Genomic DNA, 42420 nt, shown 5'->3' with positions numbered 1-42420 from the left:
CCCGTCAGATTGATGCGCGTTTCCTGAGCTATCGCTATGGCAACTTAAGGCACGGCATGATACTCTGTTATTATGCGGAGCGATTTTTAAGCAGCGACCGCGGCTTCCTCTCCCGGAAGCGTTTACTCAATGCCTAAAAGCGAGCAATTTGCGCCGCCGTTACCCGAAATTGTGGGCAGCGCGCCCGCCATGCAAGACGTTTACCGACTGGTGCGTCTGGCTGCGCCTGCGCCCTCATCCGCAACCGTTCTGCTGATCGGCGAAACCGGTACCGGTAAGGAAGTGATCGCCAAAGCGGTTCATAAACTGAGCCGCCGTGCGGACGGTCCGTTCATCCGTGTAAACTGCGGCGCGCTGCACGAGAACCTGCTCGAAAGCGAACTGTTCGGGCACGTCAAAGGTGCGTTCACCGGGGCCATCGAGAACAAGCCCGGTCGGTTCGAGGCCGCGCACGGCGGCACCATCTTTCTCGACGAGATCAACAGCACCACGCCCAAGCTCCAAGTGAAGCTGTTGCGGGTGCTGCAAGAGCGCGAGTTCGAGCGGGTGGGTGAGAGCCGCACCATCCGCGTTGATGTGCGCGTTATTGCGGCAACCAACACCTCACTCGAACAGGCGGTCGAAGAGGGCGAGTTTCGCGAAGACCTGTACTACCGGCTCAACGTCATCCCGATCGCGCTGCCGCCGCTGCGCGAGCGCCGGGACGACATTCCCCTGTTGGCTCAGTACTTTCTGAAACGCTACGGCGACCAGCACAAGTGCTCGGTGCCCGAACTGACCCCGCTGGTGATCGACGCCTTGAAGGCACACGACTGGCCGGGGAACGTGCGGGAACTCGAGAACACGCTGGAACGGCTCACGATATTCGCCGACGGCGGGCCGCTCACGGCGGACCTGCTGCGGTTCGGGCGCGCGCGGCCGGTGATCCGCGCGGCCCGCGGTGCGGCGCCGGCCGACGTGCCGTCTCTGATCCATTCGCTGGTGCGGGCAGGAATGCACGCCCCGCGCCCGCCGCACGTCAAGCTCCACAAGTTCCTCGTCGATGGGGTGGAGCGAGAGCTGATCGAGGAGGTTTTGCGCGAGTGCGGCGACAACCAGGTGAAAGCCGCGGACCGTCTCGGCATCAACCGGAACACGTTGCACAAAAAGCGCGAGGCGTACCGTGACGCCGACTCCGGCGGTCCCGAGCCCGGCGCGGGTGATGGGCCGCCCGATTCGTCCGCCGCCGCGGGGTGAGGTCGCTCCCGCATCGTCCGCTCCGCCGGCCCGCGGTAGAATCACTTCGACCGTCGAACCGATGGGAGAGGCGTCATGCGTTGCGGGGCAGCCTTCGTGCTTGTGTTGGCTCTGTGTGTCGCGCTGCGCGGCACCGCGGACGACAAGAAGGGTGAGAAGCCACTCGATCCCGAACTGAAGAAGCTTCAAGGTCGGTGGGAACTCACGTACCACGAAACCGCGGGACAGGACGACACCAAAGAGTGCAAATGGGTCATGGTGGTAGACGGGGACCGGTGGACGGTGACGGACGGAGACGGCGGCACCTCGAAGGGAACACTTCGCCTGGACCCGACCAAGAAGCCCAAACAACTCGCGTACACGATCACCGGGGCGGACGGCGATCAAGAGTTCATTGGCATCTACGAACTGGACGGCGACACGTACAAGACCTGCGACGTGGCCAAGGGCAAGGAGCGGCCGACCGAGTTCGCGACGAAGGAAGAAACCGGTCAGGTCGCGGCCTGGAAGCGCGCCAAGGTGAAGGACTGAGCGCCGTGTTCCCCGTTCTCCTCGATCTGACGGACAGACGGACGGTCGTCATCGGTGGCGGCGCCGTCGGCGCACGAAAGGTGTCGGCGCTCCTCGCGGCGGGGGCGGCGGTGTGCGTGGTTGATCCGCGCAGTGCTCTCTCGCTTCCGCCTGACGTGGTTCACATCGGCGAAGCGTATCGGGCCGAACATCTCGAAGGCGCGGCTCTGGCGTTCGCGTGCGCGACGCCCGAGGTGAACGCCCGGGTCGTCGCGGACGCCAAGAAGCGGGGCGTATGGGTCAACGCTGCCTCTTCCCCTCATGAGGGCGATTTCACGCTGCCCGCGGTGGTGCGCCGCGGCGAGTTCGCGCTCGCGGTGAGCACCGGCGGCGCGTCGCCGGCGCTGGCCCGCCGGGTGCGCGAGCGGCTCGAAGCCGAATACGACGCGGCGTTCGGGGAGTGGGTGCGGGTGCTCGCCGAGGTGCGCGTCGAGGTGCTGGCGCGGGTACTGGATGAGGATCGGCGGCGGGAACTGCTCGACGGGTTCGCGGATTGGAGCTGGCTGGAGCGGTTGCGGACCGAAGGGGCCGGACCGGTGCGGGAGGCGATGCTCGCGCGGTTGTAGAACCGGCCTTCCACCGCCTACGATTCGGGCAGCACCTTCCCACGGGCCGCGAGCAACCTACCGAGCTGGTCGGCGCTCAGCCGCGGGTCGTCGGTCAGAAGCGTGCCGAGTTCGGTAAGGATAAAGTCTTCCAGCTCTTCGCCGTCCCATCCGTCTGCGATCAACTTTCCGCCGATGTGTTCGAGCGCGCGGTCGCGGAGCTTGTCCGTGCGGCGGGTCAGGGTGCCCTCGTTCAGCCCGAACAGCTTCGCCGCCTCGCGCTGGCTCAACCGGTACCGCCACCGCAGGCCGAGCAGCAGGCGCTCGTCGTCGTCGATGGTGCCGAGCCACTCGCGGGCGGCCGAGACGAACGTCTCGTGCCACCGGTCGGAGGCGTTCGCCTTCGGCCCGGTGTCCATCGGCAGCGCGATCTCGTCGTCGGGCAGCGCGGTCACCCCGGCGTGCTGCCGGAGCTTAGACAGGTGCCAGTTTTGGAACACGCGGATGAGCCAGGGGGCCAGCGGGCGCTGGCCGTCGTACCGTGCCAGCACCGGCAGCGTGCCCTCGCTCTCGGGCGCGATCAGGTTGCTCCAGAACTCCGAAACCGCCGTTTCCTGGCGCTCCTCGTTCCGCGGGTACAGGCGCACCGCCCGCGCCCGGAGCGCGTCCACGAGCAAGCAGTCGCTCCGCCCCGTGCGGGCGTTGAACAGCGACTCCCACGCGCCGTTTTGCCCCTCCAGGCACCCGACACACACCAGCCAGTCCACCGCGTACAGCCCTTCGAGGTACGCGGTCCAGCCGACCGCCCCTGTGGCCTTGGGCAGGAAGATACCGAACGTGCGCCGAAGGTGGGCCAAGAACGTACTTTCCGAGAGCTTGACCGCAGGTAACTGCAGACGGGCGAAGTGGTAAAGTAACGTGACCCGGCCGCGGTCCGCGGGGCTGAGCGTCGGCGGGTCCGCGGGTGGCGTCGGTGAGCTCACGTGACCGGTCCGGTGCGGATGAATCCAGACTCTCTCATGATACGCATTTCGGCCCGGGGTTCGCAGGTGGCCGGGGCGCGGGGGCCGGTTCACCGCGGGGTGAACGTTAAAATCTGAACGTTGGACGGCGCGTCTGGCGCCGGCTCCGCGGGCGAGAGTGCGGTGCCTAGGCCCAGCGGCGTGACTTTCCGTCGGCTGAACGTCCCGAGCTTCGTCGCTCCGGCGGCCTTCAGGTGTTCGGCCACAACTTCCGCCTGCTTGCGGGTTAGCTCGAGTGCTACCGCCGGAACGATGTGCTTGTCCCGCGGGTCGTGGAACGCGGCCACGACCACTTCGGACCCCGCGACCCGGTTCTGGTTGAGCCAGTCGGCCACGCCGTCCATGTGCCGCCGGCCCTCGGACGTGAGCGTGGCGGTGCCGGGCTCGAAAATGTCTTTCGATTGGAACAGCGCCTGGTGCCGGTTCATTGTCGGGCGAACGAGCAGCGCGACCGAGTCCTCAACGTAGCTGCGCACGATCGGCATTTTGCTGAGCGCGTCGGTGCCCTGTCTTACGGACCGGAGGGTGTCGCGGCCGTCGGAAACGAACCCGTTCAGGTTCCCCATCTCGGCTTCCATCCCGACCAGCACCTTGCGCAGCGTCGCCAACGTGCCGCGCGCGTCCTCGTATAAGGCGTCGTCGCTGACGAGCTTCGCCAGAGTGCCGTTGCTGTCCTCAACGCCCTTGATGAAGCTCTTCGCAGCCGCGACCGTTTCGCGCGACTCGGCGGCAAGTTGCTTGACCTCCGCTGCGGTGCCCTTGGCCTCTTTTGCGAGATCGCGCACCTCGGCGACGGCCTCTTCGATCTGGAAGGGCTTTACTCCGCGGAGCCGACCGCTCGCCAGAACGCCCTTCGTCGGATCGCCGGGGCGAACGCTGATGACTTTCGAGCCGAGCAACCCGGTGCCGTGGACCTGCGCGTCCGCGTCGGCGTACAGGCGGTTCGCGTACCGCGCCTGGATCTTCATGCGGATCGTCACTTCGGCGCCGGGACCGTCGTGGTCAGGGTACTCGACCGCGACCACCTGGCCGGCGTCAACGCCGCGCAAGCGGACCGGCGTTCCCGGGGTGATGTCGTGAGCTTCGGGAAAGCCCGCGGTCAGTTCGACCGTGTCGGCCCAGGCGCCCTGCTTGTCTGCAATGCGGGCGATACCGTACCCACCGAGTGTGAGGGCCACCAAAACGACTAACCCCAGCGCAACGGCCTGCCGGCGCGACAGCGATTGTGACACGGGAACTCGCTCCGTTGGTGTGCAACGACGCGGCATTATACCCTTCGCTGTGTCCCCGATCGTCTTGTGCTTTTTGCTCAGAAGTGAAAACCCGGGCGGCGGCAGGTTTCGACCTGCCGCTACTCGCGAAGCGGACTGCGCGACGCACGCGATCGGGCACAGATCGCTAATCGATATCTTGTTCGAACCCAACGCGGACCGCGGCTCGAACCCACTCCCACTCGGTGCTTTCGCCGCGCTCGTGCCAGCCGGAACGGAGTTCGTTCTCTGCGGAGCGAAACGGTAAGCCCTGGAACCGCTCGCGGGCGCGCTCGCCGTATCGCATCGCGCGGCGCAGTGCGGCCGGGTCAACCGACCGCGGTTGCGTGACCGCGCCACCGTACAAGGTGATGCTCACGTCCGTTGCATCCTCGGTGTGGTCACGCATCGCCAAATCTCCGTCACTTTCAAAGCGATCGGGCCTTTTGGCCGCAAAAAAAGTGCCGTAAGTGGGCGTTCGGTATCCCGTTCGCAACAAGGCAAGTGGAGTTGCGGTTCGCGCTGTATAGGGACCGTAGGTGCGAACGTTCTCCTCAACACACAGGGAGAAACAGGAGCCGCCGACCCGACCCGCCACAGAATCGGAAATAAGAGTGTCGGCGTCACGCGTTCCGTTTCTCGGAATTCAACCGGGGAAGAGCCATGCGGTTACTGAGCGCAGTGTTTCTGATCGCCCTTATTGGCGGGGTCGGTTACCTGACGTATGTGAACAACCACACAACGGCGGTCAGTGCCGGCACTTGGCACGGCGACCTGCCGCTGCCGGCGCTGGTGGGCGGTGTGTACGTGCTCGGGATGGTAAGCGGGTGGTGGCTGATCGGGCTGACGAAGCGATCCTGGCAACGGGTCACCGAACCCGAGCGGGCGTGAGTCCGGGTGTGCATGGGTGCGGGCGACCTGACCTCGATCAGGTCGCCCGCCCCCGTGCGCACCCGTGGCATTACCCTTCGCCGATCATTTGTCGGAACTCGGCCTCGTTGATGATCTTGACGCCAAGTTCTTTCGCTTTGTCGGCTTTACTACCGGGTTTATCACCAACTAGTACGAAGTCGGTCTTCTTGGAAACGCTTCCACTTGACTTGCCGCCTGCGTCTTTGATCGCCTGTTCGATGCTGATGCGATCGTAATTAACCAGCGTACCGGTTACTACGACGGTTTTCCCGGCCAGTGGCAGGCCCCCGGTCGGGGCGGCCTTCTTGTCGTGCGTCATCTTGATGCCGAGTTCCTTCAACTCCGCGACCAGCTTTTTTCCCATGTCGCTGTCGAAGAACGCCCGCACGAACTGTGCGCGTTTCGGCCCGAACCCTTTGATCCGGGCCAAGTCCTCGGGCGATGCGGCGATAATCAGGTCGATGTCGGGGAACTCTTCGACCAGCAGGTCGGACATGGCCTCGCCGACCATGTAAATGGTGAGCCCCGGCAGCAGCCGCGCCAGCCCGCGCCCCTTGCTCGCCGCGATCCCGTCGAGGAGGTTCTGTGCCTTTTTGTCCTTGAACCCCTCCAGCGCCAGCAGTTGCGCCTTCGTGAGCCGGTACAGGTCGGCGACGGATTTGACGAGTTCCGTGTCGACGAGCTGGACCGCCACCTCACGGCCGAGCCCGTCGATCTCCATCCGCGTCTTCTTGGCGAACCCTTCGAGCCGCTTCGCCAGTTGCGCGGGGCACACGCCGGTGTTCGCGCAGATGAAGTTGTAGCTGCTCGCCGACTCCTCCCGCTCCACGGGGCCGCCACACTTCGGGCACTTGTCCGGCCACGTGATGACCTGTTCCGCGCCGGTGCGGTCGGCCTTCATCACGTCCACCACTTGTGGGATGATCTCGCCCTTTTTCTCGACCACCACCGTGTCGCCGATGCGCACGTCGCGTTCGGCCACCCAGGACGCGTTGTGCATACTGGCGTGGGTAACCGTGGTGCCGGCCAGTTGAACGGGCGGGTCGAACGTCGCGACCGGGGTCAGCTCGCCGAACTTGCCGAGGTGGAACACCACCTTCCCGAGCTTCGTCGTCGCCTGCTCGGCCTCGAACTTGTATGCCTTGGCCCACTTGGGTACCTTCGCGGTGTACCCGATGCGCTCGCGCTGCGCCCAGTCGTTTACCTTCACGACGATGCCGTCGGTGTCGTAGGCCAGCTCCTTGCGCTTCGGCTCCCACTCCCGGCAGTAGGCGATCACCTCGTCGATGCTGCCGCACACCCGCTCGTGCGGGTTCACCGGGAACCCGAACTCTTTCAGCTTCGCGAGCATCGCGGCCTGGGTCGTGATGGCGAGCCCGCCGATGTCGCCGGAGCCGTAAGCGAAGAACGCGAGCTTCCGCGTGGCGCACTCGCGCGGGTCTTTCAGCTTGAGTGTTCCGGCGGTGAGGTTACGGGCGTTCTTGTACGGCTCCTGGTTGCCTTTCGCCTGCTCGGCGTTGATCCGCGACAGTTCGCCGCGGGTCATGTAGACTTCGCCGCGGACCTCGAAGATTGCCGGCGGGTTGCTCGTTTTGAGCTTTAAGGGGATGGCGGCGATGGTTTTGACGTTGTGCGTCACGTCGTCGCCGACGGTGCCGCTGCCGCGGGTGGCGGCGAACGCGAGCACCCCGTTCTCGTAGGTGATCGACATCGACACGCCGTCGATCTTCAGCTCCGTCACGTACTCGACCGCGGCCCCCGGGCCGACCGCTTTGCGCACGTCCGCGTCGAACTTGCGCAGGTCGCCCTCATCGTAGCTGTTGTCGATGCTGAGCATCGGGGTCTTGTGCGTGACCTGCTTGAACCCCGGGATCGGCTGCCCGCCGACCCGCTGCGTCGGGCTGTCGGGCGTGACTAGGCCCGGGTTCGCCCGCTCGATGTCCGCGAGTTCTTTCAGCAGCGTGTCGAACTCGCGGTCCGAAATGACCGGGGCGGCTTCAACGTAGTAGAGGTAGTTGTGGTGGTCGAGCTGCTTGCGCAGCTCGGCGGCGCGTTCCGCGGGCGGGGTCGGGGCGGCTGTGGCCACGGCGAAGCCTCGGCTGGGTGTTCGGGTCGGGTTCAACACCGGGATTGTGCCGTGAACGCCGCGGCGTCGCAAGCTTGGCAGCCGCTAACGGTGCGGGCGCGGCCCAGCTCTCGACGCGCAAGCCCGGCACCGCAGACAGCTCGGAATCGGTGGTCACGACCGTGCAGTTCCCGAGCGAAAAGGCAATGGCCGCGATCTGAATGTCGATTTGTTGCATCGGCCGACCGGTGCGCCGCAACTCCGCGGCAATTCGGCCGTACTCTTCTGCGGCTTCGTTCGTGTACGGCCACACGCGCAGCGAGGGCTGCGCGGCCCGGAGTTCACGAAGGGCACGCTCACGTGATGTGCTGTTTTCCGCTCCGTAATGAAGCTCCCCGAGGACAGAAACGCAGGTGCCGATCACGTTACCGCGGCGCACTTCGTCCCGTGCCCGAGAATAAACGGGATCGCGACGGGCGATGTAAAGGCCGGCAATGCCGGTATCGAGTCACTGCCACGGCCCGCTCCCCTCGCGGGACCATTTCTCCCACTGCGATAGCTGAAACGCTTTATCGCCCGCCCGAACGCGTTCCCAAGCGGCGAGCTCGTCATCTGACATCCAGGGTCCGAATGCGTCCATCAGGGCGAGGCGTTTCTGAATCGCCTCGGCGCTGTCGTCATCATCTTCTGGGAGTGGCGCCGCGATCGTTACCTGTGTCCCTTCCGGTAAGGTGATCGGTCCGTCAAGGACCACTTTGCCGTCCCGGATTGTGCCACGAATCGTGCTCATCAGAGTGCTCTCCGCCCGGCGCCTGTTCGCCATTGTAACACGGGCCGGCGTGGCCGGCTCAGCGGCGAAACGTGCTCGTACCGAACTGACCCGAGAGCGGGTTGTACGTGCCGTAACTGTATTTCGCCTTGTGCGTGAACGGGTTCGTGAAGTGACTCGTCCGGCGCACCGAACCTACGATCGGCTGCAACTGCGCGACCGCCGGTGCCGGAGTCACGCTCAGTGGGTTGACAGTTGCTGTCGGAACGGTCGTACCGCTTTTCTTCACCCATCCCGCGTCCACGTGCCCCGCGACCAACACCTGCACCAGCGCCGCAATCAGGATGCGCTTCATGTTCGCTCTCCGTGAAAACTTGCCCAGTTCAGCCATCTTTTCGGCTGCGGACCGGGCCGGAGAGGAATTGAACACGCGGCGGATGTCCGCGCGAGAGACGTGAATGCCGGTTTACGCCGGTTATGCGCGGGCGCCGGGCACACGCACAACCGGAGGCATGTGCCCGGTGGCTCGGATTTCCTACGCGACCCAGTTGGCGTCGGTTGCGGCGAAGTTCACCAGCTCCTCGTCCTTGAACCACAGCGCGATTTCGATCGCGGCGTTTTCCAGGCTGTCGCTGCCGTGAACGAGGTTGTTTTGCACGCTCAGCGCGAAATCGCCGCGGATCGTGCCCGGCGGGGACTTCGCGCCGTCGGTCATGCCCATCAGCGTGCGGCACACCGCGACCGCCTCACGCCCCTCCCACACCAGCGCCACCGTCGGGCCGCTGGTGAGGAACGTGAGCAGGCTCTCGTAGAACGGCTTGCCCTTGTGGACCGCGTAGTGCTTCTCGGCCAACTCGCGGGACACCTGCACCAGCTTCAAGCCCGCGAGCCGCAAACCCTTGCGCTCGAAACGGGCGGTGATCTCGCCGACTAGGCGGCGCTGAACGGCGTCGGGTTTCAGGAGGATGAGAGTACGCTGCGTCGTCATGAACCACCGATAAACGGGTAACGGGTTCCGGTCATGGTGCGGAACCGGTGCGGGTTCGTCTACTGCCGGGCGCTCGGGTGCAGACCGGCGTGTACTCTTTCGGCGGGACCGGGTACGATTTCGGCACCGGGCGCCCGTTACTCCCGAACTGCTGCCCACAATGGCAATTACGCACAGTCACAAGCTGGTCTTACCGGCCGACGCGAACCACCACGGCACGCTCTACGCCGGGGCGATGCTCCGGCTGGTGCTGGAAGCTGGGTACGCGACCGCGTGGAAGCACATCGGCCCGGAAGCGAACCTGGTGCTCCGCCGGGTGTTAAACATGGAATGCCTGCGCCCGGTGCCGGTGGGCGTAGTGGTTGAGATCCAGGGCGCGGTGCTCCACCGCACCTCCGCGTACCTCGTGTGCGGGCTGGTCGGGATGCCCTGGGATGACGGCACGCAGTGGGCGGAGGCGCTGTTCGGGTTCGCCCAGGTGAGCGCGGACGGCAAACTGACCCACTTTCCGGACCACCTGCCCGCCGTGAGCCGACCGGCCGGCGAGGTGTGGGAGCGGCTCGAAAAGCGGATGAACAAGCTCCTGCGCCTGCGGTGAGTTCAGCGACGCAGAAAAGGCGGGTTCACCGCAGAGGGCGCGAGAGTGCGCAGAGAGAACGAAGGCACCAAGGGAAATTGCTTACCTCTTGGTGCCTTCGTTCTCTCTGCGCACTCTGCGGTGAACCCGCCTTTATATTTAGGACGTGTCACTTTCCGAGCTTGCGGCGGAAGAAGTCCATCGTCCGCTTCAGCCCCTCGTCGCGGTCCACCTTCGGCTCCCAGCCCAGCAGTTGCCGGGCGCGCGCGATGTCGGGCTGGCGCACCTTGGGGTCGTCCTGCGGGAGCGGCTTGAACACGATCTCGCTCTTGCTCCCGGCCAGCTTCTTGATTTCCTCCGCGAACTCCAGGATCGTGATCTCCGCGGGGTTCCCGAGGTTCACCGGGTCGTGGTGGTCGGTGGGCAGCAGCCGCCAGATCCCCTCGACCAGGTCCGACACGTACTGGAAGCTCCGGGTCTGGTCGCCCTTACCGTAAACGGTGATGGACTCGCCCATCAGCGCCTGGTACATGAAGTTCGGCAGCACGCGGCCGTCGTTCAGCCGCATGCGCTCGCCGTAGGTGTTGAAGATGCGGATGATGTGCGTGTTCACCCCGTGGACCCGGTGGTACGCCATCGTGATCGACTCGGCGAACCGCTTGGCCTCGTCGTACACGCCGCGCACCCCGATCGGGTTCACGTTGCCCCAGTAGCTCTCCTTTTGCGGGTGCTCGAGCGGGTCGCCGTACACCTCGCTGGTGCTCGCCAGCAGGTACCGCGCGCCGTGCGCCTTCGCCAGCCCCAGCGTGTTGTGCGTGCCCAGCGACCCGACCTTGAGCGTGGGGATCGGGTGCTCCAGGTAATCGACCGGGCTGGCCGGGCTGGCGAAGTGCAGCACGTTGTCCAGTTTCTCGCGCACCTTGAGCGGGTTCGAGATGTCGTGGCCGATGAACCGGAACTTTGGGTTCACACGGAGGTGGTCCAGGTTCGCGAGGTCGCCGGTGATCAGGTTGTCTACCGCGATAACTTCGTGCCCCTCGGCTAGGAACCGCTCGCACAGGTGTGAACCGATGAACCCGGCCCCGCCGGTGATGAGGGTGCGCACTCGGTGAACTCCAAAGGTGTCGTTGGAAACGCACAGATGGAGATATGAATTAGACCGGCCGCCCGACACCGAAGTTGGCGGAAGATGCCGAAGAAATCGCGCTCGCCGGTGAGGCGCCGCCGTAAAGGTAGATGTATTGTCTCATTTTAGCCTGCCTTCACGCGCGGGACACGCCGCCACTCGTTATTCAAACTGTTGTGTCCGACTTTCCGTCCCGGCTCGCGCCCGGTCACTTTGCGGCCCAACGCTGTTCTGTTTCGGTCGGTCATCGGGCGAATGTTGCGACCGTTACCGGGCAGTGATCAGGGTTGCCTGGACGGCGTGCGCTAAAGTACAAGAAACGTCAAGCCTACGTCGAACGTGATGTGTCGGAAGGCGCCCCACGTTAAGGAGCAGGCACGAGAAGGAGTTCTCCACATGCGCGACGCTTTGCGTCCGGGCCTGTCGCTGCTAGAACTGCTGGTCGCGGTGGCCATCATTGGGGTGCTGATCGGGTTGTTGTTGCCCGCTGTGCAAAAGGTGCGGGAAGCCGCGATCCGGTCGCAGAGCCAGAACAACCTCAAGCAGATTGGGCTCGCTCTGCACACCCGCGCGGATGCCCGATCTGCACGATTGCCTGAGATCGATGGTGGGCTCAGCCGTCGTCGGTTCGGTCCAACCCCTCACATGGCTGCGGCGAAAGGTATGGACGGTGCTGTGCTGCACCCGAGCATAGGCTACCCAACCGGGTACTTCCGAATGCTCGTCAGCCCAGCGGACCCGACGCTCACGGCCCGCCGCGCGCCGATCGACGGTTCTGATCCAACGAGCGGCGCGCCGTTGGTGCTTGACCGGTCGGACGAACCGGCAACAAGTTATTGTTCTAACGCTTTCGTATTCACGAACCGCCCGACCCTCAATGCCAGTTTCCCAGACGGGCTCTCCCAGACGATCTGGTTTGCAGAGAGGTACGCCCAATGTCGTAGTTCGGCATCGGATTACACCAACACCATATTTGGCCGGGCAACGTTTGCTGACGGGGGGCCAGTTCTCGGCGGTGACAATCTCGGACACGTGTATCCAGTTAGCGCCGGTTCCCCGCCGGTTGCAAATCCGAGTCGTCTGGGAGCGACCTTTCAAGTGCGACCAACTCCCGACAACTGCGACCCGTCCGTACCACAGACGCCGCACGCGAGCGGGATGCTGGTCGGCTTGGGAGATGGCTCGGTGCGCACCGCCGGGGCCGGGATCCGGGCCGAGGTGTTCTGGGCGCTGGTGACGCCGGCCGGCGGCGAGGTGCTCGGGGACTGGTAGCGGCGCCTGCCCGACGAAAACGAACGAGCCGCGGAATCTCCGCGGCTCGTTCGTTTTCGTCGGGCAGGCGCCGGGTTTACTTCTCGTCCTGGGGCGCGGAGCGCTCACGGCACCGCCCGAGCGCTTGCACTGGAGCGCAGCGCGGAACCACGATTACGGGGTTGCCCCAGCCCGCGCTGCGCTCCAGCGCAAGCGCTCGGACAGCGGTGCTGGAACAGCGCTCCCCGCGCGGGGTGAGATGGTACTGGCTCGGCCGACGCAACATCGGCCTGCTGCAACGCAGCGAGCTAAACCGTGCCTGCGAATCGCAGTGCGCCCGCCCGACTTCGTTGGCAGTGTAACCGCGGGTACCGTCGGTCGCAAGGTTCGTCTCGCGGCGCCCGGCCGGGTTGGGGTACCATCCCGGCCCGAAGCGTGTTCGTGGAGTCGCGCCGATGTCGCGTATCGCTTGCGTGCTGCTCCTGGTCCTCTGTTCGGCACCGGTGCGCGGGAGCGAATTGCCGCACGGGGCGGCCGTGCGGCTCGGCGACGACAGGTTCCGCGCGGGCGGGAGCGTCTCGCACCTCGCGCTTGCGCCCGACGGCAAGCGGTACGCCACCGCGCACACCGCAACGCCCGACCGGGTCGCGGTGACGGTGTGGGACGCGGACACGGGCCGTCGGGTTCACGAACACCTCGTAAGCGCAAAGTTGTTCAAGGGGCTTGTGTGGGGCGCTCGCGGGGCGTTCGCGGTTGCGGGCCGCGCCGAACCCGGGACCGACGGCCAACCGGGTGCGGAAGTTCCGGACGACTTTTGTGTGTGGGACTTCACCGACCCGAACGGCGCGCCGCCACTCGTGGAGTTGCCGCAGGTCGCCGAGCGCGGTCCCGTGGCACCCGCCCGGGCCGCGTACACCGACTTCCGTTTCAGCGCCGACGGCTCACGGCTCGCGGCCCGGTGGGTGTCCGCGGACGAAAAGCACGCGGTTCGGGTGTTCGACCTGAAACCGGCTGCCACCGCCGCGAAACTCACCCGTGTCGCCAACATCGACCTCGGTGCCGAAGGCCCCGACGGTTTCGGCTTCTCGGCCGACGGCGAAACCCTGATTACGGTTCGCAAGCTGAACGACCCCGAACGTGGCGCGCGGGAGGCCGTTGTGACGGCGTGGCCCGTTGACGGCGGTAAGCCGAAACGACCGGTGCGCGTGCCCGACGGCCCACGGCTCATGTTCGCGCCGGACGCCCGCTCGCTCGCCGTGTTCGCCACGGACGACCGGGAGTGGGGCTTCGACGTGGTCCCGATCGCCGCGCCGGACACGTCTCCGCCCCGCGCGCGGCAGCGGTTCCGCTGGCCGCTGCCGCACCCCGAAGCCGAAGCGCGCGACGGGGGCGGGTTCGCGTTCTTCCCGACGGGCGACAGACTGGCAGTTGCGACCGGGCGGGGCACACTGGTCCTCGACACCTTACGCGGGAAGGAACTGGCGCGGCTCGAAGGGCACGCGGACACGCCCGGTGCGGTCGCCGTGTCGGCGGACGGCACCCGCATCGCGACCGCCGACGGGTTCGGTCTCGTGCGCCTGTGGGACGCGAAAACGTTCCGCTCGCTGCACGAGGCCCCGGGACACCGCGCTCCGGTCGTGCATGCTGAATTGTCGCCGGACGGTAAGCGCCTGCTGACCTGGGCCGAGGACGAAACGGTGCGGTTCTGGGACCTCGCCACCGGTCAGGAGCTGCGCGCGTTCGCGGGCGCTCCCGGGTTGGGGGAAACGCGCTCCCGCGGCTCGCGCCCGACGTTCGCGCCCGACGGAACCGCCATTCTGTTCAGCACCAAAGACCGGCTCGTCGGGCGCGATTTACAAACCGGACTCGAGATTCCGCTGCCGGGCGATCTGGCGAACTCGAAGCCGCGGAACGTGGTGTTCGCTCCCGACGGTAAGTCCGTGTTGACGTGGGCGGATGCGGACCCGCCGGTCACAGTGTACGACTGGCCCGGTGGGAAAAAGCGGTTCGACGTTTCCCCCGACGGGCCGGTGCGCCCGGCACACTTTTCTCCCGACGGGGCCGCCGTGTTCGCCGACGTGCGCCGCGACCGGCGCTGGGACGCGCGAACCGGCAAGGAACTGGCACCGACGCGCCCCGACGGGCGCTCCGATGCCTCGTATCCGCTCGTCGCGCTGCGCCCGAATCCGCTGTGGCTCGTTCAAGACCTGCGTGACGAAACGCCGTGTGTCGTCGCGAGCGGGACACACACACCGGTTCCGCACATCCGGCTCGGCCGGGCGCGCGGCGACACGCCCACGTTCGCAGAGTCGCGGGTCGCCGTTTCCCCGACCGGTACCCTTCTCGCCGTCGAAAGTGACGGCCCCGCACGCGCGGTTCTGCTCGAAGCCGCGACCCAGACGGTCCGGCGCGAGTTGCGCGGGCACCGCGGGGCGGTGCGGATCCTGGGGTTCACACCGGACGGCGCGAAACTGCTTACGGCAGGGGGCGACCACACGGTTCTGGTGTGGGACGTGCGGCTTCAATCCGTGCCGCTTCCGGACGTGGTGAAACGGGAAACGAACGCGGCCAAGCTCTGGGAGGTGCTCGCGACCGGTTCGGCGGGGGAGGCGTACCTCGCGATGTCGCGACTCAGCCGTGAGCCCGACGCGGCGGTGAAGATGGCCCGATTGCGGCTCAAACCGGCCGTGACGAACCGCACCGAGAGCGAAGCGAGCCGAATCGCGGACGTACGCGGGATCGAGCTGCTGGCGGCGCTGGGCACGAGCCCGGCCCGCGAGCTATTGGAGGAACTGGCGGGCGGCGAGGCGGCGGCGTTTCGCACCCAGGGAGCCCGGCGCGCGCTGGAACGTAACACGCGGTAACGAGCCGTTGGCCCGGTCTTCTGGAGTGGTGATGCCGCGAAGTAGAATCGCGCAAACCGCTGACCGGGAGATCGCGATGAGTTCTGCGAAGCTGGGGCTAAAGGCGGCCGCGCTTGTCGGCGCCGTGTTGTGTGTTGGTGCGTTCGTGGCGTACCGCGCCGGGGCGTTCTCCGCCGCGCCGAGTCCACCCACTCCGTCACCCCATTCTCAATCGAGTGATGTGCCCGGATCCGAATCCGATCCGTCCGCTACGCCCCCGACCTTTTTAGGTGGCTCGAAGTCGATCGTGATCATTGATCCGCCGGGAGCGGTGCTGTCCGGAACTCCTGCCACGCCACCTGCGCCCAAGCCGTGATCGTGCCGAGCGGCCGCGTGGTTTCCACCCGAACGACTCACCTTTTGTGGGACGGGCATGGGCCTCATCTCCCTTTTACTTGCAACCGGCGCTAGCCTGTTGGGTCTTGCCGCCGTGCTGCGCCCGCTGGAAGTGCTGTTCCCCGCGAAGCCGGGACAGAAGCTGTTCCGCCCCGGCTGGGCACTCGACCTGTCATTTTTTCTGGGGCAGTACCTACTCTGGAACGGGTTGGTGTTCTGGTGCTTGTGGCACTCCCGTGGTGCAATCGGCCGGTTGGTCCCGCCCGAGTTTGCGCAAGCCGTGGCGGGGCAGCCGTTCGGGCTCCAGGTGATGGAGGTGGTGCTTCTGAGTGACTTTTGCGTGTACTGGGGGCACCGGCTCCAACATCGGTGGAACTTCTTGTGGCGGTTCCACGCGGTGCATCACAGTGCCGAACACCTCGACTGGCTGGCGGCTCACCGTGAGCACCCGCTGGACACGGTGTACACGATGACGCTCATCAACCTACCCGCGTTCGTACTCGGCTTCCCATTAGAGACGCTGGCTGGGTTCATTGCGTTTCGTGGGGTGTGGGCGATCTACATCCACTCGAACGTGCGGCTCCCGCTCGGCCCGTTGCGCCCGCTGCTCGGCGCGCCGGAATTGCACCATTGGCACCACGCCCGCGATCGCGACGCCGGCAACTATGGGAACGTGTGCCCGCTCATGGACGTGTTGTTCGGCACCTACGTGTGCCCGGATCGCGAGCCAGAGGCGTTCGGTATCAACCAGCCCGTCCCATCGACGTGGCTCGGTCACATGACTCGTCCGCTGCTCCCACGCGGTACGGGAGCGGCGGACGAAGAACAACGAGTTGTGACGAACGCTGGTGAAAAGGCCGAAGTGGCGTGACAACGCGAGAGGAACACCTTAACGCTGTAATTCACGCTCGATCCGATCGACCAGCTCCTTCACCGGCCAGTCGCGGTCGCCGATGGCGACGCTCTCGCCCTTGTCCAGCCAGCCCCGCACCTTCTTCTCCGCCGCGACCGCTGTGCTGTGGGTCTTCGCGCCGAAGTGCTTGCTCACCTCGCCGTAGGTGGCCGCGGTGTGCTTCCGGCTCAGGTAGATCGCGACCATACGCGGGTGGCTCACCGCCCACGTCCGGGCCTTCGACTGGAGGGTGCCGGCCGAGAGGCGTAGCGTCGCGCACACGGCGGCGTCCACGTCCGCGACCGTCACCGTCCGAACCGCGTGGCGCAACAGGTCGCCGAGGGCTTCGCGCGCCGTCGCGAGGTCCACGGGGCGGCCGGTCACCTTGGCGTAATGCCGGACGCTGTTGATGGCGCCTTCCAGCTCGCGGACGTTGCCGCGGAGCGTGTTGGCGAGCGTCTTCAACACGTTCTCCGGGATCGGCGGGTTGGCCCCGCACGACTTCTTGCGGAGGATCTCCAGTCGCGTTTCCGGGTCCGGCGGCTGGAGCCCCCACACCGCGCCGCCGAGCAACCGGTCGAGCAGTTCGGGCATTAGCTCGTCGGCCAGGCGCGGGTGACAGTCGGTCGTCACCACCACCTGCCGCCCGTCCGCGACCAGCGCGTCGAACGTGTGCAGGAACTCTTCCTGCGTGGCCTTCCTGGTCGCCAGGAAGTGCAGGTCGTCCAGCAGCAGCACGCTGCACTCGCGGAACTGGCGGCGGAACTGGGACATCTTCCCCAGGCGCGACGCCTGCACGAACTTGGTCGTGAACTCCTCGGCGGTGACGTAGCACGGGCGCTGGTCGCTCTGGCGCTTCAGCCCGGCGTAGATGCCTTCGAGCAGGTGCGTCTTCCCGGTCCCGACCGGCCCGTGAATCACCAGCGGGTTCGCGCCCTGACCGGGTTCTTCCACGGCGCTCAGCGCCGAGGCGTGGGCGACGCGGTTGCACGGCCCGGAAACGAAGTCCGCGAGGGACTTCCACCGGCGGCCGGTGCGCTGGGCGGCCAGCGGGCGGGCGAGCGCCTCGGCCTCCGGGTCGGTCCGCTTGGCCTTCGGCTTCGGCGGCGGCACCGGGTCGCCGAACAGGTCCAGTTGCTGCCGCGGTTGCGGCGGGGCCGGCTGCTCGCCTCGCGCCGCAGCACGTTCCGAAGGAGCCGCGGTTGCAGTACGAACCGCCGGCGCGTCTTCGGTGGCGCGGGAGTCCAGCAGGTCGTCCACCACCCACTGCACCGGGACGCCATCGCCGCACACGTCCGCCACGGCGGCCCGTACCGCGGCGCCGAAAGTGTGCTCGAGCCATTCCTGGGTGTGGCGGTTCCGGGCCGCCACCACCACGCGCCCGCCGAGCGGGACGAACGTGGTGTGGCCCTGGAACCAGAGCGCGAACCGGGCCGCCCCGACCTTGGCGGAGACTGCGTCGGTCAGCGCGGCAGCGGACGGGACACGGGGCTCGGGCTGTTCGTGTGGCATGCGGTCGCGGGTGGCAAGTCGGGGTGGCACGGCGAACTCCCCGGTGCGGTGCGTGAGTCCTTTCAATATCTGCGCCGCGACGGGTGCGCCTACGGGCCGGAAGGTCAGTTGTCGCGCGCGCCCCGCGACGGACCTTGGCGCGGCCCGCAGAGTCACGCGCGCCGGGTACCGGCGCCGCAACCGCGCCAGAAGGCGCAACGTGGCGCCGTTGGGCGCGCGCGCAAAAGTCGCTTGGACAGAATGGGACTTGAGGGAAATCGGACTGAAGTTAGCCGGGCCACGTTGCCAGCCAGACGCCCCGGCGCTCGTACTCGGCGAACCCGAGCCGCGCGTAGAGGCGCGCCGCGGGCGTGTTGCGCATGTCGACCGACAGACTCAGCGCGCCGGCCCCGGCGTCGGACAGCGTACTGAGCGCGAACGCGAGTGCCGCGCGACCGAGCCCGTGCCCGCGCGCCTCCGGGACGATTCCGAGGTACGACAGCTCCGCGTCACGCGCCCCGGAGTCGGTGTCAAGCAGGTCGAGCAATAGTACCCCGACACACCGGCCCTCGTGGTACACCAGACGGCACTCGCGGTTCGGGGCGACCTCGAACCCCGCGACGATCTCGTCCGCCGTGCGGGGTGCGTTGAGCTCCGGGCAGTCGAGCGTGGCCCGGTGTGTCGCGAGCAGCACTTCACGCACTTGAACTGAGAGCGGTGAGTCGGAGAGCGGAACCGGTTCGCACGACACCCGCGGCCCGTACTCGTCTCGCGCTCCGCCGGCGGTCTCCCGGCGCAGGAACGCCAGTTGAGTGGTGTACCGGAACCCGACCCGTTCGAGTGACTTCATCAGGTGGAGTTCGTCCGCGAGCGCGAACGCCTGACACACCTTGACGCCGCGGCCCCTCAGCCACACGCACGCCGCATTCGCAACGGCGTCTTCCGCTTCGGACGAGTCGCCGCGGGGCGGGCACGACACCCCGATCGCGCCGGGGAGCGCCTGGGCCAGTGCGGCGGCGCACACCCGGCCGCGGGCTCGCGCAACGAATACATTTGATGAAGCCCCGGCGGAAAGTAACCGATCGCGGACGCCTTCCGAATTCGGCGCGTTAAAGAGGAGCCGGCACGCCGGTAGCAGCTCGTGAGGAGCGGCCGGAGAAACATCGAAGCGGGGCATGATTGGTAATCCGGCTCATCCGGGCCTACAGGTTTTGTCGATCATAACGACCACATAGCGCCCCACGGATGGGTCTTTCGCATGGTCGTGCCAACTCCTACGGCTGTTCCTGTGGACAACGACGTTCGCGTCATCACCGAGCCTTCGGTTTACGTCCTGGGCCGACAAACGGTCGATCAGGCCGAACTCGATCGATTTTTGGTCGATCACGGCGTGAGCTGGGAGAGTGACAGCGAGGTCGCTGGCGAGGTGCTCACGGAAACGGCGGGGCGCGTCTGTTATATGTCGTTCGCGAAGCCCCGACCGGGCGGCAACAGCGCGTACCTGACCCACATCAAGGAAGTGGGGCACGGGAGCGTACTGGAGCACGCGGTGTGGAACCTGCTCCTCACTGGGGTGTCGCGGTCGCTCACGCACGAGTTGGTGCGGCACCGCGCCGGGTTCGGGTTCAGCCAACTCTCGCAGCGGTACGTGGACGAGTCGGTCGCCGAGTACGTCGAGCCCGACATCATCGCCCGCGACCCCGAGTTGCACGCGATCTGGCTCGAATCGGTGAAGCAGTCGCACGCGGCGTACATGAAACTCGCCGACGCGCTCAACGCGAAGCTCGGCGACCCGGCGGCGGCGGCGGCGGCGATGCTCCCGCCGAACCCGGACCGCACCACCCGCCGCAAGGCCGCGCGTCAGGCCGCGCGGAGCGTGCTGCCCAACGCCACCGAGACCAAGATCTTCATCACCGCGAACGCCCGCGCGCTGCGCCACTTCCTGGAGATGCGCGGGTCGAGCCACGCCGAGCCGGAGATCCGGAAGCTCTCGTGCGCGATCCTTGATGTGCTTCAGAAAGACGCCCCTAATCTCTTCGGCGATTACCAGAAGGTGCCCCTTCCCGACGGCACGTTCGAGCTGGCGACGCCGTTCAAGAAGGTGTGACCCGCACCGCACCGGAATCCGAAAACGGTCAGGGATTCCGTTCGCGGCTTGGCCGCGCCTCACTTACAATCTCGCCTCGTGCCCTCCCTCCTCTGCACGAGGTTCCTGTAATGTCCCGCCTGCTCCTTTTCGCCGCGCTCGCGGCCGTTATCGGATTCGCCCCCGACGCTCCCGTAACGCGCGCCGCCGAGCCCAAACCCGTGGCCGCTGCGGCCGACGGGAATGACTTCTTCTTCAAGCCGAACGACCGCATCGTGTTCCTCGGGGATAGCATCACCGCCCAGTACCAGTACTCGACGTACATCGAGTTGTACCTCACCACCCGGATGCCCAAGGGCAACTTCACCTTCATCAACGCGGGGATCGGCGGCGACACCGCCAACGGCGGCGCCGCGCGGTTCCAGAGCCAGGTGCTCGCCGAGAAGCCGACCGCCATCACGATCAATTTCGGGATGAACGACGGCGGGTACGGCGGGTTCAACCCGGACGCGTGCAAGCGGTTCGCCGAACGCACCTCCGCCATGCTCGACATGGCGACCAAGGCCGGGGCACGGGTCGCGCTGCTCTCGCCCAACGCCGTGGACCGCCGCAACAAGAGCAACGGCAAGCAGTACGTCGAGACGCAAAAGCAGTTCTACGCCCCGCTCAAGGAACTCGCCGCGCAGCACAAGGTGAGCTTCGTGGACCAGTACGCGATCACCCGCGCCGCGACCGACAAGATGGAAGTTGACGACCCGATGGCGAAGAAGGCGGTGCCGTACTACGACGGGTTCCACACCGCGCCCCCGGGCGGACTGCTGATGGCCCACGCCATCCTCACCGGGTTGAACGCGCCGGCGCTCGTCAGCGATGTGGCGGTGGACGCGAGCGCCGGCAAGGCCGACGCCAAAAGCTGCAAGGTCGGCGACGTGAGCGTGCTCCCTAACACTGCCGGCGTGAGCTTCACCCGCACCGACGAAGCGCTACCGCTGCCGGTCCAGAAGGACTGGCTGCCGATGCTGCCGTACACGAACGAACTCAAGGACTTGAACTACTACGGTCTCACCGTGAAAGGCCTCAAGGACGGCAACTACGTCGTTTCCGTCGATGGGGCCGCGGTCGGCACGTACTCGGCGAAAGATCTGGCCGCGGGTGTGAACGTCGGGAACGCGACCGCAGGCCCGGTGTGGGAGCAGGCCAACAAGGTGCTCCAGGCGATCAACGCGAAGAACGGGCTGGTTGCGGCGCGGTTCAACGACGTGGTGCGGTTCAACGCGCCGGCGTGGCTGGCCGACGTCGCCGCCGAGCGCAAGCCCGCCGAACTCGCGAAGCGCATGGAGAAGATCGACGCTGCACAGAAGGACATCTACAAGCTGGCGGCGCCGGTCACCCGCAAGTGGGACGTGAAGCCGGCGCAGTGATGCCTCCGGCGCGTGTTGCGCGAAACGCTACCGACACTGCGTCCCCGTTCGTGACGGGTCTGTGATTTGCGCACCCACACCCCGAGGACGCAATGGTGAACCGCCTCCCCGTTCGGAACGAGTACGGCTTCCAGTGGATGATTACCGGCCCGAACAAGTACCAAGTGTGCGGCCGTACCGCCGAAACGCTTCCGCCGGGCGCGTACACCGTTCACCTCGACAACTGCGGTCACCCGAACTACGTGGGCCGCGACCTGCAAGCCGACGAACTCATCCACTTCACCGACAGCTTGCCGGCCAAGGTTCAAAACGAGATCAAGAAGTTTTGGCAGACGGGCGACCGGTTCCGGCGGTACGGCTACCTGCACCGCCGCGGGTACCTGCTGTACGGCAAACAGGGGTGCGGCAAGTCGTCGCTCGTGAACCAGATCATCGGCGACATCGTCGCGGACGGGCACCTCGCGTTCTACTGCCAGGCGCCGTACCACTTCATCCACTGCTTGCAGAAGTTCCGCGAGGTCGAGCCGGAGCGGCCCATCGTCTGCGTCTTCGAGGACATCGACGCCATCATCGCCGACCACGGCGATTCGGAACTGCTCCAGTGGCTCGACGGGAACCATCAGGTTGATAAGGTCGTGAACATCGCGACCACCAACTACCCCGAGAAACTCGACCGGCGCATCATCTCGCGCCCGCGGCGGTTCGACCGCGTCCTCCGCATCGAGGCCCCGGACGCCCGGATGCGGGAGGCGTACCTCGCCCGCAAGGTGCCCGAACTCACGGCCACGGAACTGGCCCGGTGGGTGGAGGTGACGGCGGACCTGCCGTTCGCCGCGCTGGCGGAGGTGGTGATCAGCGTGTGCTGCATGGGCAACGATTTGGAGGAGAGCGCGAAGCTGCTCCGCTCGCTCGACGACCACAACCCGTCGAGCGCGGAGTTCGCGAACACCCCTCCGGCCGACGGCGCGGCGGCCTCGCTCTCGTCTTGATTTTCTGGAGCGCGGGCCTCTGAACCGCTCTTGCGATCGTGTTCGTGTCGCTTCGAGGTGACGCGAGGGCAGAAGCGGGCCAGAGGCCCGCGCTCCAGAAGGCCACAGGCGACTTAACGCGCCGGGCGTGTAGTTACTCGCGAGAGCAGAAGCGGGCCAGAGGCCCGCGCTCCAGGTAAGCAGAAGCGGGTCCCAGGCGTCACTTGCGAACGGCCCCGCTGGCCCACTCGATCGCGATGTGAACGTTGTTGAAGTCCGGGTCGTCGAGGCTGCCGCGGCGGTGGCACACGCCGCCCGCGGGGAGCGACGGCATCTTGACCTTCTCGCCGTCGCCGACCACCCCGCCCCACGCCTGATACACCGTGAACCGCTCGATCATCTCCGTGACGACTTCCATGTGCTCCGGTCCGACGTTGTGAACGCTCAGGTCCGGGCGCCCGTACTGCCGCATCCCGCGCGTGTGGACCCACGTCAGGTCCGGGTTCTCCTCTTCCGAGAGCAGGATCACGGTGTGCGCGAGCGGTTGCGGCTCGGCCGGGGAGAAGACCTCGTCCCGCCACTCATCCGCCGACCACAGCCAGAGCCGCTGCGGGTCGTAAACCGCCAGCCCGCCGCAGTCGAGGAGCCACGTCAGCACGCCGATGGCGTCGCGGAAGTAGTCGAGCGAGTTCGGGTCGGTCACCTCGGCGCGGACCGCGACCGCTTGCGGCGCGTTCAGCGCCGCGGACGCCGTCACCGGCGAGTCGCGGGCGAGTTCGGCCCACAGCGTTCCGGACTGATAGTCCGCGAACACTTCGGGCGCCTTGGCGCGCTCGAAGTGGGTCACCTCGAGCCAGTCGGCCGGCCCGCGCGAGCGGTACTTCGACACGCCGAACGGCTTGGTGAGATCGAAGTCCCCGAACACCACGAAGAACAGCAGCGCGTCCCCGCCGCCGGGGACGAAATCGGGACGCGGCCACGGGGAGAGTTGGGTCGGCATCGGTGCGGCTCCGCTATTTCAGTTCGCGTAGCTGTTGTACGCCGGCCGCGGTGACGAGTCCCACGCACACCGGGACCGGGCGGCCCGACGCCTTCAACACCGGCTTGATCGCCGCCCCGGTGAGGTCGTCCGCGTCGGTGAGCCACACGACCGCATCGGGGCGCAGGTCGAGGGCGGCCCGCAGGGCGATGAGGTGCTTGCTGCTTCCGCGCGGCTCGACCGCGCCGAGCCGCGCGGAAGCCGCCTGGATGTTCTCCGGGGTCGCGAGAACCGTCCCGCCTGAAACGAGTGCGCGGGGCGTGCTGTCGTATGCGATCACCTGAAACCGGACGGTCGCGGGTTGCCGCGCGAGCGTCGCCAGTAGCGCCGACCGCGCGGCGGCGGACTTGCCGGAGGCTCCCATGCTGCCGGAGCAATCGATCAGGTACACCACGGTTTGGGCGGGCTTGAACGCGCCGTGCAGCACACGGCCGGTACTAACCGGGGCGGCCGCCGCGATCGCCCCGGCGGGCTTTACGTTCGGGTCGGGGGCGGCACCGACGGTCGGCCCGGCTGGCGGTTTGCGGATCAGCGCAACCAGCTCCGGCGGGAGCGTGTGCGGAACCGCGGGCGCGAAAGGTCCGGCCGGTCCCGCGACCGGTGGCGGGGCCGGTGCAACTTCGGGTGGCCGCGCGGGCGGCTTGGTGGTGGGTGCGGCCGGCGGCGCGGGAGTTGGAGGGTCGGGCCGGACTTCGACCTCACCGATGGTTTCGACGAGGTGCATCTGAACGTATGACGCGCGCGTGTCGATGGGCGGCGGCTTCGGCGGCTCGACTTCGCGCGTGCGCACCAGCACGATCAGCCCGGCAGCGGCGATCGCGTGCAGTGTGACGGACGCCCACACGGCCCGGCGAAGTGCGGTACGGGTGGTGCGTGCGGACGCTCTCATACCGCGCGGCATACCCGCACGGCGCTACCCACGCAAGCCCACGGCGAGAAATATGTTGAGGTGTTGGTAGCCGCGGCCTTGCAGCCTCTTCCTAATAACCGGTAACGGGATGAGCGGCTGGTGGTGGCTTCGCTTCGGCCCACGCGGGCCTCGCGTTTACGAAGACGGAATTTTGACAGGATCGACAGGATAAACAGGATGAAAACAGACCGATTTGAAATCCTGCCGATCCTGTCAAAAATGCTGTTGACCGCTCTGTTGCGTTTGAGTGCCGCATTGCCTTCGCCTCGGGCTGTCGCTCCGCGAGCCGGCCACATTCAAGGCTAATACAAACAAACCAATAGGGCCATGATCACTCCGTGCCGCGGAGCTTCATCAGCTCGGCGTGCGCCTCGGCGAACTCCTTCGGGGCGCGTGCGCGAACGGCGTCCCACTCCGGGGTGGTGAGCGCGTCCGCGTTGCGGAACCCCGCTCTCACCGCGGCCCGCAGCGACGAGACCGCGCACTTCGCGCTGAAGTTTCGCGCCGACTCGGTTCCGCTGTCGGTCAGCGCGGTACACCCGGCGTATGTCGCCGCCACCGCGAACCAGTCCTCCGCCGACTTCGCGTCCTCGGCCAGCAGGTCGGCGACGCTCGCGGCGTCGGCCGCGCGCCCGGCGCGGAGCTCGATCTTCGCGATCACCCGCAGCGCCTCGTTCCGCACGCCGTCAAACTGCTTCTGCTTCAGGTTGCGCGGGTTGTTGATCCCACTGCGCACAGCTGCTAAAAACAGCAACTTGTCGTTTGCCAGATCGACCACCGGCCCGAGCAGCGGGTCGCCCTTCATCTGATCCACGTCTTTCAGCGCGTCGGCGTACGAGCGGTCGGCTTGGTCGAACTGCCGCACCTCGGTGTACAGGTCCCCGACCCGGACGCGGGCGAGCGCCAGCCGCAACCGCCCGGCCTTGGTGCGCTCGGCCGGCTTGTCCCACACCTCGTCCCACAGCTTCAGCGCGGACCGCGCCGCCGCCAGCGCGCGGTCCGAGTTGCCGACCGACGTGTAGAACCCGGCGAGCCGCTCCCACGCCTCGGCCTGCTCCTCTTTCGCCTGTTTGTTACCGGGGTCGAGCCGGGCCAACGCCTGGAACCGGGAAAGCGAGTTCTGCCACACCAGCAGCGCCCCGGTCGGCCGGCCGGCGCCCGCGAGCACCTGCCCCCATTTCCCGTAGGCCACCGCCAGATCGCGCGTCGTGCCGCCGCTCGCCCCGTTTGCTCGGGCCAGGTCCACGAGTAACCGGGTCGCCTCGGAGGACAGCGTGTTGGCCGTTGCGGGCTTGCCCGCGGCGCAGCACGCGTCCGCTTGCTTGTACAGCACCACCGCGAGGTCGCGCTTGGCGCTTGCCGAATCGGGGTCGCCGGTCGCCGCCGTCCGCCGCAGCGCCTCGCTCTCCTTGAGCGCCTCGAGCGCGCCGAGCGGGTTCTTGAGCGCCAGCCGGCCGTCGCCGACGCGCTCCAAACTGCGGGCCAGCTCGGTGCCCGTGGCGGCGCTTTCGGCGTCGAGCGTTTTGAGGTTCCGGAGCAGTGCCAGGCCCGCTTGGTACTCGCCCAGCCCCTTCGTCACGAGGTCGGTGCCCGCGCCGCGCCGCGCGCGGGCGCTGGCCAGGAGCGCGTCGCCGTGCCGCTCGCACGCCTGGGCCAGGTCCCGCTGCGCCTTCGCCGACTTGGGGTCCATCTTCAGAAGCTGTTCGCACTCGGCCCGGGCGCTCCGCGTGTTCTCGACCGCCGCGCTCAGGTCGCCGGTGCGGATCTGGACCTGTCCCAAACGCCCGTACACGGCCGCGAGGTCGGCGCGGGCGCCGGCGTTGTCCTGGTCGTCGGCCACGAGCTTCCGGAGCACCCCGACTGCGTTCAGGTACTTTTTCTCGGCGTCGGTCATGAGGGCGCGGTCGAACAGCACCTCGCCCAACCGGGCGTGGCCCGCGGCCAGTTCGCGCCGGACATCCGGGTGGAGCGGGAAGTCCCGGTGAACGGACTCGCGGACGCGGAGGGCATCTTCCGCGCTGGCCCGCGCGTCCGCGGTCTTGCCGGTGCGGAGCTGCAACTGGGCCAGCGCGTCGAGGCTGTCGCCCCACGCGCGCTCGCGGTCGCGCTTCTGAACTCGCTTTTGCTCGTCGGTCAGGGCCGGGTCGGGCGGGGCCTGCGACAGCCGCCGACGGATCTCTTCCGCGTCCCGACAGTCGTCGATTGCTTTGCCAGTGGCGCCGAGCTCCAGGCGGATCGCCGCGCGCCGGGCTTTTGCCGCGGCCACCTCTTGTTGGATCGCGGGGTCCCGGTCCCAGCCGGGGATCGCTTCGAGCAACTGGATCGCCCGGTCCACGGCCGCCTCGGCGGCCTTCGACTTGCCCACGGCGAGGGCGCCTGCCTGTGCGACCAGCGCGCGGGCGAGATCGCGGTCCGCCTCGCGACGGTCCGCGGCGCGTGCCTCGGGCGTGCGCCCCGTGGCTTTCGTTGCCTGCTCTTGCACCTGTTCGGCGATCCGCACGGCCTCGGCGAACTGCTGCTTCGCGGACTCGGTCTTGCCCAGGAGCTGGTACACCTCGCCCATCTGTCGGTGCGCCGCGACGAGCGTGGCGTCGGCCCCGATGTCCCCCTCGCCCTTCTCCGTCACGAGCTTTTGCAGCCCCTCGGTCGCGTCGAGCAGCAGGCGCTCCCGGATGGCCTGCATGTTCTCGCGGTCGGCGAGCTTCGTATCGACATCGCGGATCAGCGTGTTGTAAGTGTCGACCGCCTTCTTGTACCGGCTGCGGGCGAGGTCGCGGGCCTTCCGCTCTTGGTCGCGGGCGAGGCCCGCTTCGTCGCGCTGCCGCGCGGCCTCGTCGCGCTGCCGGAGCGTTTCTTGCTGCTGGACGCCCAGCGCGTCCAGCGCCGCGGCGGTCTCCTTGCGGGCCGCCTCGGTGCGGCGCTGCTCCTCGATCGCCCTCTGCTCGCCCAGGTACACGGCCCACGCGATGCCGCCGGCCGCGAGCAGCCCCGCGAGCAGCAGCGACACGCCCGCCGCGATCCGGCTCGGGTGCCGGCGCGCCCACCGCGCGAGCCGGGCCAGCGGCGGGTCCCGGTACGCGGTGACGGGCTCGTCCGAGAGCCACCGCTCGACGTCCGCGGCCAGCTCCTGCGCGGTCGCGTACCGCTCCTCCTGCCGCAGCGCCATCGCCTTTTCGCAGACCGCCGAGAGCGGCTTCGGGCAGTCGGCGCGGACCCGCGCCGGCGGCTCGAACGCGCCGCGCCGCACCAGCTCCAGCGTTTCGTTGGGGCTCCGCCCGACGAACGGGGCGCGGCCGGTGAGGATCGCGAACAGCGTCGCCCCGAGCGAGTACACGTCGGCCCGCGGGCCGACCTTGTCGACCTCGCCGGCGGCCTGCTCCGGCGGCATGTACGACGGCGTGCCGACGGCGGTGCCCGCCAGCGTCATGTGCGACGGCAGGTCCGTGGCCTCCGGGTCGTGCCGGAACCCGGCCTCGGCCTGCGCCTTCATGACGCGCTCGAAGTCGGGGCCGTCGGCGAGCGACTTCGCCAGCCCCCAGTCCACGACGAGCACCTCGCCGAACTTGCCGACCATCACGTTGGCGGGCTTGATGTCGCGGTGGATGATGCCTTTCTCGTGCGCGTAGGCGATGGCCTGGCACACGGCCACGAACCGCGACAGCAGCTTCCGGAACGCGACCGTGCGGGGCACCGCCTTCTCGGCGGCGGCGGGCGCCGCGGGCGGCCGGGGCTCGCCCGCCTTCACGTCCCCGTTGTCCGTTTTTTCCGTCTTCTCGGACCCGGCGGTGCCGCCCGCCGCTCCCGGGCTGTGGTACCGGTCGATCTCGTCCTTGAGGGTCTCGCCGCGGATGAACCGCATCGCGTAGACCGGGCGCCCGCGGGCGTCGTTGACCAGCCCGAACACCGGCACCACGCCCGGGTGGTCGAGCCGGGCGGTCAGCTCGGCCTCGGTGAGGAACCGGCGCCGGCTGCCGGGGTCGTCGGCGTACCGCGACTTGATCCGCTTGACCGCCACCTCGCGGTTCAGTTCGGTGTCGCGGGCGGTGAACACCTCGCCCAGGCCGCCCGAGGCGTGCAGCCCGCGGAGGGCGAACCGGCCGACCATCGTGCCGGTCTCGTTGGGCGCGCGGCGCCCGGCCCCGGGCGCCGTGGTCGGGACCGTCGGGGCGGTGTCGTGCGACAGCGGGTCCGCGCTTCCGGCTTCGGCGAGCCCGCTCGCGGGGCTCGGCAGCGTCGCGTTCGGGTCGGTCTCGGCTTGCGTGCTGTGGGACCGGGGCGCGGCCTGCGTGACCTCGGCGTTCGACCGCTCGGTGTCGAGCGGCTGCGCGCCCGATGCGAAGGTCGCGCTGTCATCGGCCGCGGGCGCGTGGGCGGGCGCGTGGACGAGTGTGGCGTCGGCCCCGGTCGGGTGGGGGGGCGCGGCGACACGGGCGGGAAACGACGCCCCGGCGAACCCGCGCGGGCGCGGGTGGGCGGCGGGCAATGTCGGTGGGGCCTGGGCCTTCGGGGGCGCCGCGGGCGGGAACAGCGGCGGGAACGTTTCGGCCGCGGACGGGATCGGCTCGATCGGGATGCCGGCGCCGTCGAACGGTGCCGGTTCTGCGGCCCTTTCTGCCTGCGCCGGTAGCCCGGCGCCGGAGAGGAAATGGTTGCCCGCGGGCCGTGAGCCGTTCGAGCTTGGGGGGACCGGCGCCACGGACGGGAGCGTCTCATCGGCCGAAGCGGGCGCCGCGGCGGTGCCCGGTGTGCCGAACCGGACCGGGGTCGAAAGTTTGCTCTCGTGTCCGCGGGCCGCCCGGACCACGTTCGAGCCGTTCAGGTGCGCGGGCGGGGACGTGTCGCCGACCGGAGCGGGGTTCACCGTCACGTCCGAAGGGAGCGGCTGTGCGGGCGTGTCCCCGGTCCCGGCTTGGGGGGACTCGGGTGCGGGCGGTGCCCCGGGCACGAGCGTTGGCTCGACCTCGTTCGTATCGCGCGGTGAGGCCATGACCGACGGTCCTCCGGATGGAGGGGTTAGGAGACTGATAACGTAACCGTTTGCGCTACGTTCGGGAACAGCAGCGGGAGGAGAAAGGTCGGGGAAATATGCGGGCTGGGGGGGATAAACGGGCGATCCGCGGGCGCCCACCGGGCGCCACGGACGAGACGGGTGAGACTGAATCCGGCAAAAGAGCAACGGCTGGGCAGCGCGCCGGTTACATCCGCCGGCTGACGCAGGCGGTTCGACCGTGACTTGGCGAACCGCTTTGCGTCAGCCGGCGGATGTAACCGGCGGTCAGCAAACCGGAGACGCTTTGCCGCGTCACCGCCCGAGCTTACTGAGGTTGACGAGGAACTCGGTATTCGATTTCGTCTTCGTCATCTTGTTGACGAGCCCCTCCATCGCCTCGACCGGGCGCATCTGCAACATGCTGCGGCGCAGGAGGGTGATCTGCTCCAGCGCCTCGGGCGGGAGCAACCGCTCCTCCTTGCGCGTGCCCGACGCGCCGAGGTCGATGGCGGGGTACACCCGGCGCTCGGCGAGCGCGCGGTTGAGCACCAGCTCCATGTTCCCGGTGCCCTTGAACTCCTGAAAAATCACGTCGTCCATCCGCGAGCCGGTCTCGATCAGCGCGGTCCCCAGGATGGTCAGCGACCCGCCCTCCTCGAACGCGCGGGCCGCGCCGAACAGCCGCTTCGGCACGTCCAGCGCCTTCGAATCGACCCCGCCGGACATCGTGCGCCCGCTCCCGGAGGTCTTGTTGTACGCCCGGGCCAGCCGGGTCAGGCTGTCGAGCAGCACCACCACGTCGCGCCCCTGCTCGGTGAGCCGCCGCCCCCGTTCGACGACCAGCTCCGCGAGCCGGGTGTGGTTCGCGGTGTCGCGGTCCGAACTGGACGCGATCACCTCGACCGGCGGGGCCGCTAGCGGCGCCCCCGGGACGGCCTCCGCGGGCGGCTTGCGGATGATGTTCCGCTTGATGTCGGTGACCTCTTCGGGCCGCTCGTCCACCAGCAGGATCATGAGGTGGACGTTCGGGTGGTTCGCGAGGACCGCCTGCGCGATGTGCGTCAGCAGGACGGTCTTACCGCTCCGCGGCGGGGCGACGATCAGGCCCCGCTGGCCCATCCCGATGGGCGTGAACAGGTCCATGACGCGGGTGGTGAGCGGCTCGGGGCCGGTCTCGAGCCGCAGCCACCGGGTGGGGTCCACCGGGGTGAGCTCGTCCCACGCGCGGCGCCGGAACGTTTTGGGGTCGGCGCCCTCGACCTCGGTCACCGCCGCGAGGCGCGGCCCCTGCCCGCGGCGCGGCGGCTCGAGCGACCCGCCGAGTTGGACCCCCTCGGCCAGGTTGAGTCTGCTGATGAGCTGGCCCGGGACGTAAGGGTCGGTGGGGGTCGGCGCGTAGTTCCGGGCCGGGTTGCGGAGGAACCCGTGCCCTCGTTGGTGCATCTCCAGCACGCCTTGCGCGCTGCTGCGGGGGTCGGACATCTGGGACTCTACTCTCGTACCAGTAGTCGCGGCGACCGAGCGGCGGTCGCGGCGGAGCAAGAACAGGGGAACGGCGGTCGCCTGACGCGGGACGGGTTTTGAGCGTCATCGCTGGCAAGTCGAGTAGGATTCTATCCACTCCCGGCGGGTTACGCGAGAGAGAAGTTCGCGCGAGTTTCGCCGGCGGTTTTGAGTAAACCCGTCCAGGGCCGTCCGGGTACACCGCGGCCGGTCTGCTTTACGTATCCGCCCGCCGTTCGGTGGCCAAGTGTGCCGGAGACTCGTGTGCGCTGCGCCGGCCCAATTGAGGCCCCACGAAGGCCGTACGGCTCATGGCAAGTGCCGCGCCGACCGCGAAGCTGGGGACATCACGTTAGCCACGGCCGTTCCGGAATTCCGGAGCCTATTACGTTGCGTTGCTGATTGGTTAATTGTGCTGGCTTTGACTCGCGAGCCGATGTCACGCGTTCGAGGGGCTGTGGTCACCAGTATCGGGGTGCGTACCGCCCGGCGATGAAAGGGCGAAGAACCCGCTGTGCTGGGGACTGTCGTGCCGATCGGCAATTGACCCGACCCGCGCGCGGCTCGCGTGCGGCTCGGGCAAGAGTGACGAGAACGAAATACATATTAGTTGAATATTCGTGTGACGTAATCTATGGATTCAATGGGTGTGCCGCGGCCGCTCACCGAGCGGCCGTCGGTTGCACTTGGCATCTATTACGGCGGCGCGCACGGCGCGCGTCGGTTGAGCGCATTCGGGCAACGGTTGTCGGTAACTCTCGACGATACGCCCCGGGCCTTCGCGCTGCCGTTATAAGGTTCGCCGCGGGCTTCGCCTGATTTTCAGCTTTCTGGTGCTCGCAACCGCGCCTCGATCAGTAGGCCGTCCCGCTCCGGTGGCGAACCGGATCGCGATCTCCGCCGCCGCACCAAGGCGCCGCCCGGTGCGGCGTGTTCGGCCCTCGCGCAGGCCGCGCACCTAGTGCAATTGTTTTAATTGCATATGATTAAATAAACGGCAAATATATCGTCCCGATTCGATATTGATTTTGTTTTGTGTGGGGCGGCTGTCAGGCGGTCGCCCTCGGCCTCTGTTATTCGAACCTGAGCAACCAACATGACGCTTGCGCGCCGGTTCCGAAACGTGAGCCTGAAGTGGAAACTGTCGGCCGCCTTCGTGACCCTCGGCCTGCTCCCGATGGCTGCGGTGATTTACGTGGCGGACGCGAGCGCGCGCGAGGAGCAACAGGCCCGGTGCGGTGCCCTCCTGGGGCGGCGCGCGGCGGTCGCGATTGAGATGGTCGAGCGGGCCTGCGCCGCGCGGCACGAGGACGTGCAGGCGTTCGCGTTCAACCCGCTGGCCCGCGGCACTCCCGCTCAGGCGACGGCGGCCGCCGATCACTACACCCGTGCGAGCAGTCTGTACGACCTGATGGTGGTCGCCGACCGCGACGGCACGGTGATCGCCGTCAACACGGTCGACGGCCAGGGCAAGCCGGTCGACACGTCCGCGCTGCTAGGCCGCAGCGTGAAGGACGAGGACTGGTTCCAGGCGTGCGTCCAGGGCCGGGTGCCCCCGGGCGAGTGCTTCGCGCGGGACCTGTACGAGGACAAATGGGTGGCCGAGGTGTACCGCACGCGCGGGCTGGCCCTCAACTTCGCCGCCCCCGTTCGGGACGAGAGCGGGAAGGTGGTGCGCGTGTGGTCCGGCCGCGTCTCGTGGGCGCGCGCCATCGAGCCGATCTTCAAGACGATCGCCGACGAGGGTGCCGAGGCGCAACTGCTCTCCCGGTCCGGGCTGCTGCTGACCGATTACGACCCCAAGGCGGTTCTGTCGTTCAACCTGCGCGACGCCGGGCTGGTCGCCGCGGCGCGCGTCACGGAGGGCAAGAGTGGGTTCGTTGTCGAGGAGCACAAGCGCCGCAAGGTGGTGCAGGTCAACGCCTACGCCGCGTCCAAGGGATTCGGCAGCTACAAGGGGTTCGGCTGGGGGGTGCTGGTGCGGCAGGACCTGGACGAGCTGCTGGCCGCGTCCATCGCCACCCGGCGGCAGATGATGATCGTGGCGGCGCTGGGGGGCGCGATCCTGTTCGGCGCGGCCCTCTGGCTCGGCGGCTCCATCGTCGCCCCGATCCGGCGGCTCATGACCGCGCTCCGGGAGGTGGCGAAGGGCGACCTGACGCAGCAGGCCCACGTTACGGGAGGCGACGAGGTCGGGCAGATGGCCGCGGCGTTCGACGCCACCGTGGCCGGCATCCGCACCGCCCTCAAGCAGGACCACGTGAACTGGGAGGCGGTGGGCCAGCAGCGGGAGCAGAACACGGACCTCATCGGCCAACTCGTCTCGGTGGAGCGCGCCCAGGCGACGATCGCGTTCAAGCTCGACGGGACGGTCCTGACGGCCAACGAGAACTTCTTGGCCACGATGGGGTACCGGCTGGACGAGATCCGCGGGCGGCACCACCGGATGTTCGTCGACTCCGTCCTGGCTGCCAGCCCCGAGTACCGGGACTTCTGGGCCAAACTGAACCGCGGCGAGTTCGTGTCGGGCGACTTCAAACGGCTCAGCAAGAGCGGACAAGAGGTGTGGCTCCGGGCGTCGTACAACCCGATCCTCGACCCCGTTAGCGGCAAACCTTATAAGATCGTCAAGTTCGCGACCGACATCACCGCCCAGAAGCTGATCGAGGAGCGCGTGACGGCCGACGCCGTCGCGCTCCAGAACAAGGTGGATATGATTGTGGCGGCCGCGCACGCTCTGGCGGGCGGTGATTTTACCGTCGCGATTCCGGATCTGGGCGCCGACGCCGTGGGCCAGATGGCGCGCTCCCTGAACGAAGCCGTGGCCAGCGTGCGGGCCGCCCTGGAGCGGGTGCAGGAGGTGTCCGAACAGTTGGCCGACGCGTCCGCGCAACTGTCCAGCGCCAGCACCGAGATCTCGTCCGGCGCGCAGGAGCAGGCCAGCAGCCTCGAAGAAACGGCCGGCACGCTGCAAGAGATCACGGCCACCATCCGGCGGAGCGCGGAGCACGTGCAGCAGGCCCGGCAGCTCGCCAGCGGGTCCAAGGAAGTCGCCGAGAAGGGCGGCCAGGTGGTGAGCGGCGCGGTGGGCGCGATGAGCGAGATCAACGAGTCGTCGAAGAAGATCGCGGAGATCATTACGACGATCGACGAGATCGCGTTCCAGACCAACTTGCTGGCCCTGAACGCGGCGGTGGAGGCCGCCCGCGCTGGGGAACAAGGGCGCGGGTTCGCGGTGGTGGCGACCGAGGTGCGGAACCTCGCCCAGCGGAGTGCGACCGCCGCCAAGGAGATTAAGGGGCTGATCCAAGATTCCGTCAAGAAGGTCGATGCGGGCACCGAGCTGGTGAACAAGTCCGGAAACACCCTGGCCGAGATCGTCACCAGCGTGAAGCGGGTGACGGACATCGTGACCGAGATCGCCGCCGCCAGCCGGGAGCAATCGGCCGGCATCGACCAGGTGAACAAGGCCGTCTCGCAGATGGACACCTCCACTCAGCGTAAAGCCGCACAGACCGAGGAACTGTCTGCCACCGCCCAGGCCCTTAACGACCAGGCGACCCAACTCCGGGACCTGGCGGCCCGGTTCAAGCTCAACGGGTCCGGATCGGCACGCTCGGCCGCGCCGTCCGCACCCACGTCTGCCAAGAGGGGGGCGCCCCAGCTCCGCTCGGCGGGCCTGTCCGCACGGCACGGGGCCGGGCGCCGGCCGGCCCACCAACTCGATGCTTCCGGCGCGGGCGGAGGGCTCACCGACTTCTGAGCCGTGATTGAGCGCGTTCCGTCGCCCGGGGCGTTTCAGCCCCGGGCGACGGAACGCGCTGGCCGTTGCCGAATTGAACAACTCTCCTGTCCGTTCCGCGCCGTTTGCCTCACGTGTGTTGCCAAGGAGGCGTTCAGTTGTTGGAGAACGAAAAGGCCCGGCGCGCGCCACTCCTCACCGCTCGCGGGGTCATGGCATCCATGACCTGCGGCCGCAGGTCGGCCGGGATCATCGATTCGACCAACCGGTCCGGAACGGTTCTCACTATTTCGTCGGAAAGGTCGAGCAGCCGCAGGGCCAGACCCGCGGAACGGGTCTGGTTACAAAACCACCCGAGCAGCAGCAGGGCCTTGCCGGTGAACGACGTGACCTCGGCGCAGTCCAGTGTGACCTTACACGTGTGGTTGGCCTGAAACGCGGCGAACGTGTCGCGTGCGACCTGGAGCAACTCGGGTTCGTCCACCTGACCGCGGAGCACGAACAACTGGGTCACTGGTCCGGGCATAACTGGTTCACTCCTGTTACCGGTGCGTCGTTGATCAATCACGGCGGGCGCTGCCGAAGCCGAAATCGGGAATGCTACAGGCTCCGACGCCCGTAGGATTCCCGGACCCGCGGACGAAACTAGAACTCGCTGAACCCCTCGCCGCCGAGCGCTTCCAACTCGTGACTGCCGATGTGACCGTTGCCGCTGGGGCTGCGCTGCCCGAGGGCCTTGGCGACCGCGAGCCGGGGCCGCGGGGCCGCCGGTGCCTTCGCCTGCCGGGGCGCCAGTGCGGGCCGGGCGTGCCCGAGCTTAAACCGTGCGAGGAGGTCGCGGAGCTGCGCGGCCTGATCGGTGAGCGCCTGGGCGGTGGCGCTCATCTCCTCGGTCTGGGAGGCGTTCCGTTGGGTGACCGTGTCCATCTGGCTGACGGCTTTGTTCACCTGCTCGATGCCGGCCGACTGCTCGCGGCTGGCGGCGGCCATCTCGGTCACGATGTCCGTCACCCGCTTCACGCTGCCGACGATCTCGGCCAGGGTGTTTCCGGACTTGTTCACCAGCTCGGTGCCCGCATCGACCTTCTTGACGGAATCTTGGATCAGGGCTTTGATCTCCTTGGCGGCCGTTGCGCTCCGCTGGGCCAGGTTCCGCACCTCGGTGGCGACGACGGCGAACCCGCGCCCCTGCTCGCCAGCCCGGGCCGCTTCGACGGCGGCGTTGAGGGCCAGCAGGTTGGTCTGGAACGCGATCTCGTCGATGGTGGTGATGATGTCCGCAATCTTCTTGCTGGACGCGTTGATCTCGCCCATCGCCTCGACCGCCCCGCTCACCACCTGACCGCCCTTCTCGGCCACCTCGCGGGACCCGCCGGCCAGTTGCCGGGCCTGCTGAGCGTTGTCCGCGCTCTGCTTCACCGTGGCCGTGATCTCCTGCAGGGCGCTGGCCGTTTCTTCCAAGCTGGACGCCTGCTCCTGGGCGCCGGACGAGATCTCCTCGCTGGCGCTGGACAGTTGGCCGCTCGCGTCGGCCAACTGTTCGGCCACCTCCCGCACCCCCTCCAGGGCCGCCCGCACGCTGGCCACGGCTTCGTTCAGGGAGCGGCCCATCTGTCCCATGTCGTCGGACCCCAGGTCCGGCACCGATGCCGTGAAGTCGCCCGCCGCCAGGGCCTGAATGGTGCCCTGGATGGTGCCGGCCTTGCGCCGCAGTTCGGCCGCCGCGGCGGCTTCCCGCTCCTGTCGCTCGCGCTCCACCGCGGCCTCGCGCTCCGCCCGCTCGCGCTCGGCCGCGGTCTCCCGTTCGGCCCGCTCCTTGTCCCGCACGGCGGCGGCCCGCTCGGCCTCCTTGGCCGCGGCCAGCCCGTCGATGGCCACGTTCAGCGCAGCCCCCAACTGCCCCAGCTCATCGGTCGACTGGACCGCAACCTTTCGGCTCAGGTCGCCCTTGGCGACGCCGTCCAGGACCGACACGGTTTGGGTGATGGGGCGCACCACGGACGCGGTGAGTAGGAGGCCGAGGGCGACCGCGCCCACGATCGCACACGTGCTCACGGTCCACATCGCCTTACGGCCGTGTTCGAAGACGCCGTTGGCTTTGAGGTCTTCTTCTTTGCTGATCGTTTGCTGGGTGTCCAGCAGCCCGTCCAGGGCCGCGTCCAGTTCGGACATGGCCGGCGTCTCCCGCGCCAGCGCCTCTTCGGCGGGGCCGAACTCGCCCCGGTCGACGAGCGCCCAGATCTCCTCGCTGTGCCGCTTCCAGTCGGCCAGCTTCACCTCCAACGCCCGCCACATCGCCGCTTCCTTGTCCACCATCGGCAGGGAGGCGTACGCTTTGGCGCAATCTTCGATCTCCCGGCGCGCCTGGCTCTCGAACCCGCGGGTGCGGCTGACCATCTTGTCGTTGCCGCCCTTGCCGTAGATGACGGCGCTGCGCTCGGCCCGCTGGACGGTCAGCACGGCGCTGCGGAGCTTCCCCAGCGCGCGCGTCGAGGGGACCAGGTTGGCGCTGGCGTTGCTCTGGCACTCGCGGAGCCCGTTGAACGACTCGAAGGACTGGTACGCGAGCACCGCGCACGCCCCGGCGATGACCAAAAAGCCGCCCACGAGGCGCGGGCCGAGGCGCACCTTCGACAGTGCGGCAAGAATCGAATCGATCACGCTCAGGTCCTCTTAGTTGTTTTGTGCGTGTGGCCGCGCGGAGCGCCCCGGGGCCGACCCCCGAACCGAAGCCCGGGCCGACACGCACCAATGCGATCGCGTGTATCGTAGCCCGCTCCGGATAGGTTGATCGTCGCTACTGGGATAAATTTGACCAAGAAGACGTATAATTTTATGTAAGTTTTTCTAGATTATCAAAATCAATACAGATTGGTGAATTGTCGAGCTGTTTCAGATGGAAATCGATGAGCGTAGATTCTGAGATATTAAATAGCGAATTGAAAATGGCATGTAAATCAAGACTAGTGATTAACCTAAGTTGTTAGGTGTTTTCATAGTCATGTGTGTTAAAATTCCGCGCTTATTAAGTCCGATATGGCGAATCTCTGGCGAATTGGCAAGCTGGTCCCGGCCCATCGTGTCTTGCCCGGGCAAAAGCACCGGCCCGGATGGTACGCTTCGCGGTCCGGTAAAGCCCGTTTCCGCCCTCCCCGCCGTGGCACTCCCCACAACTCGTTGAGGCTGCTACAAGTGCCGGACGTGTCGCCTCTCGATCCGTTCTTTATTCGGTTGGGGACGAGGCCCCACGACTTAGCAGCGAATTAGCAGCTTTCGTGCCATGACGGCGATCCTGCCCCGAACTCTTAAAGTGGGTTAACGCGGCTCGACCGGAGAACGGCACCGATGGCGTGGTGAAAACGGTAAGCGCTCCAGGTGCGCGGCTCGTCGGTGCCGATCGCCACGCCTAAAGCGGCGATCGGCACCGACGAGGAGGGCGTGGACCGCCGATCGGCACGGCCGAAAGGCGTGATGTGGTGCGTGTTGCGGCTCTTGCGGTCGGTGGGGCCGGCGTGCCATCTGTAACAGTAGACGCGCACTCATGGGAAGCTGGGTTCAAAGGCCGCATCGGCTGCCCACACCCGGCCTGTCATCGGACGGCTTTACTCCGGTTGAGAGACGGTGTGACGTTCGGGCCGTATTCCCGCCCAGCGTGTTGACTGAACGGCACTGATGGCGACGGGCGGTTGCGGGTGACGGGGTGCCGACTGGACATTCGCTGCCGTTCGACTACCGGCCCGCTACCTGTTCGCTGGGTGATTGCTGCCACCGAAATCGTGTGGCGCGTGTACCGACTGCGGCCCGACAGACCCGAGTTTTGGTCCAGTTGTGACCGGATGTGATCTTGATAAGTCGTTATCGGGGAAATATTTACGATTTGCTGCTGGGGCGGGTGGTGTTTCTGTGACGTATGAAATCAGTCGCCGTGCGAGCTGCGTGCGGGGGGGCGCTCAAACTTCCGAAAGTCCGAAACAGCAAAAATCGGGTATGGTGAGTCCTGATTTGCCGACGGCACGCCTCGCCGCACCTGAGACTGACGCTCAGGTGGCGGTCGCCTTCCGCGCTGCCCTTACGGGTGTCGTATCCGTTATTCCTCTCCGGGCCGGTTCGATGCGCCTCCTCTCCGCCTGTGTTCTTGTGCTTGCGGTTGCAACCGCGGCTCGTGCCGACGAACCCAAGCCGCTCCCGAAACTCAAGGTGAGCGACAACAAGCGATTTCTCGTCACCGCCGAAGGGAAACCGTTTTTCTACCTCGCTGACACGGCCTGGGAACTGTTCCACCGGCTCGACCGCGAGCAGGCCGACAAGTACCTCAAGACCCGCGCCGCGCAAGGGTACAACGTCGTTCAGGCCGTCGCGCTCGCCGAGTTCGACGGGCTCAACGAGCCCAACGTCTACGGCCACAAGCCGCTGATCGACAACCGCCCTACGACGCCGAACGAGAAGTATTTCGAGCACGTGGACTGGGTGGTGAACCGGGCCGCGGAGTTCGGCATTTACACCGCCCTGCTGCCGACCTGGGGTGACAAGTGGAACAAGAAGTGGGGGCAAGGGCCGGAGGTCTTCACGCCGGAGAGTGCCGAAGCCTACGGCGCGTGGCTCGGGATGCGGTACAAGGACAGGTCGATCATCTGGGTCCTCGGCGGCGACCGTCCGGTCGAAACGGACGCGCACAAGCAGATCACCCGCGCAATGGCCAAGGGGCTGCGGGCGGGCGACGGCGGCGCGCACCTCATCACCTTCCACCCGACCGGCGGGAGCGGGTCGTCAGCGCCCTTTCACAACGACGATTGGCTCGACTTCAACATGCGGCAGAACGGCCACCAGGCCGAGTTCACCGGTCGCTACGACAAGACGCTCGCCGATTACAACCTGCGCCCTGCCAAACCGGTCCTCGACGGCGAGCCGATCTACGAAGGGCACCCGGTGTCGTTCAAGGCGAAGGAGTTCGGCCACTCCACCGCGGCCGACGTGCGGCGGCCCTTCTACTGGGATGTGTTTTCCGGGGCGTGCGGCCATACTTACGGGCACCACTCGGTCTGGCAGTTTTACGCGAAGGGCCGCAAGCCGGTGAACAACCCGCTCGTCACCTGGGAAGAGGCGATCGAACAGCCCGGCGGCAAGCAGATGCAGCACGGGCGCCGGCTCATCGAGTCGCGCCCGTACCTCACCCGCGTTCCCGACGATTCGGTGCTCGTGGCCGACGAGGTCGGCACTTCCGTGCCCGGCGCCGGAACGCGGCGGTTCGCTGCCACCCGCGATGAAAAGGGGGCGTTCGCGATGGTGTACGCCCCGATCGGCCGCTCGTTTACCGTTGCGATGGGCAAGGTGACGGGGCCGAAGGTGAAGGCGTGGTGGTTCAACCCGCGGGACGGCAAGGCGACCGTAATCGGCACCTTCTCGAACACCGGCACCCGGACGTTCACCCCGCCCGCCGAAGGCGAGTTGCTCGACTGGGTGCTCGTACTCGACGACGAGTCGAAGAACTTCCCCGAACCGGGCGCTGCACCGCGTTAGCCGATCCGCTCAACGCCGACCATCACGCGCTTGCCGGCTGGCGGGCGCTCACCCTGGGAGCCCATCGTGCCGCGCACGCGACGCACCTTTCTGACATCGGCGGCCCTTGGTGCTGTGGGGCTGCAAGCTTTCGCCGAACCGCCGCCGGTGCCCACGACCGGCGCCGAGAACGCGAACCTGGAGCCGTTCGATCAGCTCTTTCAGTCGTTCCTGGCCCGTCACAAGTTGGCCGGCGCGGCGGTCGCGGTCGCACGCGGCGGGAAACTCGTGTACGCCCGCGGGTTCGGGTTCGCCGACGCCGAACAAAAGACGCCCGTCGCACCGGACGCACGGTTCCGCATCGCGAGCGTGTCTAAACCGATCACCGCGGTTGCGGTGCTGATGCTCGCCGAGCAGGGGAAGCTCAAGCTCGACGACGCGGTGCTGAAGTACATCAAACTGAAACCGGCGCCCGCGAGCGGCGTCGAACTTGATGAGCGGTGGCAGAAGGTGACCGTCCGCCAGTGCCTTCGGCACACCGGCGGTTGGGACCGGGACCGTGAGGGCGGGTTCGACCCCATCTCGGTCCCGGGGCGGATCCGGCGCGCGTTACAACTCGACGGCCCGCCAACGCCCGACGACATCGTTCGTTACATGATGGGACAGCCGCTGGACTTCGACCCCGGGGCGCGGTTCGCGTATTCGAACTTGGGTTACTTGGTTCTCGGCCGAGTCCTTGAGGCCGTGACCGGGCAGCGGTACGAGCCGTGGGTGAAAAAGCACGTGTTCGGGCCGCTGGGGGCGACCGCGCCGGCACTGGCCCGGGGGCTGCCCGAGAACCGTTCAAAGGCCGAAGTGTCGTACCACGACGCCAAGGGACGCAAAGCCGCCTGTCTTTACCCGCCGCGCGTCGGGCGCCAGGTGCCGCTACCGGACGGGGCGATGAACGTCGAGGCGTTCGAGGCGCACGGCGGCTGGGTCGCCTCGGCCGTCGATCTGGTCCGGTTCGCGGCCGCGTTCGACGGGGGGCGAGCGTCTCCGCTCCTGTCGGACGCCAGCGTTCGAGACATGTGGGCGCGGCCGGATGGGGCCGCCGGGTTCGGATCCGACAAGAAGCCGCGCGAGGTGTATTACGGTTGCGGGTGGAACGTGCGCCCCGTCGGCGACGGCAAGCTGAACGCCTGGCACGACGGGTGGATCCCCGGCACCAACACGCTTCTGGTTCGGCGGTGGGACGGCTTAAGCTGGGCGGTGCTGTTCAACACCGACTCGACCCCGGGCGGCGACGCCCCGTCCGGGTTGATCGACGCGCCGGTTCACCGCGCGGCCGGCAAGGTGCAAAAATGGCCGAACGGCGATTTGTTTGAGAAGTTTATGTGAGGCAAATATCGGCTGGACAGCACCGCGAATTGTCGTTACCCTTTCCGAACTTTGAACTGGCGGGCGGGGCGAGAGCCGGGCGCGATTTTCTCTCACACAATCGCGCCGGATTTTTTCAATCAAAACCGCTCGACGGGGCAAGTAGAGGGTAAGCGGAGCGTAAAATCGCGGTCCGCCGGATAATGCCGGATCGGTTCGGGCGAACAGGTGAATGTTAGCCAGCTCGGTACCGATCGTCTCTGGTTTGGGTGCGTCGCCCGCGCACCCGCTCTCCGAGGTTCCCATGCGCCGCCCGACTCGGTTCTTGCGCCGTCACCCATTTCTGGTACTCACTGCGCTCGGCATCACGTTCGCGGCCTGGATCTGCTGGGACGCGTTGAGCCCGCCCGAACCGGAAGCGGTGCCAGAAGTTACGCTCCGCACGCGGCTCGCCCCGACTGCTATTGTTGATGATGCCGTTTTCCCAGTGACGACACCGGAAGGAACGGCCCAGGCGCTGCCGAGGCTGAAGACCGGTATGTCTCGCACCGAGGTGGAGGGGTTGGTGGGGGCGCCCACCCCGGGTAACATTTCCCCGGCCACCGTCGCCGACGGGCGGGTCGTGTACCGCACCCAGTACGAAACGGACCTCGCGCCGCCCGCCACGGTGCGCCCGATCCAGCGTTCCCTTCCCCGGCACCCGAGCCCGTCTTCGGCGCTCGTAACGCTTGAGTTTGATGCCACCAAGCCCGGGCACCCGCTCGTCGGCATCTACTACCCGGATCCGCTCTTCTGATCGGCTTGTCGTTTCCGCCATCGCGTTCGACCGAGCGGGCCGCCCGCCCCCCCCGCGGCGCGGGGCGCGCGGGGGCGGGGGGCGCCCCCCCCGCCCCGCGCGCGGGGCTCTCCCCAAAAACGCACCCGCATTCGCGGCACGAGGGCACGATGTTGCAACCGCTCGCGGAGCGAGCGC

The 42420-nt window shown here is 67.4% G+C and carries 32 protein-coding genes; 15 read left to right on the top strand and 17 right to left on the bottom strand.

The features are described from left to right. The first annotated feature begins 129 nt into the window (after positions 1-129). The 3 genes from R5W23_RS25940 (at position 130) to R5W23_RS25930 (ending at position 2372) form a co-directional block, all read left to right on the top strand. The gene (locus R5W23_RS25940) at positions 130-1236 is read left to right on the top strand and encodes a sigma-54 interaction domain-containing protein (protein ID WP_320688867.1); all 1107 of its coding nucleotides are present in this window, start codon (positions 130-132) and stop codon (positions 1234-1236) included. A 75-nt stretch (positions 1237-1311) separates the two neighbouring features. Beyond that, positions 1312-1767: a TIGR03067 domain-containing protein gene (locus R5W23_RS25935; protein WP_320688866.1), complete on the top strand. Its 456-nt coding sequence runs from the start codon at positions 1312-1314 to the stop codon at positions 1765-1767. Between the two features lie 5 nt (positions 1768-1772). Continuing rightward, complete coding sequence (locus R5W23_RS25930) at positions 1773-2372, top strand: precorrin-2 dehydrogenase/sirohydrochlorin ferrochelatase family protein (RefSeq protein ID WP_320688865.1); 600 nt, start codon at positions 1773-1775, stop codon at positions 2370-2372. 17 nt (positions 2373-2389) lie between these two features. Here the strand turns inward: R5W23_RS25930 and R5W23_RS25925 are convergent, their stop codons facing one another. From R5W23_RS25925 to R5W23_RS25915, 3 genes are all read right to left on the bottom strand, one after another. Then, positions 2390-3334: an RNA polymerase sigma factor gene (locus tag R5W23_RS25925; RefSeq protein ID WP_320688864.1), complete on the bottom strand. Its 945-nt coding sequence runs from the start codon at positions 3332-3334 to the stop codon at positions 2390-2392. An 89-nt stretch (positions 3335-3423) separates the two neighbouring features. Then, entirely contained in the window at positions 3424-4605 is a 1182-nt protein-coding gene (locus R5W23_RS25920) for an MlaD family protein (protein ID WP_320688863.1), read from the bottom strand. A 166-nt stretch (positions 4606-4771) separates the two neighbouring features. Then, on the bottom strand, positions 4772-5032 hold the full coding sequence (locus R5W23_RS25915; protein WP_320688861.1) for a hypothetical protein: 261 nt from the start codon (positions 5030-5032) through the stop codon (positions 4772-4774). A 254-nt stretch (positions 5033-5286) separates the two neighbouring features. Between R5W23_RS25915 and R5W23_RS25910 the strand changes: the two genes are divergently transcribed. Next, positions 5287-5514 carry a hypothetical protein gene (locus R5W23_RS25910; RefSeq protein WP_320688860.1) on the top strand — a complete coding sequence of 76 codons (228 nt, stop codon included), beginning with the start codon at positions 5287-5289 and terminating at the stop codon, positions 5512-5514. A 70-nt stretch (positions 5515-5584) separates the two neighbouring features. Here the strand turns inward: R5W23_RS25910 and ligA are convergent, their stop codons facing one another. The 5 genes from ligA to ndk all read right to left on the bottom strand — a co-directional run bounded on the left by ligA (position 5585) and on the right by ndk (position 9357). Then, complete coding sequence (gene ligA, locus R5W23_RS25905) at positions 5585-7621, bottom strand: NAD-dependent DNA ligase LigA (RefSeq protein WP_320688859.1); 2037 nt, start codon at positions 7619-7621, stop codon at positions 5585-5587. Next, complete coding sequence (locus tag R5W23_RS25900; protein ID WP_320688868.1) at positions 7533-8081, bottom strand: type II toxin-antitoxin system VapC family toxin; 549 nt, start codon at positions 8079-8081, stop codon at positions 7533-7535. Before R5W23_RS25900 ends, ligA begins: the two co-directional genes overlap by 89 nt. Before the next feature lie 27 nt (positions 8082-8108). Next, a complete protein-coding gene (locus R5W23_RS25895; protein ID WP_261184056.1) occupies positions 8109-8390 on the bottom strand; it encodes a hypothetical protein in 282 nt (93 codons plus the stop codon). 58 nt (positions 8391-8448) lie between these two features. Then, entirely contained in the window at positions 8449-8724 is a 276-nt protein-coding gene (locus tag R5W23_RS25890; RefSeq protein WP_320688858.1) for a hypothetical protein, read from the bottom strand. Positions 8725-8904: 180 nt separating this feature from the next. Then, positions 8905-9357: a nucleoside-diphosphate kinase gene (gene ndk / locus R5W23_RS25885; protein WP_261184054.1), complete on the bottom strand. Its 453-nt coding sequence runs from the start codon at positions 9355-9357 to the stop codon at positions 8905-8907. A gap of 160 nt (positions 9358-9517) precedes the next feature. Here ndk and R5W23_RS25880 point away from each other — a divergent pair, with 160 nt between their 5' ends. After that, on the top strand, positions 9518-9955 hold the full coding sequence (locus tag R5W23_RS25880) for an acyl-CoA thioesterase (RefSeq protein ID WP_010050954.1): 438 nt from the start codon (positions 9518-9520) through the stop codon (positions 9953-9955). 148 nt (positions 9956-10103) lie between these two features. Here the strand turns inward: R5W23_RS25880 and R5W23_RS25875 are convergent, their stop codons facing one another. Then, a complete protein-coding gene (locus R5W23_RS25875) occupies positions 10104-11039 on the bottom strand; it encodes a UDP-glucuronic acid decarboxylase family protein (RefSeq protein WP_320688857.1) in 936 nt (311 codons plus the stop codon). Between the two features lie 417 nt (positions 11040-11456). On the opposite strand from R5W23_RS25875, the gene R5W23_RS25870 reads away from it, so the two are divergent. The 3 genes from R5W23_RS25870 to R5W23_RS25860 all read left to right on the top strand — a co-directional run bounded on the left by R5W23_RS25870 (position 11457) and on the right by R5W23_RS25860 (position 16421). Then, positions 11457-12332, top strand: a complete 876-nt coding sequence (locus R5W23_RS25870; RefSeq protein ID WP_320688856.1) for a DUF1559 family PulG-like putative transporter — start codon at positions 11457-11459, stop codon at positions 12330-12332. Positions 12333-12766: 434 nt separating this feature from the next. Next, positions 12767-15175, top strand: coding sequence for a hypothetical protein (locus R5W23_RS25865; RefSeq protein WP_320688855.1), 2409 nt, complete (start codon positions 12767-12769; stop codon positions 15173-15175). Between the two features lie 412 nt (positions 15176-15587). Continuing rightward, a complete protein-coding gene (locus R5W23_RS25860; protein ID WP_320688854.1) occupies positions 15588-16421 on the top strand; it encodes a sterol desaturase family protein in 834 nt (277 codons plus the stop codon). Positions 16422-16439: 18 nt separating this feature from the next. Here R5W23_RS25860 and R5W23_RS25855 read toward each other — a convergent pair whose 3' ends face one another. Together R5W23_RS25855 and R5W23_RS25850 are read right to left on the bottom strand one after the other, a co-directional pair. Beyond that, a complete protein-coding gene (locus R5W23_RS25855) occupies positions 16440-17984 on the bottom strand; it encodes a chromosomal replication initiator protein DnaA (protein WP_320688853.1) in 1545 nt (514 codons plus the stop codon). 238 nt (positions 17985-18222) lie between these two features. Next, on the bottom strand, positions 18223-19110 hold the full coding sequence (locus R5W23_RS25850) for a GNAT family N-acetyltransferase (protein WP_320688852.1): 888 nt from the start codon (positions 19108-19110) through the stop codon (positions 18223-18225). 81 nt (positions 19111-19191) lie between these two features. Here R5W23_RS25850 and thyX point away from each other — a divergent pair, with 81 nt between their 5' ends. The 3 genes from thyX (at position 19192) to R5W23_RS25835 (ending at position 22429) form a co-directional block, all read left to right on the top strand. Continuing rightward, entirely contained in the window at positions 19192-20040 is an 849-nt protein-coding gene (gene thyX, locus R5W23_RS25845; RefSeq protein ID WP_320688851.1) for an FAD-dependent thymidylate synthase, read from the top strand. Positions 20041-20150: 110 nt separating this feature from the next. Continuing rightward, the gene (locus R5W23_RS25840; protein ID WP_320688850.1) at positions 20151-21440 is read left to right on the top strand and encodes an SGNH/GDSL hydrolase family protein; all 1290 of its coding nucleotides are present in this window, start codon (positions 20151-20153) and stop codon (positions 21438-21440) included. 92 nt (positions 21441-21532) lie between these two features. Continuing rightward, a complete protein-coding gene (locus R5W23_RS25835) occupies positions 21533-22429 on the top strand; it encodes an ATP-binding protein (RefSeq protein ID WP_320688849.1) in 897 nt (298 codons plus the stop codon). 199 nt (positions 22430-22628) lie between these two features. Here R5W23_RS25835 and R5W23_RS25830 read toward each other — a convergent pair whose 3' ends face one another. The 4 genes from R5W23_RS25830 to rho all read right to left on the bottom strand — a co-directional run bounded on the left by R5W23_RS25830 (position 22629) and on the right by rho (position 30829). After that, entirely contained in the window at positions 22629-23408 is a 780-nt protein-coding gene (locus R5W23_RS25830) for a hypothetical protein (RefSeq protein WP_320688848.1), read from the bottom strand. A gap of 13 nt (positions 23409-23421) precedes the next feature. Next, the gene (locus tag R5W23_RS25825) at positions 23422-24336 is read right to left on the bottom strand and encodes a vWA domain-containing protein (RefSeq protein ID WP_320688847.1); all 915 of its coding nucleotides are present in this window, start codon (positions 24334-24336) and stop codon (positions 23422-23424) included. A 352-nt stretch (positions 24337-24688) separates the two neighbouring features. Beyond that, on the bottom strand, positions 24689-29344 hold the full coding sequence (locus R5W23_RS25820; RefSeq protein WP_320688846.1) for a protein kinase domain-containing protein: 4656 nt from the start codon (positions 29342-29344) through the stop codon (positions 24689-24691). A 315-nt stretch (positions 29345-29659) separates the two neighbouring features. Continuing rightward, positions 29660-30829: a transcription termination factor Rho gene (gene rho, locus R5W23_RS25815; protein ID WP_320688845.1), complete on the bottom strand. Its 1170-nt coding sequence runs from the start codon at positions 30827-30829 to the stop codon at positions 29660-29662. Positions 30830-31946: 1117 nt separating this feature from the next. Here rho and R5W23_RS25810 point away from each other — a divergent pair. After that, entirely contained in the window at positions 31947-34613 is a 2667-nt protein-coding gene (locus tag R5W23_RS25810) for a methyl-accepting chemotaxis protein (protein ID WP_320688844.1), read from the top strand. 133 nt (positions 34614-34746) lie between these two features. On the opposite strand, the gene R5W23_RS25805 is transcribed toward R5W23_RS25810, so the two are convergent. Continuing rightward, positions 34747-35118, bottom strand: coding sequence for a hypothetical protein (locus R5W23_RS25805; protein ID WP_320688843.1), 372 nt, complete (start codon positions 35116-35118; stop codon positions 34747-34749). A gap of 119 nt (positions 35119-35237) precedes the next feature. Continuing rightward, positions 35238-37253 (bottom strand): methyl-accepting chemotaxis protein, encoded by a 2016-nt coding sequence (locus tag R5W23_RS25800; RefSeq protein ID WP_320688842.1) that lies wholly within the window; start codon positions 37251-37253, stop codon positions 35238-35240. Positions 37254-38702: 1449 nt separating this feature from the next. On the opposite strand from R5W23_RS25800, the gene R5W23_RS25795 reads away from it, so the two are divergent. From R5W23_RS25795 to R5W23_RS25785, 3 genes are all read left to right on the top strand, one after another. Then, entirely contained in the window at positions 38703-40109 is a 1407-nt protein-coding gene (locus R5W23_RS25795; protein WP_320688841.1) for a glycoside hydrolase family 140 protein, read from the top strand. Positions 40110-40175: 66 nt separating this feature from the next. Continuing rightward, positions 40176-41468 carry a serine hydrolase domain-containing protein gene (locus R5W23_RS25790; protein ID WP_320688840.1) on the top strand — a complete coding sequence of 431 codons (1293 nt, stop codon included), beginning with the start codon at positions 40176-40178 and terminating at the stop codon, positions 41466-41468. A gap of 283 nt (positions 41469-41751) precedes the next feature. Then, entirely contained in the window at positions 41752-42243 is a 492-nt protein-coding gene (locus R5W23_RS25785) for a hypothetical protein (RefSeq protein ID WP_320688839.1), read from the top strand. Positions 42244-42420 lie beyond the last annotated feature (177 nt).

Source organism: Gemmata algarum, assembly GCF_034097035.1.
GTDB classification, from domain to species: domain Bacteria; phylum Planctomycetota; class Planctomycetia; order Gemmatales; family Gemmataceae; genus Gemmata; species Gemmata algarum.
This window is presented reverse-complemented; position numbering and strand designations above follow the sequence as displayed.

Coding starts and splice junctions, on each gene's coding strand:
- R5W23_RS25940 (WP_320688867.1), top strand. CDS start 130: ATGCCTAAAAGCGAGCAATTTGCGCCGCCGTTACCCGAAATTGTGGGC.
- R5W23_RS25935 (WP_320688866.1), top strand. CDS start 1,312: ATGCGTTGCGGGGCAGCCTTCGTGCTTGTGTTGGCTCTGTGTGTCGCG.
- R5W23_RS25915 (WP_320688861.1), bottom strand. CDS start 5,032: ATGCGTGACCACACCGAGGATGCAACGGACGTGAGCATCACCTTGTAC.
- R5W23_RS25910 (WP_320688860.1), top strand. CDS start 5,287: ATGCGGTTACTGAGCGCAGTGTTTCTGATCGCCCTTATTGGCGGGGTC.
- R5W23_RS25895 (WP_261184056.1), bottom strand. CDS start 8,390: ATGAGCACGATTCGTGGCACAATCCGGGACGGCAAAGTGGTCCTTGAC.
- R5W23_RS25890 (WP_320688858.1), bottom strand. CDS start 8,724: ATGAAGCGCATCCTGATTGCGGCGCTGGTGCAGGTGTTGGTCGCGGGG.
- ndk (WP_261184054.1), bottom strand. CDS start 9,357: ATGACGACGCAGCGTACTCTCATCCTCCTGAAACCCGACGCCGTTCAG.
- R5W23_RS25880 (WP_010050954.1), top strand. CDS start 9,518: ATGGCAATTACGCACAGTCACAAGCTGGTCTTACCGGCCGACGCGAAC.
- R5W23_RS25870 (WP_320688856.1), top strand. CDS start 11,457: ATGCGCGACGCTTTGCGTCCGGGCCTGTCGCTGCTAGAACTGCTGGTC.
- R5W23_RS25865 (WP_320688855.1), top strand. CDS start 12,767: ATGTCGCGTATCGCTTGCGTGCTGCTCCTGGTCCTCTGTTCGGCACCG.
- R5W23_RS25860 (WP_320688854.1), top strand. CDS start 15,588: ATGGGCCTCATCTCCCTTTTACTTGCAACCGGCGCTAGCCTGTTGGGT.
- R5W23_RS25850 (WP_320688852.1), bottom strand. CDS start 19,110: ATGCCCCGCTTCGATGTTTCTCCGGCCGCTCCTCACGAGCTGCTACCG.
- thyX (WP_320688851.1), top strand. CDS start 19,192: ATGGTCGTGCCAACTCCTACGGCTGTTCCTGTGGACAACGACGTTCGC.
- R5W23_RS25840 (WP_320688850.1), top strand. CDS start 20,151: ATGTCCCGCCTGCTCCTTTTCGCCGCGCTCGCGGCCGTTATCGGATTC.
- R5W23_RS25835 (WP_320688849.1), top strand. CDS start 21,533: ATGGTGAACCGCCTCCCCGTTCGGAACGAGTACGGCTTCCAGTGGATG.
- R5W23_RS25830 (WP_320688848.1), bottom strand. CDS start 23,408: ATGCCGACCCAACTCTCCCCGTGGCCGCGTCCCGATTTCGTCCCCGGC.
- R5W23_RS25825 (WP_320688847.1), bottom strand. CDS start 24,336: ATGAGAGCGTCCGCACGCACCACCCGTACCGCACTTCGCCGGGCCGTG.
- R5W23_RS25820 (WP_320688846.1), bottom strand. CDS start 29,344: ATGGCCTCACCGCGCGATACGAACGAGGTCGAGCCAACGCTCGTGCCC.
- rho (WP_320688845.1), bottom strand. CDS start 30,829: ATGTCCGACCCCCGCAGCAGCGCGCAAGGCGTGCTGGAGATGCACCAA.
- R5W23_RS25810 (WP_320688844.1), top strand. CDS start 31,947: ATGACGCTTGCGCGCCGGTTCCGAAACGTGAGCCTGAAGTGGAAACTG.
- R5W23_RS25805 (WP_320688843.1), bottom strand. CDS start 35,118: ATGCCCGGACCAGTGACCCAGTTGTTCGTGCTCCGCGGTCAGGTGGAC.
- R5W23_RS25795 (WP_320688841.1), top strand. CDS start 38,703: ATGCGCCTCCTCTCCGCCTGTGTTCTTGTGCTTGCGGTTGCAACCGCG.
- R5W23_RS25785 (WP_320688839.1), top strand. CDS start 41,752: ATGCGCCGCCCGACTCGGTTCTTGCGCCGTCACCCATTTCTGGTACTC.